54 protein-coding genes and 2 pseudogenes (1 of these 56 only partly in view) are annotated in these 56,071 nt (G+C 58.2%); 25 read left to right on the top strand and 31 right to left on the bottom strand.

Features of this window, described 5'->3' with window-relative positions:
• Nucleotides 1-335 carry the 5' portion of a bifunctional nicotinamidase/pyrazinamidase gene (gene pncA, locus SULPSESMR1_RS16240; protein WP_157729032.1) on the bottom strand. The gene continues 271 nt to the left of window position 1, outside the view, so only the first 335 of its 606 coding nucleotides appear in the window; the start codon lies at nt 333-335; its stop codon lies off the left edge, out of view.
• 186 nt (nt 336-521) lie between these two features.
• On the opposite strand from pncA, the gene SULPSESMR1_RS16235 reads away from it, so the two are divergent.
• Nucleotides 522-1,451 carry a rhodanese-related sulfurtransferase gene (locus SULPSESMR1_RS16235; RefSeq protein WP_089421808.1) on the top strand — a complete coding sequence of 310 codons (930 nt, stop codon included), beginning with the start codon at nt 522-524 and terminating at the stop codon, nt 1,449-1,451.
• Here the strand turns inward: SULPSESMR1_RS16235 and SULPSESMR1_RS16230 are convergent.
• Nucleotides 1,448-2,668, bottom strand: coding sequence for an MFS transporter (locus tag SULPSESMR1_RS16230; protein WP_089422371.1), 1,221 nt, complete (start codon nt 2,666-2,668; stop codon nt 1,448-1,450). The genes SULPSESMR1_RS16235 and SULPSESMR1_RS16230 overlap by 4 nt on opposite strands.
• 160 nt (nt 2,669-2,828) lie before the next feature.
• Here SULPSESMR1_RS16230 and SULPSESMR1_RS16225 point away from each other — a divergent pair, with 160 nt between their 5' ends.
• Together SULPSESMR1_RS16225 and SULPSESMR1_RS16220 are read left to right on the top strand one after the other, a co-directional pair.
• Nucleotides 2,829-3,626 carry a flagellar motor protein MotB gene (locus SULPSESMR1_RS16225; protein WP_089421807.1) on the top strand — a complete coding sequence of 266 codons (798 nt, stop codon included), beginning with the start codon at nt 2,829-2,831 and terminating at the stop codon, nt 3,624-3,626.
• Nucleotides 3,627-3,740: 114 nt separating this feature from the next.
• Nucleotides 3,741-5,003, top strand: a pseudogene (locus SULPSESMR1_RS16220) (flagellar hook protein FlgE); the annotation flags it as partial.
• On the opposite strand, the gene SULPSESMR1_RS25465 reads toward SULPSESMR1_RS16220, so the two are convergent.
• The 3 genes from SULPSESMR1_RS25465 to SULPSESMR1_RS16210 all read right to left on the bottom strand — a co-directional run bounded on the left by SULPSESMR1_RS25465 (nt 4,967) and on the right by SULPSESMR1_RS16210 (nt 5,976).
• On the bottom strand, nt 4,967-5,101 hold the full coding sequence (locus SULPSESMR1_RS25465; RefSeq protein WP_240311479.1) for a hypothetical protein: 135 nt from the start codon (nt 5,099-5,101) through the stop codon (nt 4,967-4,969). The pseudogene SULPSESMR1_RS16220 and the gene SULPSESMR1_RS25465 overlap by 37 nt on opposite strands.
• Nucleotides 5,102-5,342: 241 nt before the next feature.
• On the bottom strand, nt 5,343-5,702 hold the full coding sequence (locus SULPSESMR1_RS16215) for a hypothetical protein (protein WP_089421805.1): 360 nt from the start codon (nt 5,700-5,702) through the stop codon (nt 5,343-5,345).
• Nucleotides 5,692-5,976 (bottom strand): rod-binding protein, encoded by a 285-nt coding sequence (locus tag SULPSESMR1_RS16210; protein ID WP_089421804.1) that lies wholly within the window; start codon nt 5,974-5,976, stop codon nt 5,692-5,694. Before SULPSESMR1_RS16210 ends, SULPSESMR1_RS16215 begins: the two co-directional genes overlap by 11 nt.
• A 114-nt stretch (nt 5,977-6,090) precedes the next feature.
• Here SULPSESMR1_RS16210 and SULPSESMR1_RS16205 point away from each other — a divergent pair, with 114 nt between their 5' ends.
• Nucleotides 6,091-7,800, top strand: coding sequence for a flagellar hook-length control protein FliK (locus SULPSESMR1_RS16205; RefSeq protein WP_157729031.1), 1,710 nt, complete (start codon nt 6,091-6,093; stop codon nt 7,798-7,800).
• Between the two features lie 11 nt (nt 7,801-7,811).
• Nucleotides 7,812-8,504 carry a flagellar hook capping FlgD N-terminal domain-containing protein gene (locus SULPSESMR1_RS16200; RefSeq protein ID WP_089421802.1) on the top strand — a complete coding sequence of 231 codons (693 nt, stop codon included), beginning with the start codon at nt 7,812-7,814 and terminating at the stop codon, nt 8,502-8,504.
• Here the strand turns inward: SULPSESMR1_RS16200 and SULPSESMR1_RS16195 are convergent.
• The 6 genes from SULPSESMR1_RS16195 to SULPSESMR1_RS16170 form a co-directional block, all read right to left on the bottom strand.
• Nucleotides 8,501-9,826, bottom strand: coding sequence for a UDP-glucose dehydrogenase family protein (locus SULPSESMR1_RS16195; protein ID WP_089421801.1), 1,326 nt, complete (start codon nt 9,824-9,826; stop codon nt 8,501-8,503). The two genes, SULPSESMR1_RS16200 and SULPSESMR1_RS16195, sit on opposite strands and share 4 nt — an antisense overlap.
• Before the next feature lie 108 nt (nt 9,827-9,934).
• Entirely contained in the window at nt 9,935-11,248 is a 1,314-nt protein-coding gene (locus SULPSESMR1_RS16190) for an NAD(P)/FAD-dependent oxidoreductase (protein WP_089421800.1), read from the bottom strand.
• Nucleotides 11,245-12,063: an ABC transporter permease subunit gene (locus tag SULPSESMR1_RS16185; protein ID WP_089421799.1), complete on the bottom strand. Its 819-nt coding sequence runs from the start codon at nt 12,061-12,063 to the stop codon at nt 11,245-11,247. The genes SULPSESMR1_RS16190 and SULPSESMR1_RS16185 overlap by 4 nt, the downstream gene beginning before the upstream one ends.
• Complete coding sequence (locus SULPSESMR1_RS16180; RefSeq protein WP_198362812.1) at nt 12,060-12,935, bottom strand: ABC transporter permease subunit; 876 nt, start codon at nt 12,933-12,935, stop codon at nt 12,060-12,062. The genes SULPSESMR1_RS16185 and SULPSESMR1_RS16180 overlap by 4 nt, the downstream gene beginning before the upstream one ends.
• Entirely contained in the window at nt 12,932-14,062 is a 1,131-nt protein-coding gene (locus SULPSESMR1_RS16175; protein WP_421086560.1) for an ABC transporter ATP-binding protein, read from the bottom strand. The genes SULPSESMR1_RS16180 and SULPSESMR1_RS16175 overlap by 4 nt, the downstream gene beginning before the upstream one ends.
• A 62-nt stretch (nt 14,063-14,124) precedes the next feature.
• Complete coding sequence (locus SULPSESMR1_RS16170) at nt 14,125-15,210, bottom strand: polyamine ABC transporter substrate-binding protein (protein ID WP_089421797.1); 1,086 nt, start codon at nt 15,208-15,210, stop codon at nt 14,125-14,127.
• A gap of 148 nt (nt 15,211-15,358) precedes the next feature.
• Between SULPSESMR1_RS16170 and SULPSESMR1_RS16165 the strand changes: the two genes are divergently transcribed.
• Nucleotides 15,359-16,069: a GntR family transcriptional regulator gene (locus SULPSESMR1_RS16165; RefSeq protein WP_089421796.1), complete on the top strand. Its 711-nt coding sequence runs from the start codon at nt 15,359-15,361 to the stop codon at nt 16,067-16,069.
• A gap of 80 nt (nt 16,070-16,149) precedes the next feature.
• Nucleotides 16,150-17,547, top strand: a complete 1,398-nt coding sequence (locus tag SULPSESMR1_RS16160; protein ID WP_089421795.1) for an aspartate aminotransferase family protein — start codon at nt 16,150-16,152, stop codon at nt 17,545-17,547.
• Nucleotides 17,548-17,554: 7 nt separating this feature from the next.
• Here the strand turns inward: SULPSESMR1_RS16160 and argE are convergent, their stop codons facing one another.
• Together argE and SULPSESMR1_RS16150 are read right to left on the bottom strand one after the other, a co-directional pair.
• Nucleotides 17,555-18,652 carry an acetylornithine deacetylase gene (argE, locus tag SULPSESMR1_RS16155; protein ID WP_434223019.1) on the bottom strand — a complete coding sequence of 366 codons (1,098 nt, stop codon included), beginning with the start codon at nt 18,650-18,652 and terminating at the stop codon, nt 17,555-17,557.
• Between the two features lie 41 nt (nt 18,653-18,693).
• On the bottom strand, nt 18,694-19,872 hold the full coding sequence (locus tag SULPSESMR1_RS16150; RefSeq protein WP_089421793.1) for a M24 family metallopeptidase: 1,179 nt from the start codon (nt 19,870-19,872) through the stop codon (nt 18,694-18,696).
• A 312-nt stretch (nt 19,873-20,184) separates the two neighbouring features.
• Here SULPSESMR1_RS16150 and SULPSESMR1_RS16145 point away from each other — a divergent pair, with 312 nt between their 5' ends.
• The 4 genes and pseudogenes from SULPSESMR1_RS16145 to SULPSESMR1_RS25455 form a co-directional block, all read left to right on the top strand.
• Nucleotides 20,185-21,240: an ABC transporter ATP-binding protein gene (locus tag SULPSESMR1_RS16145; RefSeq protein ID WP_434223018.1), complete on the top strand. Its 1,056-nt coding sequence runs from the start codon at nt 20,185-20,187 to the stop codon at nt 21,238-21,240.
• A gap of 110 nt (nt 21,241-21,350) precedes the next feature.
• Nucleotides 21,351-22,445: an extracellular solute-binding protein gene (locus SULPSESMR1_RS16140; RefSeq protein ID WP_089421791.1), complete on the top strand. Its 1,095-nt coding sequence runs from the start codon at nt 21,351-21,353 to the stop codon at nt 22,443-22,445.
• Between the two features lie 71 nt (nt 22,446-22,516).
• Nucleotides 22,517-24,214: an ABC transporter permease gene (locus SULPSESMR1_RS25460; protein ID WP_089422369.1), complete on the top strand. Its 1,698-nt coding sequence runs from the start codon at nt 22,517-22,519 to the stop codon at nt 24,212-24,214.
• Nucleotides 24,215-24,226: 12 nt separating this feature from the next.
• Nucleotides 24,227-25,105, top strand: a pseudogene (locus tag SULPSESMR1_RS25455) (ABC transporter permease); the annotation flags it as partial.
• Nucleotides 25,106-25,159: 54 nt separating this feature from the next.
• Here the strand turns inward: SULPSESMR1_RS25455 and SULPSESMR1_RS16125 are convergent.
• From SULPSESMR1_RS16125 to dapE, 6 genes are all read right to left on the bottom strand, one after another.
• A complete protein-coding gene (locus SULPSESMR1_RS16125; protein WP_089421790.1) occupies nt 25,160-26,446 on the bottom strand; it encodes a lytic murein transglycosylase in 1,287 nt (428 codons plus the stop codon).
• Nucleotides 26,447-26,520: 74 nt separating this feature from the next.
• Nucleotides 26,521-27,225, bottom strand: a complete 705-nt coding sequence (locus SULPSESMR1_RS16120) for a helix-turn-helix transcriptional regulator (protein ID WP_089421789.1) — start codon at nt 27,223-27,225, stop codon at nt 26,521-26,523.
• Between the two features lie 51 nt (nt 27,226-27,276).
• Nucleotides 27,277-29,532 (bottom strand): ribonuclease R, encoded by a 2,256-nt coding sequence (rnr, locus tag SULPSESMR1_RS16115; RefSeq protein ID WP_089421788.1) that lies wholly within the window; start codon nt 29,530-29,532, stop codon nt 27,277-27,279.
• A gap of 31 nt (nt 29,533-29,563) precedes the next feature.
• Entirely contained in the window at nt 29,564-30,148 is a 585-nt protein-coding gene (locus SULPSESMR1_RS16110) for a TIGR04282 family arsenosugar biosynthesis glycosyltransferase (protein ID WP_089421787.1), read from the bottom strand.
• Nucleotides 30,145-30,567 (bottom strand): GNAT family N-acetyltransferase, encoded by a 423-nt coding sequence (locus tag SULPSESMR1_RS16105; RefSeq protein ID WP_089421786.1) that lies wholly within the window; start codon nt 30,565-30,567, stop codon nt 30,145-30,147. Before SULPSESMR1_RS16105 ends, SULPSESMR1_RS16110 begins: the two co-directional genes overlap by 4 nt.
• The gene (dapE, locus tag SULPSESMR1_RS16100) at nt 30,564-31,709 is read right to left on the bottom strand and encodes a succinyl-diaminopimelate desuccinylase (RefSeq protein ID WP_089421785.1); all 1,146 of its coding nucleotides are present in this window, start codon (nt 31,707-31,709) and stop codon (nt 30,564-30,566) included. Before dapE ends, SULPSESMR1_RS16105 begins: the two co-directional genes overlap by 4 nt.
• 266 nt (nt 31,710-31,975) lie before the next feature.
• Between dapE and SULPSESMR1_RS16095 the strand changes: the two genes are divergently transcribed.
• The 3 genes from SULPSESMR1_RS16095 (at nt 31,976) to SULPSESMR1_RS16085 (ending at nt 35,776) form a co-directional block, all read left to right on the top strand.
• Nucleotides 31,976-33,559 (top strand): Hint domain-containing protein, encoded by a 1,584-nt coding sequence (locus tag SULPSESMR1_RS16095; RefSeq protein ID WP_089421784.1) that lies wholly within the window; start codon nt 31,976-31,978, stop codon nt 33,557-33,559.
• Nucleotides 33,560-33,562: 3 nt separating this feature from the next.
• Nucleotides 33,563-34,657, top strand: coding sequence for a Hint domain-containing protein (locus tag SULPSESMR1_RS16090; protein ID WP_089421783.1), 1,095 nt, complete (start codon nt 33,563-33,565; stop codon nt 34,655-34,657).
• A gap of 66 nt (nt 34,658-34,723) precedes the next feature.
• The gene (locus SULPSESMR1_RS16085; RefSeq protein WP_089421782.1) at nt 34,724-35,776 is read left to right on the top strand and encodes a transporter substrate-binding domain-containing protein; all 1,053 of its coding nucleotides are present in this window, start codon (nt 34,724-34,726) and stop codon (nt 35,774-35,776) included.
• Nucleotides 35,777-35,787: 11 nt separating this feature from the next.
• On the opposite strand, the gene SULPSESMR1_RS16080 is transcribed toward SULPSESMR1_RS16085, so the two are convergent.
• From SULPSESMR1_RS16080 to dapD, 3 genes are all read right to left on the bottom strand, one after another.
• Entirely contained in the window at nt 35,788-36,132 is a 345-nt protein-coding gene (locus tag SULPSESMR1_RS16080) for a hypothetical protein (RefSeq protein ID WP_089421781.1), read from the bottom strand.
• Between the two features lie 62 nt (nt 36,133-36,194).
• Nucleotides 36,195-36,449 carry a GlsB/YeaQ/YmgE family stress response membrane protein gene (locus SULPSESMR1_RS16075; RefSeq protein WP_089421780.1) on the bottom strand — a complete coding sequence of 85 codons (255 nt, stop codon included), beginning with the start codon at nt 36,447-36,449 and terminating at the stop codon, nt 36,195-36,197.
• Nucleotides 36,450-36,507: 58 nt separating this feature from the next.
• Nucleotides 36,508-37,335: a 2,3,4,5-tetrahydropyridine-2,6-dicarboxylate N-succinyltransferase gene (gene dapD / locus SULPSESMR1_RS16070; protein ID WP_089422368.1), complete on the bottom strand. Its 828-nt coding sequence runs from the start codon at nt 37,333-37,335 to the stop codon at nt 36,508-36,510.
• A 151-nt stretch (nt 37,336-37,486) separates the two neighbouring features.
• Here dapD and SULPSESMR1_RS16065 point away from each other — a divergent pair, with 151 nt between their 5' ends.
• Genes SULPSESMR1_RS16065 through SULPSESMR1_RS16055 form a run of 3 tightly spaced genes read left to right on the top strand, consistent with a single transcriptional unit; the run spans nt 37,487 to nt 39,114 of the window.
• Entirely contained in the window at nt 37,487-38,329 is an 843-nt protein-coding gene (locus SULPSESMR1_RS16065; protein WP_089421779.1) for a TIGR00730 family Rossman fold protein, read from the top strand.
• 59 nt (nt 38,330-38,388) lie between these two features.
• The gene (locus SULPSESMR1_RS16060) at nt 38,389-38,754 is read left to right on the top strand and encodes a DUF883 family protein (RefSeq protein ID WP_089422367.1); all 366 of its coding nucleotides are present in this window, start codon (nt 38,389-38,391) and stop codon (nt 38,752-38,754) included.
• A gap of 3 nt (nt 38,755-38,757) precedes the next feature.
• Complete coding sequence (locus SULPSESMR1_RS16055; protein ID WP_089421778.1) at nt 38,758-39,114, top strand: phage holin family protein; 357 nt, start codon at nt 38,758-38,760, stop codon at nt 39,112-39,114.
• Nucleotides 39,115-39,130: 16 nt separating this feature from the next.
• Here SULPSESMR1_RS16055 and SULPSESMR1_RS16050 read toward each other — a convergent pair whose 3' ends face one another.
• The 3 genes from SULPSESMR1_RS16050 to SULPSESMR1_RS16040 form a co-directional block, all read right to left on the bottom strand.
• On the bottom strand, nt 39,131-39,343 hold the full coding sequence (locus SULPSESMR1_RS16050) for a hypothetical protein (protein ID WP_089421777.1): 213 nt from the start codon (nt 39,341-39,343) through the stop codon (nt 39,131-39,133).
• A gap of 125 nt (nt 39,344-39,468) precedes the next feature.
• A complete protein-coding gene (gene rlmN, locus SULPSESMR1_RS16045; protein WP_089421776.1) occupies nt 39,469-40,647 on the bottom strand; it encodes a 23S rRNA (adenine(2503)-C(2))-methyltransferase RlmN in 1,179 nt (392 codons plus the stop codon).
• Between the two features lie 86 nt (nt 40,648-40,733).
• A complete protein-coding gene (locus SULPSESMR1_RS16040; RefSeq protein WP_089422366.1) occupies nt 40,734-41,267 on the bottom strand; it encodes an invasion associated locus B family protein in 534 nt (177 codons plus the stop codon).
• A 185-nt stretch (nt 41,268-41,452) separates the two neighbouring features.
• Between SULPSESMR1_RS16040 and SULPSESMR1_RS16035 the strand changes: the two genes are divergently transcribed.
• Nucleotides 41,453-42,433 carry an asparaginase gene (locus tag SULPSESMR1_RS16035; protein WP_089421775.1) on the top strand — a complete coding sequence of 327 codons (981 nt, stop codon included), beginning with the start codon at nt 41,453-41,455 and terminating at the stop codon, nt 42,431-42,433.
• Here the strand turns inward: SULPSESMR1_RS16035 and serB are convergent.
• Complete coding sequence (gene serB, locus SULPSESMR1_RS16030) at nt 42,430-43,302, bottom strand: phosphoserine phosphatase SerB (RefSeq protein WP_089422365.1); 873 nt, start codon at nt 43,300-43,302, stop codon at nt 42,430-42,432. The two genes, SULPSESMR1_RS16035 and serB, sit on opposite strands and share 4 nt — an antisense overlap.
• A gap of 151 nt (nt 43,303-43,453) precedes the next feature.
• Between serB and SULPSESMR1_RS16025 the strand changes: the two genes are divergently transcribed.
• The 3 genes from SULPSESMR1_RS16025 (at nt 43,454) to SULPSESMR1_RS16015 (ending at nt 47,181) form a co-directional block, all read left to right on the top strand.
• On the top strand, nt 43,454-44,593 hold the full coding sequence (locus SULPSESMR1_RS16025; protein ID WP_089421774.1) for a phosphoserine transaminase: 1,140 nt from the start codon (nt 43,454-43,456) through the stop codon (nt 44,591-44,593).
• A gap of 92 nt (nt 44,594-44,685) precedes the next feature.
• Nucleotides 44,686-46,281, top strand: coding sequence for a phosphoglycerate dehydrogenase (gene serA, locus SULPSESMR1_RS16020; RefSeq protein WP_089421773.1), 1,596 nt, complete (start codon nt 44,686-44,688; stop codon nt 46,279-46,281).
• Nucleotides 46,282-46,452: 171 nt separating this feature from the next.
• The gene (locus tag SULPSESMR1_RS16015) at nt 46,453-47,181 is read left to right on the top strand and encodes a metallophosphoesterase family protein (RefSeq protein WP_089421772.1); all 729 of its coding nucleotides are present in this window, start codon (nt 46,453-46,455) and stop codon (nt 47,179-47,181) included.
• A 9-nt stretch (nt 47,182-47,190) separates the two neighbouring features.
• On the opposite strand, the gene tdh is transcribed toward SULPSESMR1_RS16015, so the two are convergent.
• The 3 genes from tdh to SULPSESMR1_RS16000 all read right to left on the bottom strand — a co-directional run bounded on the left by tdh (nt 47,191) and on the right by SULPSESMR1_RS16000 (nt 50,080).
• Entirely contained in the window at nt 47,191-48,231 is a 1,041-nt protein-coding gene (gene tdh, locus SULPSESMR1_RS16010) for an L-threonine 3-dehydrogenase (protein ID WP_089421771.1), read from the bottom strand.
• Nucleotides 48,231-49,415 carry a glycine C-acetyltransferase gene (locus SULPSESMR1_RS16005; RefSeq protein ID WP_089421770.1) on the bottom strand — a complete coding sequence of 395 codons (1,185 nt, stop codon included), beginning with the start codon at nt 49,413-49,415 and terminating at the stop codon, nt 48,231-48,233. Before SULPSESMR1_RS16005 ends, tdh begins: the two co-directional genes overlap by 1 nt.
• Before the next feature lie 101 nt (nt 49,416-49,516).
• On the bottom strand, nt 49,517-50,080 hold the full coding sequence (locus tag SULPSESMR1_RS16000) for a helix-turn-helix domain-containing protein (protein WP_089421769.1): 564 nt from the start codon (nt 50,078-50,080) through the stop codon (nt 49,517-49,519).
• Between the two features lie 107 nt (nt 50,081-50,187).
• On the opposite strand from SULPSESMR1_RS16000, the gene SULPSESMR1_RS15995 reads away from it, so the two are divergent.
• A complete protein-coding gene (locus tag SULPSESMR1_RS15995; RefSeq protein ID WP_089422364.1) occupies nt 50,188-51,366 on the top strand; it encodes an acetyl-CoA C-acyltransferase family protein in 1,179 nt (392 codons plus the stop codon).
• A 45-nt stretch (nt 51,367-51,411) separates the two neighbouring features.
• Here the strand turns inward: SULPSESMR1_RS15995 and ubiB are convergent, their stop codons facing one another.
• Both ubiB and ubiE read right to left on the bottom strand, forming a co-directional pair.
• The gene (gene ubiB, locus SULPSESMR1_RS15990; RefSeq protein ID WP_089421768.1) at nt 51,412-52,941 is read right to left on the bottom strand and encodes a 2-polyprenylphenol 6-hydroxylase; all 1,530 of its coding nucleotides are present in this window, start codon (nt 52,939-52,941) and stop codon (nt 51,412-51,414) included.
• A gap of 1 nt (nt 52,942) precedes the next feature.
• The gene (gene ubiE / locus SULPSESMR1_RS15985; protein WP_089421767.1) at nt 52,943-53,695 is read right to left on the bottom strand and encodes a bifunctional demethylmenaquinone methyltransferase/2-methoxy-6-polyprenyl-1,4-benzoquinol methylase UbiE; all 753 of its coding nucleotides are present in this window, start codon (nt 53,693-53,695) and stop codon (nt 52,943-52,945) included.
• An 89-nt stretch (nt 53,696-53,784) separates the two neighbouring features.
• Between ubiE and mutM the strand changes: the two genes are divergently transcribed.
• From mutM to rpsT, 3 genes are all read left to right on the top strand, one after another.
• Nucleotides 53,785-54,636, top strand: coding sequence for a bifunctional DNA-formamidopyrimidine glycosylase/DNA-(apurinic or apyrimidinic site) lyase (gene mutM, locus SULPSESMR1_RS15980; protein ID WP_089421766.1), 852 nt, complete (start codon nt 53,785-53,787; stop codon nt 54,634-54,636).
• A 63-nt stretch (nt 54,637-54,699) separates the two neighbouring features.
• The gene (locus SULPSESMR1_RS15975) at nt 54,700-55,476 is read left to right on the top strand and encodes an enoyl-CoA hydratase (protein ID WP_089421765.1); all 777 of its coding nucleotides are present in this window, start codon (nt 54,700-54,702) and stop codon (nt 55,474-55,476) included.
• 124 nt (nt 55,477-55,600) lie between these two features.
• Entirely contained in the window at nt 55,601-55,864 is a 264-nt protein-coding gene (rpsT, locus tag SULPSESMR1_RS15970) for a 30S ribosomal protein S20 (RefSeq protein ID WP_089421764.1), read from the top strand.
• Nucleotides 55,865-56,071 lie beyond the last annotated feature (207 nt).

The following is a 56,071-nucleotide window of genomic DNA, read 5'->3' as shown; positions in this document are numbered from 1 at the left end:
AAGCCCTTGCGGATCACCATATCTGCCCGGTCGGTGTTCAGATCGGCATGGAAAGCGCCGCCCGCGCTGCCCTGAATGCAATGCTCGGGCCACAAAACCTGCGGACCATAGGGCATTTGGATCAACGCAAAGGGGTCGCGCCCTTCATGCGACGAGGCAAAGGAAGAGTGTCCCGCCGGATGCCAGTCTTGCGTCAGTATCACAGCGTCGGCATCGTCCATCAGGGCGTTGATGCCAGGCACGATCAGATCGCCCTCGTTCACGGCCAGCGCGCCCCCGGGGCAAAAGTCGTTCTGGACGTCGATTACGATCAGGGCAATTTTGGAGGGTTGCATCATCTTCTCGCTGGCTTTCACGCTTGGACACAGGCGTAGCGACCATAGGTGCAACCGTCAACAAATGGTGCTAAGATAGCGCATGGTCGCAACCGCTGACTTTGCGGCTTTGGTCAACACAATTTAGGCATAGCAGATGTATTTGAGCGTCTTGATGCGCGCCGAGCAAGGGCGTATCTGACGGACATGTATATTATCGCCGCACTCTACCACTTCACCCGATTTGACGCGCCCGCCGCGATCAAGCCTGCTTTGCTGGACCTGTGTACCGCGCAGGAAGTCAAAGGTACGCTGCTGTTGGCGGGCGAAGGTATCAACGGCACAATTGCAGGCCCGCGTGCAGGCATCGATGCGGTGCTGGCGCATATTCGTGCGCTGCCCGGTTGTGACGGGTTGGAGTGGAAGGAAAGCACCTCGACCACGCCGCCCTTTGGCAAGATGAAAGTCCGGCTTAAACGCGAGATCGTGACAATGGGGCAGCCCGACGTCGATCCGACGGCGCGGACGGGCCATTACGTAGACACCGCCGACTGGAACGCGCTGATCACCCGCGATGATGTGGCGGTGATAGACACGCGCAACGACTACGAAGTGGCGATTGGCACCTTTGATGGTGCGATTGATCCGCAGACCACCAGCTTTGGCGAATTTCCCGCATGGTGGGAGGCAAACAAAGACCGCTTTCATAACAAGAAGATCGCGATGTTCTGCACGGGCGGGATTCGCTGCGAGAAATCCACCAACTATCTTTTGGGTCAGGGGATCGAGGATGTGTTTCACCTGAAGGGCGGCATTCTGAAATACCTTGAAGATGTACCCGAGCAGGACAGCACATGGAACGGAAACTGCTTCGTTTTTGACGGGCGGGTCAGCGTTGGCCACGGGCTTCGCGTGGGGCCACACATGCTGTGCCATGCCTGCCGTCGTCCGGTGCTGCCCGCAGATCAAACGCGCGCCGAATACGAAGCTGGCGTCAGCTGTCATCTGTGCATCAACGAGACATCAGAGGCGGACAAGGCACGTTTCCGCGAACGTGAGCGGCAGATCGAATTGTCACGCGCACGTGGCGAGGATCACCTGTCAGCGCCGATGGTCTCGGGCAAAAGCAAGGCTTAGGCTGCGACCAGCCCCGCCTTGCGCGGGCGCGACCGTGACAGCAGCCAGAGCATGATGCCGACGTTCAGCAGGTTGAAGGCAATGCCATTCCAGAAGGCCATCTGATAGCTGCCAGTCACGTCATAGATCCAGCCGGACATCCAGCCACCAATCGCCATACCCGCAATCGTTGCCATCAGCACAAACCCAACCCACGAACCTGCGGCCCGCGCTGGCATGTATTCGCGCACGATCAGCGCATAGCTGGGCACGATCCCGCCCTGCGACAGGCCAAAGATCAACGACACAACGTAAAGCGAGACCAACCCATCTGACGGAAGATAGAAGAACAGCGCCAGACATTGCAGCGCCGATCCGATCAGCAATGTGCGTACGCCGCCCAGTTGGTCGGCTATCATACCCGACACCAGCCGCGACGCGACACCGCCCAGCAGCATCAGCGATAACATCTCGGCCCCTGCCACGGGGCCATAGCCCAGATCGACGCAATAGCTTACGATATGCACCTGCGGCATCGACATGGCCACACAGCACCCTATACCCGCCAGCCCCAGCAGCATCGCAAGGTGGCGGGGGGCCAAGCCCACAGATTTGGCATTGCTGTCCGATGCGAATTGGGCGGCATTCTGCGCCTCTTCTGGGACACGGCGGCGCAGCAGCAATGCCAACGGGATGACGGTTGCCAGCGTGACCACAGCCAAAAATGTGTAAACACTTCGCCAGCCACTATCTGCCAGCAGACCTGCCAGAACCATTGGCCAGATTGCCCCTGACAGATAGTTGCCACTGGCGACGATGGCGACAGCAATGCCGCGGCGGCGCATGAACCAATGCGAAATGTCGGCGATCAGCGGGCCAAAGCCCACAGCCGAAGCCAGGCCAATCAGCAATTGCGCCGCGCTGAGCATCATCACCGATGTTGCGTACATCGCCAGACCATAGCCCGCCGCAATCCCGACCGCCGCCGCAATCAGCGACCCTGTCACCCCGAACCGGTCCACCGCACGACCAATCGCAAAGTTGCCCAGCGCAAAACCGACCATCGTCAGGGTGTAGGGCATCGACGCCTGCGCGCGCGTCAGGGCAAACTCGGCCTCGACCGCAGGCATGATCACGATCACTGCCCACATGCCAACATTGGCAATCATCGCTACGCCCAGCGTGATCAGCAGCCGCGTCCACGAATATTTGCTGTCCAGAACCGTAAGCTCAGCCATGTTTATCCCCTGTTGGCGCTTTTGGAGCATCAGCGCAGATCGTGCAGCCGAGTGCAACTGCCCTTGATGGTGCGGGTATTACCTACAATTGCGTTTGTTAAGTTGCTGGAAAGAGATGGATGTTAGCTCTGTTGTCGGGTGAATGAAAAGGGTGAGTGAGATGGCTGCGCAAGGCAATGCGGCGCCAATCATCATCAAACGTAAAAAGGTTGTAAGCGGCGGCGGGCACCATGGTGGTGCCTGGAAAGTTGCTTATGCGGACTTTGTGACCGCCATGATGGCCTTTTTTATGTTGATGTGGTTGTTGAACGCGACGACTGAAAAACAACGCAAGGGGATCGCGGACTATTTTACGCCGACGATCGCTATCAATCGGGTCTCGGGGGGCGGAAACGGGTCATTCGGCGGCAACAGCACCTTCGAAGAAGAGATGCTGCCCTTTAACGGTGCGCGCCCTGTGGCGGCAGCACGCCCCGCCACAAGAGCGCAAAGTGCCGAAACCGCAGACCTCAAATTGCTCGAATCCGAATTGTTGGGATATGGCGGCGAATCTGATGTGATGGAAAACGAGATGAAACACGTCATTACCAGATTAACGGATGAGGGTTTGGTGGTGGAACTGTTCGCCCTGCCTGATGCGCCATTGTTCAACGCGCAGACCGGTCAGCCGACGCGGCTGTTGCGCAAACTGGCGGGGGTGCTGGTACAAACCGCGAAATCAGTGAAAAACGACATAGCCGTAGGGGCCCACGTTCCCTCTCAACCCGTGGTGGCCGCCGATATTCAGGTCTGGGATCGGTCCAGCCAGCAGGCGACAGTAATGCGCCAGTTGCTGGATGACGCAGGGTTGGCGGCAGGGCGCGTGCAGCGGGTCACCGGCTATGCCGACCGCGAACCTGCCACGCTGGATCCGATGGATATACGCAACAACCGGATCAAGGTGACTTTCCTTAGGTGACCGCAGGGAGTGTTCTGAGCAAATAAAACGGATTTTATCTGTTAGTGCGGTGTTAAGCCCACCACGCCTATCTGTTGCATCAACTTTGTTCTGATGCAGCAGAAAGGCGTATCTATGACAATTTCTTCTTCGCTCAACGCAGGTATTGCGGGACTGCAATCCAACGCGACCCGGCTTGGGTCAATCTCGGATAACATCGCGAATTCCAGTACCTTCGGGTACAAACGTGTTGTTACGGATTTCAATTCACTGGTGCTGTCCAACGCGGGTGCGTCCTATACTGCGGGCGGCGTACGTGCGTCATCGCAGCGGTTGATCGATGAAAGTGGTTCGCTGGTCAGTACGTCAAATGCCACCGACCTTGCGGTGCGAGGGCGCGGCATGTTGCCCGTCGCGGCAAAATCCAGCCTAATTGCCGGCGTCAACAACGCCAAGATGATGCTGACCACCACCGGATCGTTCCGCATTGACCAAGACGGTTATCTGGCCAGCGAATCCGGCCTGTTGCTGATGGGGTGGCCTGCAAACATCGACGGTTCATTTCCGTCGTTCCCACGCGATACCAGTGACGGACTGGAACCGATCCGGTTTTCGCTGAATCTTAAGGGGGATCCGACCACCGAAGTGAACATGGGCCTGAACCTGCCCGCCACTTCGACCATTGCAGGGTCAGATGGCGAGGCGCAGAACCTGTCGGTGGAATATTTTGACAACTTGGGCACATCACAAAGCATCGCGCTGGAGTTTACACCAACAGTGCCGGCCACTGGCAGTTCGAACGAGTGGACCGTGACCATGCGCGATTCTGCGCAGGACGGTGCTGTGATCGGTGAATATGTCATCACTTTCAATGACACACGTTCAGACGGCGGCACCATTGCCTCGGTGACCACAACGACAGGGGGCGCCTATGATCCGGCCACGGGCCAGGTGATTGTTGAGGTCGCCAGCGGCCCGATCTCATTCAACATTGGAGCTGTGGGCGACAATCAGGGCATCGTGCAACTGTCAGACACGTTCGCACCCATTTCCATCGTAAAAGACGGCAGTCCGGTGGGCAACATGATCTCGGTCGAAGTTGATGCCAACGGTTTTGTAAAGGCGATCTTTGATACCGGAGTGACCAGCGTTCTTTACCAGATTCCGCTGGTGGACATGCCCAATCCGGGTGGCCTGATCTCGCTGGATTCGCAAACCTACAAACCCTCGGTCGAAAGCGGCCCTTATTTCCTGTGGGACGCGGGCGATGGCCCAACAGGTGACTTAAAATCCTATGCCCGCGAGGAATCGACCGTCGATGTAGCCACCGAACTGACCGATATGATCCGCACCCAGCGGGCCTATTCGTCGAATGCCAAGGTTATCCAAACCGTCGAGTTGTCCTTGGCCATCGAAATCGACTTGCCCGTCGAAATCTCGTCCTGCGTTTTCGACAGGTTGGTGTTGATGGATTTCAACGTTTGCAGCGCAACCATTGCGCTGGTGTTGGTATTGATGCTCGACATGAACATGTTCCTTATGTCGTGACGCTTTGCGCCAGGTTACGTCCCGCCCCCCGTTGGGACGGACAAAAAACAAGTCATTCTGACATTTGCATTTTTCAGCATCGCTGAGCTGCGCCACTCATTTCCCGAGTGCATGGACACCATCGCCGCCAAGCCCTAATGGAGTGCTAATTCGGGCACACCCATTTCATCGGATTTAAGTAAAACCACCTTAAGCGCGCTTTTCCACTGACCGGTTGGGGGTCAAGGCAACAGTCTTTTTCTTGCCTCGGGAATCATAGGTATCCAAGGCGCTTTGAATACGGTGCATCGCATCCAGCCGCCGCGTCACGGCACGCACCCCTTCCAGCGCCATATTCAGCAGTGACTGATTGCGCAAAACCTTGGCGTTCAGCGCTTCAAGCGCTGCGCGATCCGGCACATCCTGACCATTCAACCGCTCGATCAGTGTCTGTTTCAGATCCAATGTGCGTGCAATTCTGTCCAGATCGCCCGCAAGCACAGAAGCACGTTCCTGATCCAGCAGATCATCCAACGCGTTTACCGCGTCCTCTATTGTTTCATCCTTCATGGATTCGACCTTTCAATGCGTTGAACAGCGATTCACCAAGGCCAATGCCGCCTGCCGCAACCATTTTTTCGGCCTGCGCCTGCACCAGAAAGGACGAAAATTGTTCCTCGCCTGCGCCGCCGCCAAAGCTGTCGCGCGACTGGCCAAATCCTGCGGATTTCAGCATTTCGGCCAGAAAGCTTGCTTCGAGTTGGTCCGCGACAGCACGCAATTCCGTATCTGCACCGTGCGCGCGCAGTGTCGTACGACATGGCAAATCTGGTGTCACTTGCATCTTGATATCCCTTCAAATGCTTCACATTTTCCAGATCATTGCCCATGACCGGTAAAGAAGCGGTAACCATCGACAGGCATAAGACGGATACGTGGAAGAATTCCCGGAGGTCTCGTGCAGCTATTTCCCCTGATCCAGACAGACACGCCATCACAACATTGGTCCAACCCGTCAACGGTGGTTGATCCCGCTATCAGCTTCGCTGCGGCGTTTGAATTGCTTGCCAGTCCAATTACCAGAAACGAGCTCGAATTATCCGCGTTAGAGCCGAAAGAACCCACGTCAGAGACTGAAGAGCCTATTGACTCCCAGAGTCAGGAAAATCCTGCACAGCCTGAGGATCAAGCCTTTTCTGACATCGAAATGGCACCACCCGTCGCCACACACTTGCATGTGCGCGAACCCAAAGAAGCTGTGGAATCAAAAGCCGCCTTTCCCTCACAAGCGTCCCTTGGCATGCAATTGAGTGCTAATGCGACTTTGGGAGCAGCCAAAACCGCATCGACGCGCGGCAGTGATTCGATATCGCCAAATGTGGAAACAACTTTACCAGCCCGTGCCTTTGTTGCAGGAACCTCGTCTATCACCCACGCGAACCCTGCGATTGCCCAGTCGGAAACGGCAATTAAGAATTCAAAAGAGGATGCCACCGGAACGCAAGCCACCACGCTCGGCTTGGTCCGGTCTTCGGCAAATCCGATATCCGCGATTATCGCCGCTGGTCTGCGCCCGTTGGCCCAAAGCACTCAGGGTATTACTTTAACGGATGCGCAGGTTAATAACCTGACTCTATCTCCGTCGCAGGCGTCTCACTCCACGCCGCGTGACGCGACCGGCGCACACTTTCAGCAGACAAACATACCACCGGTTCAGCCCGCGTCCGGTCTGGAACCGTCAGCAGAGGTACAGATGCGTGTAGAAATTTCGCAAGCGTCCACCACTGCGACGCGCGCCTCACAGAGGTTGCAGCCTGATACGCATGCGCACAATCCGTTGCTGATGCAATTGCTTAACAAGCCAACTGCGAGCACACCCCAAACTGCTGAACAGATTACTTCAGGTACATCAACACCGCCTTCGGAAGAACATACAGCGCCGCCGCACAGAGGCACAGTCGCTGCGCTGCAACAAACGACCGCACCGCTCGACGCGCACGCCAGACGTGAACGCCATTTTGACATACATCAGGTCGAAAAGGCACGAAGTACGTCGACAGCGTTCCGGACCAATCGGGCGATTCCTGTCGCCCCTTCGCAGGCTCAGATTCAAAGCCGTATAACAGGCTCTCCTTCCCAACCGGGGGGGGTATTGGCAGAACTACATTCAACGGAGCCTGACCAGATCCTGCTTGCAGCAGAGAGTCGCCTTTCCAGTACGCATTCTGCATCGGCCAATGGCGCGCCCACGATGCCTGCGCCACAACATTTGCATGCTACAGTTGCCAAACAGATTGCGGACACACTGAAAACCAGCAGCGACCGGTCAATAGAACTTACGCTCAGCCCGGCGGAACTTGGCCGCGTCCGTATGTCTCTTTCGACCACAGACGCCGGAGTGTCGATAATCATCCATGCCGAGCGTCCTGAAACTTTGGACCTGATGCGTCGAAACATCGGCGAACTGGACCGCGAATTTACCGACATGGGTTACACGGATGTGGATTTCGCCTTTTCGGGTGGTGATGGTGCGCAAGATCAGCCGGACAACCCGTCGGGCAAAGGCTCCGGCACAACGGCCCCAGAATCGCCAATTGTTGCGACACACTCAGACGAGCGCCAAGGCGCGCTGCTTTCACCGGATTCCGCTATGGATCTCAGAATATAAGGGCCACCCGCATGAGTATTGCCTCCGTCACCGCGCAGGTCCAAGCGCAACAACAATCAAACGCCGGAGTAGTTTCTGACAAAGCCGCTTCTCTGGTGTCGTCAGATTTTGAAACATTCCTGAAAATGATGACCACTCAGGCACGTTTTCAAGACCCGCTGGAGCCGATGGACAGTTCGGATTACGCGGCCCAGTTGGCACAATTTTCGATGGTTGAACAACAGGTACAAACCAACGATCTGCTGAAGACGCTCAGTACTGCGCTGCAATTGGGTAGTACGACACAAACCAGTGTGGACGCGCTGTCTGGATGGATCGGGATGGAGGCGTTGTCATACGCCCCCGCCCACTTTGACGGCGCACCAGTGACGATCGCGCCCAACCCCTTGTCGGCTGCGGATTCTGCTTATCTGGTGGTTTACGATGCCCAAGGCAACGAAGTTCAGCGTCAGGGTATTCCAATTTCCCCTGATGGAGTGCAGTGGCACGGCGTTGCAGAGCTGAACGGGTCCACCTTCCCGCAGGGCAACTACACCTTTGAAATTGAAAGCTATCAGGGCGATCAGCTGTTGCTGACCGAACGCGCCCAAACTTATGGGCGCGTCACCGAAGCGCGGATCGAAGAAGGGCAGACGATTCTGATCCTGAAAGGTAACCTTGCCGTTCTGGCCGATGATGTAACTGGACTGCGCGCACCATCCTAGCGGTCGATACCGTAGTCCTCGCGGCCCACCGAGGTATAGGCCAGAAAACCGGCCCGCTTGGCGTCTTTTTGCGAATAGATGTTGCGCAGATCGGCCATTACCGGTGTTGTCATCCGTTTGACGATACGCTTGAGATCAAGCGCGCGGAATTCGTTCCATTCAGTCAGGATCACAACCGCATCGGCGTTCTGGGTCGCTTTATACACATCCTCGAACCAGTTGGCCCCCGGCAACAGCGCTTCGCCCTCGCGGCGACCTTGGGGGTCGACAATTCGCACCTTGGCACCCCCTCCGACCAGTGCCGGCACAATCGTCAATGAGGGGCTGTCACGCATGTCGTCCGTGTTGGGTTTAAACGTCACGCCCAGCACCGCAATGACTTTTCCATTCACACTGCCACCACACAGATCGATAACCTTGTCGATCATCCGTCGCTTGATCTCATCATTGACCTTAATCACCGTTTCGGTCAGCTGCATGGGCATCGAATGATCCTGCCCCATGCGGGCCAGCGCCTGCGTGTCCTTGGGAAAACAGCTGCCGCCATAGCCGGGGCCAGCATGCAAGAACTTGTTGCCGATGCGCCCGTCCAGCCCCATGCCCTGCGACACGGTTTTCACATCGGCGCCAGTGCGTTCGCACAGCGCAGCAATCTCGTTGATGAAAGTAATCTTGGTCGCCAAAAACGCGTTCGCCGCATATTTAATCATCTCGGCGCTTTCCAGATCAGTCGTCATGATCGGGAAGTCGCGCAGATAAAGCGGGCGGTAAATCTGGTTCATCACTTCGGCAGCACGGTCGTTCTGAACACCCACAACAACGCGGTCGGGGCGCATAAAGTCGTCAATGGCTGCACCTTCGCGCAGAAACTCAGGGTTGCTGGCGACATCGAATTCGGCGGTTGGATTGGCTTTGTGAACCGTCTTTTTAACCTGACGGTTGGTACCAACGGGCACGGTCGACTTCGTCACGATCACCGCGTAACCGGTCAACGCATCCGCAATCTCGGCCGCGGCAGCCATGACATAGGTCAGGTCTGCATGGCCATCCCCACGGCGTGTTGGCGTGCCGACGGCGATAAAGACAGCTTCGGCCCCGTCAACGGCGGTTTTCAGGTCTCCGGTAAAGGAAAGACGCCCAGCCGCCACGTTTTTGGCCATCAGATCATCAAGACCCGGCTCGTAAATGGGCACCTCGCCACGTTCCAGCAATTCGATTTTCTTGGGATCCTTGTCGACACAAACCACATCGTGCCCAAAGTCCGAGAAACACACTCCCGACACCAGTCCGACATAGCCGGTTCCGATCATTGCGATTTTCATGCTGGTTCCTCTGCTCTGCTTGTTGCGTTCGAGATGGAAGGTGCGATCCACCCTGTCAACTCTGCGGTAATTACGATCACGAAATAAGCCGCAAAAGACGCAGTTGTATCACAGATCGGCCAGCATAAAGCCCGCATAGGCGGCAGGCATGACCGCGCGTCTAAATTGACCCAACGGGAACCGTGAAAGCGGTTTCGCCATCGCCACCGGCACCTCGTCTTTGCCTGTGATCAACCTAGCCATTTTTTGGCCCGCATAGGTGCCCATCGCAACGCCATTCCCATGATAGCACAGACTGGCAAACAGACCCGGTTGGTTCGGCACAGCGCCGACAAACGGCAGCATATCGCGCGCAATGCACACCATGCCCGACCAACTGTGGGCGCTTTCGATATGGCGCCATGCGGGGAACATCGTCTCGAAATCACTGCGAACACGCCGACGGGCGCGGGCTTCGGCGGCGGGGTTCGAGGTCAGCCCACCGCGCATCCCGAACAGGAACCGCCCGTCCGGCATCTTGCGGAAATAGTGCAGCAGATTGCGCGTGTCATAGCAGGCCTGATCGCTGGTCCAGCCCGCGCAGACTTGCTCTTGCTGGGTCAGCGGGCGGGTGACGATAACGTTGGATTGGCTGGGCATATAGCGCCCGGCCAGCCAAGCGGGCAGATCATCCGAGGAATAGCCGTTGGTGGCGATCACTACCTGATCTGCTGTCACCTCACGGCCAGCAGTCAAAGACCAACGTTGCTTCTTTTTCAGTCTCTGCACAGGACTTTTGCCAAATATTCGCGCGCCCGCATCCCGAGCGGCAACAGCCAATCCGGCGACATATTTGCGCGGGTTCAAAGCAAAACCAATGGGGATAGTCAGCGCCCCATGAAATGGTCCGGCCAGGCCATGATCGGCCAAATCGTCAGCCGGAACCAGATTGCACGCTACACCGTGGTTTTCGGCTACGGCATCGGCAGCGCGACGCAGGGCATCCATATCCTTGGGCCGATGCGCCAGTTCCGTTTCACCCTGTGAATGGCGGTCGACGTGTATGCCGTGGGTCTGGGTGATCTGCTCGACCAGCGCAATAGCGTCGCGTTCAGCCTTGCGATACTCCAACCGCCCGTCGCGACCAAAGCGGCGATCCAGACCCGCGTCATCTATCCGCGCGCCCCCCAGACAGCAGAACCCACCGTTGCGACCCGACGCGCCCCAGCCAACGTATTCGGCCTCCAGAACCACGACGTCAACACCCGCTTGCGCAAGATCTAGGGCCGCCGACAGGCCGGTAAAACCGCCCCCGACGATCGCCACATCGCAGGTGATATCACCCTCTAACGCCGGAAAGTCAGGTAGATCACAGGTTTCGTCCCACCAACATCCATCACGCGGGCCGTTTCCATAGGCATAGTCTGCATAAATATGTTTCATGTGACGCGCTGCGCGGCCTGTTCTTCACGACGCACGCGCACGGCATGGCGTTTGGACATCAAAGACGCGGTAATCACACCAATCGTAACGATGCCGATCAGAATCGACGATAGAGCGTTGATCTCGGGCGATACGCCCAGCCGGACAGACGACCAGATTTTCATTGGTAGTGTGGTGGCCGACGGCCCCGTGGCAAAGGACGCGATAACCAGATCATCAAGGCTGAGCGTGAACGCAAGCAACCAACCAGATATAACCGCAGGCGCGATGATCGGTAGCGTCACCAACCGAAAGGCATTGAACTGCGATGCCCCAAGGTCCAACGCTGCCTCTTCCAACGAGCGGTCGAAGGTAGACAGGCGTGACGACACCACGACCGAAACGAAGCACATCGAAAAGGTGGTGTGCGCGAGAACGATAGTCATAACCCCACGGTCCATGCCGATGCCAATAAACAGTAACAGCAACGACAGGCCGGTGATAACTTCGGGCATTACCAATGGCGCATAGATCATGCCGGAAAACAGCGTGCGGCCCAGAAACCGACCACCACGCACCAGAACATAGGCCGCCATCGTGCCCAGAACCGTGGCGAGTGTCGACGACATCACGGCGACTTTCAGCGTAACCCAAGCGGCGTCCAGAAACGCCTCGTTCTGGATCAGGGTCCCGTACCATTTGGTCGAAAACCCCGCCCAGACTGTGACCAGCTTGGATTCGTTAAAGCTGAAGATCACCAGAATCAGCATTGGCAGGTACAAAAAGGCGAAGCCGAACGTCAGGCTGACGACATTGAACGGGCTGAGACGGTTCATTGTTCTGCCTCCTGCTGCCGCTGTTCGTTGCGCTGGAACAGGATGATCGGAATGATCAGGATCAATAGCAGTATTACAGCAACGGCGCTGGCCACGGGCCAGTCGCGGTTGGCAAAGAATTCCTCGAACAGAACCTTGCCGATCATCAATGTACCCGATCCGCCCAGCAATGACGGGATCACAAATTCGCCCAGCGCGGGGATGAACACCAGAAAACAACCCGCCACAATGCCGTTACGCGACAACGGGATCGTCACCAGCCAGAAGGCTTGCATCCGCGAACAGCCAAGGTCTTCGGCGGCTTCGATCAGGCTTTCGTCCAGCCGCTCGAGAGCGGCATAGATCGGCAGGATCATGAAGGGCAAATAGGTATAGACGATGCCGATATAGACCGCCCAGTTGGTGTTCAGGATGGTCAGCGGTTCGTTGATCACACCAATCCACAACAGCAGCTGGTTCAGGAACCCTTCGGTACTGAGGATTCCAACCCACGCGTAAACGCGGATCAGGAACGAGGTCCAGAACGGCAGGATCACCAGCATCATCAGTGTCGGGCGCCATTCTTCGGGCGCGCGAGCCATACCATAGGCCATCGGATAGCCGACCAGCAGCGTTGCAATGGTCGAGAAGAATGCGATTTGCAACGAGCTGACATAGGCTTTCCAATACAGATCATCCTGCGTCAGAAAGACGAAGTTTTCAAAATCCAGACCTGAAATCAGCGCGGCAAAGCCGTCTTTCATGGTTGGCGTGTAGGGCGGGATCGAAAGAGCGAAATCCGACAGTGAAACTTTGAAGACGATGGCGAAGGGCACCAGAAACAGTGCCAACAGCCAGAGATACGGCACCGCTATAAGGGCAAAGCGTCTCACGATACCAACAACACGCCGGCAGTGGCGCTCCAACTGAGCCAGACAGGGTCTTCCCATGTGTATGCACGGCGTGACACACGGCGTGTGTTGGCGGATTGCGCCTTAATCACCTGACCAGTGGGCAGTTCAACGTGATAGGTCGACAGATTGCCCAGATAAGCGATGTCCAGAACCTTGCCCTGCACTGCGTTTACGGCATCCGCTGGACACTCGGCGCTGATCGCGATTTTTTCGGGGCGGATCGCCAGAAATGCTTTTTGCCCGTCAGTGAAAGGCCGCACGCTGGTGGCGGTGACCGGTGCGCCGTTGCCCCAGTCAATGGCATAGCTTTCAGTGCCGTTGGGCTTGGCCGTACCTTCCAGAATGTTCACATCGCCGATGAAATCGGCAACGTAGACACTGTTTGGCACCTCGTAGATCTTCTCGGGGGTGGCCACCTGAATGATACGCCCCTCGTCCATCACGGCGACACGGCTGGCGACGGTCATCGCCTCTTCCTGATCGTGGGTCACGATGACAAAGGTGGTGCCGGTGGTTTCCTGAATGTCCATCAGTTCAAACTGGGTGTCCTGTCGCAGCTTTTTATCCAGCGCGCCCAACGGTTCGTCCAGCAGCAACAGTTTAGGCGCCTTGGCCAGCGACCGCGCCAGCGCCACTCGCTGACGTTGGCCCCCAGAAATCTGGTGTGGCTTGCGACGACCGAACTTGGAAAGACGGGTCAGCTTCAACATTTCCTCGACGCGGGCGGCAATGGCGTCTTTGGGCATGTCAGACCGGCGCAAACCAAAGGCAATATTGTCCCAGACTGTCAGGTGCGGGAACAGCGCATAAGACTGGAACATCATGTTCACGGCGCGCTTGTTCGGCGGCACACCCGCAATATCCTGCCCCGAAAGCAGGATAGAACCTTCTGTTGGTGTCTCGAAGCCCGCCAGCATCCGCATCATCGTGGTTTTACCACAACCCGAAGGGCCAAGCAGGGCAAAGAATTCTTTTTCGTAAATATCCTGAGTCAGGTTGTCGATCGCCACAAAGTCGCCAAAGCGCTTGGTCACGCCCACAAACTGAATCAGAGGCTTTTGCTGCGGATCATCCCAAGGGGCGAATACGGTCTGGGCCAAAATCATTCCTCACAGAAATCACAGAGAAGTTGGGGCGCGGTCCCGATGGCCGCGCCCCCCAATCAAGTTCAGGTGCCCGATTTGACCTTGGTCCACATGCGCGTGACGACGCGCTGGGTTTTCGCATCATACGGCGAGGTGGTGTAGAGGTTTTCCAGCGTCGCGGCGTCAGGATAGATCGCCGTATCGCCGATCACGTCCTCGACCAGATACTCCTGACTCGCCAGATTACCGTTGGCGTAGTAGACATAGTTCGATGCCGCCGCCATATTCTGCGCGTCCATGATAAAGTTCAGGAACTTGTGCGCGCCATCGGGGTTTGGCGCGTCTACGGGGATCGCCATATTGTCGAACCACATCAGCGCACCTTCTTTTGGCGCATAGTATTCGATGGTCACGCCGTTATCGGCCTCGGCAGCACGGTCGCGCGCCTGCAAAACGTCACCCGACCAGCCAACAGCCACACAAATGTCGCCATTTGCCAGTGCATTGATATATTCAGAACTGTGGAATTTCTGAACAAAGGGTGCGATGGCGGACAGAACAGGCTCGGCTTTGCTGATGGTCTCGGCGTCTTGCGCATCGGGGTTTTCGCCGATGTAATTCAGAGCGGCCGGAATGATTTCAGCCGGTGCATCAAGAAAGTGAACGCCGCAATCGGCCAGTTTTTCCATATTGGCAGGATCAAGGATCAACGCAAGCGAGTTGACGGGTGCATCCTCACCCAGCACTTCTTTGACTTTGTCGATGTTCACACCAATGCCGGTGGTGCCCCACATATAGTTGATCGCATATTCGTTGCCGGGGTCGTATTTGCCGACACGTTTGCTGATCACGTCCCACATGTTGTCCAGATTCGACAGCTTGGATTTATCCAGTTTCTGGAAAGCGCCCGCACTGATCTGGCGTTGCAAGAAGGTGCCCGACGGCACTACAACATCATAGCCGGATGATCCGGCCAGCATTTTGGTTTCCAGCACTTCATTGCTGTCAAAAACATCATAGATCAGGTCAATGCCTGTTTCTTCCTCGAACTTGGTCAGCAAGGCTTCGTCTATATAGTCAGACCAGTTGTAAACGCGCACCTCTTCGGACATTGCCGAAGTGGCAACGACAGCCAAAGCTGCAACTGTGCTAAGCATCATCTTAGTCATAATATTCTCCCGTTCATCAGACCGAGTTGATCCCGGCTTGGTGTAATTTGATCAAGTTTTGCCCTTTTCGGCAAGATGTTTTATGCTTTCATGGCAAATGGAGCCGTGCAAGCGGTTCGCCATAGAGGTGCCAGAAAGTGAGATCGCAATGAATGCAACGCTGAAAAAAGAGGCGCTTCGCAGCAAAGCCGCCCCCGCAGCGCAGATCGCCAAGACGCCTGCCCACCAAGCAGTCTATGCAAAGATGCGCGATGCAGTTCTGTTTGGTGATCTGGCCCCCGGTCAGCCGATCACGATCCAGGGTCTTACGGCCTTGCTGGACGCGGGTATGACGCCCGTGCGCGAGGCGATCCGTAAGCTGACCGCCGAAGGCGCACTGGTCATGCAGGGCAACCGCCGCGCATCGGTGCCGGTTCTGGATTTACATACCTTGGAACAACTTGAATTTATGCGGTTAAATCTGGAACCCGAGCTGGCATTTCGGGCGACAAAATATGTCTCTTCCGACAATATCGCGACACTAACCACCATAGACAACGGCCTGAACCAAGCGATCTCCGCAGGTGATATCAGCGGCTATTTACGGCTAAACCACGCCTTTCACACGACGTTTTATGCGGTTGCGAACGCCCCCATTCTGGCACAGTCAGCTGACGCACTTTGGCTACGCTTTGGGCCCTCACTACGGGTCGTGTGCGGGCGGTTCGGCACCTCGAACCTGCCGGACAAACATGCCGAACTGCTCGAGGCGCTAAAACACAGAGACGCAGACGCCGCGCGCAACGCCATTGCCGAAGACATTCGCCAAGGGATGGTACAGGTCCGAATCGCATTGTCCGAAGATCCCGCACCACGGTGATTCGGGACCAGTCGGATTGACAGTGCAATATTTGATCATATTATGCACTCAACCGCATTTCGGATAAAAAGGACACCGTCATGGCCGCAATTACCAACCATTTGCCCACCGCCGAATTGCAGGCGCTGGATGCCGCACACCACATGCACCCATTTACCACCAACAACGAACTGGCGGCCAAGGGTGCGCGTATCATCACCCGTGCCGATGGCGTCTATTTGACGGATAGTGAGGGCAACCATATCATGGATGGTATGGCCGGCTTGTGGTGCGTCAACATCGGCTATGGCCGCGGCGAACTGGCGGACGTTGCTGCGCGCCAAATGCGCGAACTGCCCTTTTATAATACCTTTTTCATGACATCGCACGCACCGGTCATCGCACTTGCCGCCAAGATTGCAGAACTGGCGCCAGCGCATCTGAACCATGTGTTCTTTGCCGGTTCGGGATCAGAAGCGAACGACACCAACATCCGCATGGTGCGCACTTATTGGACGCAAAAGGGTAAGCCGTCCAAATCCATCATCATCAGCCGCAAGAACGCCTACCACGGCTCGTCCGTCGGGTCGGGCAGCTTGGGGGGGATGACCCCCATGCACGCACAGGGCGGGCTTCCGATCCCTGATATTCACCACATCGACCAGCCCAACTGGTGGGCCGAGGGCGGCAGCGCAACGCCCGAAGATTTTGGGCTGCAACGTGCGCAAGAACTGGAAAAAGCGATTCTTGAACTGGGAGAAGACCGTGTCGCCGCCTTCATTGCCGAACCGATTCAGGGCGCGGGCGGCGTTATCGTACCGCCATCAACATACTGGCCGGAAATCCAGCGCATCTGCGACAAATACGAAATCCTGTTGATCGCCGACGAAGTGATCTGCGGCTTTGGCCGCACCGGCGAATGGTTCGGATCAACCACAGTGGGAATCAAGCCCGACATTATGACCATCGCCAAAGGTCTGTCATCCGGCTACCAGCCCATCGGCGGGTCAATCGTGTCGGACGAAGTGGCCGAGGTGATGAACGCCTGTGAGTTCAACCACGGCTATACTTATTCCGGTCACCCCGTCGCCAGCGCCGTCGCGTTGGAAAACCTGCGGATCATGGAAGACGAAAGTTTGCTGGACCACGTCCGTAACGTGGCAGCCCCGGCACTGGCCGAGATGTGGCACGGTCTGGGCGATCACCCGATGGTGGGCGAAACCAAGATTGTCGGCATGATGGCGTCGCTGGCGCTGACACCGGACAAAGACAGCCGCGCCAAATTTGCGGCCGATGCGGGCACCGCCGGTTACATGACGCGTGAACGCAGTTTTGCAAACAACCTTATCATGCGTCACGTCTATGACCGCATGGTGATCTCGCCTCCGCTGATCATCACCCCTGAAGAGATCACGGAAATGGGCAAACGTGCCCGCACCGCGCTGGATGAATCCTATGCCCAGATCAAGGAACAGGGGCTGTTTAAAGCCGCATCCTGAGGGGTCGTCAGGCGCCTGTCATTAGCGGCTCTAACATCGCCAGACAGGCTTTCATCTGGTCGATCTCGACAAATTCATCCGGTTTGTGAGCCTGGGCAATATGTCCGGGCCCGCAGACCACCACATCCATCCCCATCTCCTGAAACAACCCCGCCTCGGTCCCGAAGGGGACCAGTTCGGCGCTGTTGGTGCCCAGCAATCCGGCCAGCACATCGCGGGCGGTGTTCACCTCCATCGGTTGCAGGCCTGCTATTTCGCCAATCGTTTCGGTACGGATGTCGGCCTGTGGATAGATGGTGCGCATCATCGGCAGCATTTCGTTTTCGACAAAGGCTTCGATGCTTTGCTTTACGAAACGCGCATCGTCTTGCACCACCGGGCGCATTTCCCATTCGACCTCGGCTTTGCCCGCGATCACGTTGTGCGCCACGCCGCCTGAAACGCGACCAATGTTAATGGTGGTCCACGGCGGCTCGAACCGACTGGTGGCAGGGGCGCGTGCCATCAGATCACAGCGCAATTCCATCAGACGGATAACATAGCGTACAGCATATTCAGCGGCGTTCACACCGCGCCCCGGATCGCTGCCGTGCCCTTCGAGGCCGGTAAAGTGGGTGGTGTATTCGCAGCAGCCTTTGTGACCTTCGATCACACGCATCCCCGTCGGCTCTCCGATCACTGCCATCGCTGGCTGCAACCCGCGCGCCTGAAGTTCCGGCACCAGCGCGCGCGCGCCGATGCACCCCACCTCTTCGTCGTAGGTAAAGGCGAAATGCACAGGCTTTTGCGGCTTTACCTTGCCTGCCATCACCACAGCCGCGGCGATAAACCCCTTCATGTCGCAGGTGCCGCGCCCGTACAGACGGCTATCAGCCTCGCGCATCTCAAACGGGTCCGAGGTCCAGTCCTGATCTTCGACCGGCACCACGTCAGTGTGCCCGCTCAACAGCAAACCACCCGGTGCCTCGGGGCCAATGCTGGCCCACAGGTTCGCCTTGGTGCCACAAGGTGCCAACATCACATCTGTGCGCGCGCCCGCATCTTCCAGCCGGTGGGCCAGTTCAGCGATCATTACCATATTGCTGTCCGCTGACACCGTGGGCATCGCAATCAGCTGTTCCAGCAAATCGATAGTCTGGCGCAGGCTCACGGTTTGACAAACATCTTGCGAGGACGGTCGCAGAAACACTCGGCGGGGCCGTCCTCGGTGATACGGATACTTTCGGTGATCTCAAGCCCCCAATCGGCCATCCATAGGCCGGGCATAAAGTGAAAGGTCATATTCGGCTCCAGCACGGTTTCGTCGGTCACGCGCAGGGAAATCGTGCGCTCGCCCCAATCGGGTGGATAGCTTAGCCCGATCGGATAACCACAGCGTTCGCCGCGCTCGATCCCTGCCGCCTCAAGCGGCGCAGCCAATGCGTTGGCAATGTCACAGGCGCGATTGCCCGCGCGGGCGGCCTCCAATCCAGCCTCAAGTCCCTCGACCAGCGCGGCCTCGGCACGCTTCAGGAAATCAGGTGGCGTGCCCAGAAACAGCGAACGGCAGAACGGCGCGTGATAGCGGCGATAGCAGCCGGAAATCTCGAAAAAGGTCGCCTCGCCGGTTTCAAACGGGCGACCGTCCCATGTCAGGTGCGGCGCAGCAGCGTCCGTTCCCGACGGCAACAGTGGCACAATCGCGGGATAATCGCCCCAAGCGCCATCCACACCGCGCACCGCGTCACGATAAATTTCCGCGACGACTTCGTTCTTGGGCACGCCGGGTTCGACCCGCTCAAGCAAGCCGTCGATGATCTTTTCCGAAATCCGCGCCGCGTTGCGCATATACTCCAGCTCCGGCTCGGATTTCACGCCGCGCTTCCAGTTGACCATCGCAGTGGCATCCGAAAATCTGGCGTCCGGCAGGCTGGATTGCATCACCGCAAATGCCTTGGCCGAAAAATAATAGTTGTCCATCTCGACGCCGATGTGCTCGGCACCCAGTTCTTGCAGAATGCCCGCCAGTTCCTGCATCGGATGGCGTTCGGTGGATTGCACAAAATGGTCGGCATAGCCGCGCACGTTGTCGTCATCCATCCAGACCGTGCGCCGCGCACCACTGGCGTCCTGACGCCGTCCCCACCAGATCGGGTCGCCCTCGCCCTGCAAGATCACGCCCTGATGCACATAAAATGACCATCCGTCGTAGCCGGTCAGCCATGCCTGATTGCTGGGGTCGGTGACGAACAGCGTATCAATTCCTGCTACATCCATCGCACTTCGCACCAGTGCGATGCGACGATCGTACTCTGCAGAAGCAAAGGGCAGATTCTTTATTATCATGTGCGTACTCCGTTTTCTGGACCTTGCTTTGTGTCGTCACGGGACGCAACACCTACGTGTTTTTGCGATTCCTGCGAAAGTGCATGCTCAAAAAGCAGCCCCTCTCGCAGGCGATTGTCCTGTTTTCAAGGATTTAGCAGAAAATATGCCTGCATTGTGGGCGCAACCAACTGTTTTCTACCAATCCGGTTGCAATACTGGACCGTGGTCGCTTTACTTGGGCCAACAAGGCGGGTTCACCGTCGTCGTAAATTCAGGGAGCCGAATTTGGCTAACACATCGACTGATGCGGCGTTTGTAGAGTTCGAACGCGTGCAAAAAAGCTATGACGGCGTGAGCCTCGTCGTCAAAGACTTGAACCTTTCCATGCCACGGGGCGAGTTTCTGACGATGCTCGGCCCATCTGGATCGGGCAAGACCACTTGCCTGATGATGCTGGCGGGATTTGAAACAGCAACACATGGCGACATCCGTCTAGGCGGAACATCGATCAACAACATTCCACCGCATAAGCGTGGCATCGGCATGGTGTTCCAGAACTATGCGTTGTTCCCGCACATGACTGTGGCCGAAAATCTGGCCTTCCCTCTGGAGGTCCGCAAGATCGGCAAGTCCGACCGCGAGGAAAAAATCCATCGCGCGCTTGGCATGGTGCAGATGAACGATTTCGCCGGACGCCGCCCCACACAACTGTCGGGTGGCCAGCAACAACGGATCGCGCTGGAGCGGGCACTGGTTTTTGAACCCGAACTGGTCTTGATGGACGAACCTCTGGGTGCGCTTGACAAACAGTTGCGCGAAACCCTGCAGTTCGAGATTACCAATCTGGCGCACGAGCTGGGCATTACCGTGGTCTATGTGACACACGACCAGACAGAAGCGCTGACCATGTCCGACCGCGTTGCCGTGTTTGAAAACGGTCGCATTCAACAGCTGGCACCGCCGGATCAACTGTACGAAAAGCCTGAAAACAGTTTTGTCGCGCAGTTTATTGGCGAGAACAACACACTGATGGGCGAAATCAAGGAAATCACCAACGGCACCGCCGTTGTGCAACTGGACGGCGGCGATCTGATCGACGCTGTTCCGGTGAACGTCACCGAAGTTGGTGAACGTACCCGTGTGTCGATCCGCCCCGAACGAGTCGAGATGAACAAAGAACGCTTGATGCCCGGCGCTAGAACGCTGAAGGCCGAAGTGCTTGAATTCATCTATATGGGCGACATTTTCCGCACCCGTCTGCGTGTGGCTGGCACTGATGACTTTGTCATCAAAACCCGGAACGCACCGGATCAGGAGCGTCTGACACCTGGCACCCAGATCGAAATCGGCTGGTTGCCTGAAGATTGCCGCGCTTTGGACGCATAGCATCCAAGGCACGGCAGGCGCACCCTTTCGGGATGCGCCTTCTATGAGGCTGTGATCAAGCCCAATCATGGCCTCCGAACCCAACGGGCATACAAATGGGAGAACTATCAATGAATTTGATGAAAACGCTACTTGCGTCTTCTGCACTCACCGCCGCCGCCTCGGTCGCGGTTGCGCAGGAAATGTCCAGCGAAATGACCATCGTTTCCTGGGGCGGCGCCTATCAGAACAGCCAGCTCAAAGCCTATGCTGAGCCCTATGCCGAAATGCACCCAGAAGTTACCATCGTTTGGGATGAAAGCTCGAACGAAGCTGTGGCCAAACTGCGCGCCATGAACGAAGCCGGTAACATCACTTGGGATCTGGTCGACGTTGTGGCTGCTGACGCCATTCGCCTGTGCGACGAAGGTCTGGCGATGGAATATGATCCCGACGAACTGCTCGCCGAAGGCGATGATGGTTCCTCGGCGACGGATGACTTCGGCGACCTGATCGTTTCCGACTGCTACATCCCGCAGATTGTTTATTCGACAACATTCGGCTACCGCACAGACATGGTTCCCGAAGGCGTCGATGCACCTGACGAAATCTGCGACGTCTTTGATCTGGAAACATATCCGGGCAAACGTTCGCTGGAAAAGCGTCCCATCAACAACATGGAATGGGCTCTGCTGTGTGACGGCGTCGCAAAAGACGAAGTCTACGACGTTCTGGCAACTGCCGAAGGTCAAGAGCAGGCTCTGGCCAAGCTCGACACCATCAAAGACAGCGTAATCTGGTGGTCGGCCGGTGCTGACACACCCCAGCTGCTGGCAGATGGCGAAATCTTCATGGGTTCGACCTATAACGGTCGCCTGTATTCTGTCATCGAAGAGCAAAACCAGCCCGTCGCCATGATGTGGGACGCGCAGGTGTTCGACCTTGACGGTTGGATCATCCCGGCCGGTCTGCCTGACGACAAATTGGCACGTGTAAAAGACTTTGTGAAATTCGCAACAGACACCAAGCGTCTGGCGGATCAGGCAAATTACATTTCTTACGGCCCTGCACGTGCGTCTTCCGCACCGCTGGTCCCCGAGAACATGAAACAGCACATGCCGACTGACCCCGCGAACGCCGAGAACACGTTCCTGTACAACTACACGTTCTGGGCTGACTACCGCGACGACATCGACGCGCGCTTCCAAGCGTGGCTGGCACAATAAGCCCCGCTTGATCGCATAATTTCGGTGGGGGCCATGTCCGGCCCCCACCACCCTCCAAAGCGAGACCGATGATGAGCAACTCAAAAGATGATGACGCCGTCGCAGGCCCCGTGCCTGTTGCACCCGTAGATGCAGGACCCGTTCTTGCAGCGGATGGCACGCCACTGAAACGCAGTCTGGGGCGCGCATTGCGCCGCCAGAAGGGCCGGGCGTTGTTGTTGATCGCGCCGTTGCTGATCTTTGTTCTGGTTACCTTCATTATCCCGATCGGCTCGATGCTGTTCCGGTCGGTGGAAAATGACATTGTGGCCAACACCTTGCCCTACGCGGTGCAAGAACTGGCAAGCTGGGACGCCGCGTCGGGCGAACTGCCCTCCGAAGCTGTTTACAAAGCCATGTACGACGACCTGTTCGTCGCCACTGAGGCAAAGAAACACACCCGCCTCGGCTCGCGGCTGAACTACGAGCAAACCGGCATTTCGTCCCTGTTCCGCCAATCTGGCCGCAAGGTTGATGATCTGGCCAAGGATGCAGCCAAAGCACTGGAAGACGCCGTTCCTGCCTTCGAGAATGGCGAAACCTGGTACGCGCTGATGGACGCCGGTGACGGTGAGGGCAACACAACCCTGCTGAAAAACACACGCGGTCGCATCGGTCGTCTGAACGACGGTCCAGCCAGCGCAGACATGGACTTTGTGCCAAGCGCCGAGATTGCCGCACTTCTGCCGCGCACCGCGCGCACATATACCGAATGGGCCATCTTCGAAGTCACTGACGCAGAACGTGTTCCGACCAACCGCGCCCCGTGGGAACTGGTTTCGCTGGCGCTGCTGGAAGAGTTGAAAACCGCCGACCTGTCGGGCCTAAGCGGTGAGCGCGCCGCCTTGCTGCAACAGGCGCAGGCTGTCGATTTCGAAATCCCGTCCTATACCGATACTTTTGCCGAGATCGACCAGGACTGGGCCAATGTTACAGCGTGGGAAACCCTACAGACACATTCGGCCAAATATACCGCCGGCTATTTCCTGAATGCCATCGACGCGCAGAAGACACCCGACGGTTTTGCCTGGCAGCCGGAAGAAAAACAGATCCTGCTGACACTTTTTGGCCGCACTCTGGTCATGTCTTTGATGATCACCGGTTCGTGCATCCTGCTGGGCTATCCGGTGGCATGGCTGCTGGCGAACTTGCCTGCATCCAGAGCAAATCTGCTGATGATCCTCGTGCTGCTGCCATTCTGGACCTCACTTCTGGTGCGAACATCGGCGTGGAAGGTGATGTTGCAATCACAGGGTGTGATCAACGACGTGCTGGTGTGGATCGGCCTTGTCGATGACGCCGACCGTCTGGTCATGATCAACAACCAGTTCGGTACGATCGTCGCGATGACGCACATTCTGCTGCCGTTCATGATTCTGCCGATGTATTCCGTGATGCAGACCGTTCCGCCCACCTATCTCCGTGCAGCCAAATCGCTGGGTGCCACAAACTGGACTGCTTTCTGGCGCGTCTACTTCCCCCAGTCGATTCCGGGCATCGGCGCGGGCTCGATCCTCGTGTTTATCTTGTCCATCGGCTACTATATCACCCCCGAAATCGTCGGCGGAACCAAAGGCGTGTTCATCTCCAACCGCATCGCCTACCACATTTCCTCCTCGCTTAACTGGGGCCTCGCGGCCGCACTGGGGTCGATCCTGCTGGCGGTCGTTCTCGTCCTTTACTGGTGCTACGACCGGATCGTAGGCATCGACAACGTGAAACTGGGATAACTGATTATGGGCCTGCCTCCTTATGCAACGATGCCTCAGCGGATCTGGTACTACGCCTTCCGCGTGATCTGCGCGCTGATCTTCATTTTTCTGATCACTCCGATCATTGTGGTGATGCCGCTCAGCTTCAACGCCGAGAACTTCTTCACCTTCACGCCGGAAATGCTCCGACTGGATCCCGACGGCTATTCGCTGAAGCACTATGAGGACTTCTTCACCAACAACGAGTGGCAGCGTAGTCTGAAAAACTCGCTGATCATCGCACCAATTGCGACGATCATCTCGGTTTCGCTGGGCACACTGGCGGCAATCGGCCTGTCACAAAGCCACGTCCCGTTCAAAGGCACCATCATGGCGATCCTGATCTCGCCAATGATCGTTCCCCTGATCATCTCGGCCACGGGCATGTTCTTTTTCTACTCGGCCTTGGGCAACTGGCTTGAATCGTCGCTGGGCCTGGACAAAAACTTTGTCGGCTACGTCAAAGTCATTCTGGCACACGCAGTGCTTGGCATTCCCTTCGTTATCATCACGGTAACGGCGACACTTGTCGGCTTCGACCGCTCTCTGACCCGCGCGGCGGCGAATATGGGCGCAAACCCCGTCACCACTTTCTTTCGCGTGCAAATGCCTCTGATCCTGCCCGGCGTGATCTCGGGCGGCCTGTTCGCCTTTATCACCTCATTCGACGAAGTCGTGGTGGTCCTTTTCGTGGGTTCAGCCGGCCAAAAGACCCTACCTTGGCAGATGTTCACAGGCCTGCGCGAACAAATCAGCCCAACGATCCTTGCAGTTGCCACGCTTCTGGTCGGCATCTCGATCCTTTTGTTGACCGTGGTCGAACTGCTACGCCGCCGCTCTGAACGTCTGCGCGGAATCGTCGAAAGCTAAACTTCTTTTGGCTGAAAATATCTCGGGGTCCGGGGCAGCGCTCCGGTCCTGCCCCTACCCGCCGCGCAAACGCTCAAGAATGCGCAGCGACGCATAGCCATCCGGCACCAAACCTTCCGCCGATTGATACCGCCGCACCGCATCCACCGTCAGCGGTCCGATCTTGGCGTCAATCTTCTGGGTATCAAACCCCTGTGCCGTCAGCCGCTCCTGCAACTCAATCCGCTCATCAAAGGTCAGCACACGGTCCCCGCGCGGCCACTCGGCGCGAATTGCCGCGCCACCCCGAATGCGATCAGCCAGATAGCCCACGCCAATTACATAAGCGTCGGCAGTGTTATAAGCTTCTATCACTTCAAAATTGTCGAACACTAGAAATGCAGCACCCTGCGCGCCCGCAGGCAACAAAACCGCAGCGGGGCCATGATCAGGCACCGCGCCACCGACACCCGCAACACCCATGCCCGCCCAGACCGAGGGCAACCGCCTGATTTCGCGATCAGCTTGAGTGTAATCAAACCCTTCAGGCAGCGTCACCTCAACTCCCCAAGGCATGCCCGTCTTCCAACCGTGATGCTTCAGATACGCAGCTGTCGACGCCAGCGCATCTGCGGGATCATCCGACCAGATGTCGCGCTTGCCATCATCGGTGAAATCCACCGCATGGGCCAAGAAAGACGTGGGCATGAATTGCGTATGTCCCATCGCCCCCGCCCAGCTTCCATTCATCTGGCTGGCGGCAACGTCCCCGTTTTCCAAAATGGTCAGTGCCGCCATCAGTTGCTCTTCAAAGAACGCACTGCGCCGCGTGTCATAGGCCAAAGAGGCAAGGCTCTGGATCGTCTTGTTCGACCCGCGAAACCCGCCATAGGCGCTTTCAAGCCCCCAGATCGCGGCCACCACGTATTTATCAACGCCATAGGTCGCCTCGATCTTGTTCAGAGTTGCGCTATGTTTGTGCACAGCGGCCTGTCCGTTCGCGATACGGGCGTCCGACACGGCCGTGTCCAAATAATCCCAGATCGTCTTGGTAAACTCCGACTGGTTGCGGTCACGTCGCACCACGTCCGCGTCAAAGCTGACACTCGAAAAAGCGCGGTCCAGCGTGCTCTGCCGGATGCCCTGCGCCATCGCACGCGGAAAAAATTCTTTGATCCATGTCTGAAAACCCGCATTCGACAGGTTTTGCGTCTCTGATATGGGGTTTGCGGCCACGGTGGTATCACTGGCCGACGCCGCCGGTTGCGGGCGCAGCACGGGTCTTAGGGATGTATCGGCGTGTGCCAAGCCACCAAATCCGACGCTCAGTGCCGCCGCTGCTGTCAGGGAAAAATACCGCATAGTGCCTCGATTCTCGCTTGTGTGGTCCGCGTGATTACCAACAGGTTAGCGACTATTATACGGTGTCGAAAGCATCACGAGAGGGTGTGACGTTCTTGTTCGGCTCTGATCCGCTCAAGATGCTGGCGCAGCAACGGCACGCGGTGCGGACGAAAGCTGACCTCGGTCCGTTCCAGATCGGTCATCCGGTCCAGCCGGAACGACCGGAAATCCTGCCGCAGCAGGCACCACGCCAACAGCACGTTGTTGTGGTCGAAATAGACAATGCCCAGCGGACGCACGGTGCGCTCGGTCTGACGCGCGGTTGCGTCGGAATAGGCAAAACGCACGCACACTTCTTCCCACGTGGCAGCACGCAGCAGGCCCACATCAATAGTCGGTTCGGCAGGACGATGAAACCGGTGCGCATCCAGAATGGCATGTTTCAATCGGTGCGCCTGACGGGGTGGCACACGGGCCTGAATCTTGACCAGCGCAGATTGCGCTGCTTTGGACAGCGCCGGATCCCCAATCACCGCCACATCGCGCAACCCCAGAACCAGCGCTTCCAGTTCGTCATCCTCGAACCCCAGCGGCGGCAGGGTTGCGTCCTCGATCAAGGTAAAACCAAAGCCCGCCTCGCCGTCGATCACAGCGCCCAGACCGCGCAGGGCATCCATGTCGCGGTACACTGTGCGCAGCGACACTTCCATGTCATCGGCAAGCTGCTGCGCCGTCACCGGAGGTGGCAGGCGGCGCAGGTGTTGCATCAATTGGAACAGGCGATGGGTGCGGGTCATAGGCCAGTTATACCACAACTCCTGTCAAAAACTGACAGTATAGTTCCGCGCCTAGCTGCGTTTCCGGCTGACCTTGCGCTTGATCTTGTCGCTTTTGCGCTTGCCCTTGGCCGCTTTGCGTCGCGGTGCGCGGCCCGCAGGCGACCAACTGCCGCCCTGAGGCATCTTTTCCCCGTCGATCGACAACAGTTCCAGCGCAATACCACCCGTGACAGGCGCCGCTTCTGTCAGGCGGGCTGTCACCCGCTGGCCGATGCTGATGGTCAGGCCGGTGTCCGCCCCCATCAGGGTGCCTGCCTCGCGGTCAAAGTGGAAAAATTCACGCCCCAAGGTGCGGATCGGAACCAGACCGTCCGCCCCGCTGTCGTCCAGCTTAACAAAGGCCCCGAATTTGGCAATTCCGTTGATCCGACCGGTAAATTCGTCACCCACACGTTCCGACAGATACGACGCCAGATACCGGTCAGTCGTGTCCCGCTCTGCCAACATCGACCGCCGTTCGGTGTCCGAAATGTGCTGTCCGGTCTCTTCCAGCCGTTCGATATCTTCGGGCTTCAACCCGTCCTTACCCCATCCGTGGGCAGTGACCAAAGCGCGGTGCACGATCAGGTCGGAATAGCGGCGAATGGGCGAAGTGAAGTGCGCATAGTTGCGCAGCGCCAGTCCAAAGTGGCCAAAGTTCTGCGGCCCGTAATAGGCCTGCATCATCGAGCGCAGCGTCGAAATATTGATCAGTTCCGCATCCTCGGACCCGGCTGCCGCGCTCAGCAGCCGGTTCAGGTGCGCGGTCTTCAGCACTTGCCCTTTGGCCAATGTCAAACCTGCCGCCAGCGCCGTCTCGCGCAGCGATTCCAGTTTTTCAGGACTTGGCTCTTCATGCACGCGGAACAGAAGCGGCTGTTTTTTGGCAATCAGTGTCTCGGCGGCGGCAACGTTGGCCATCACCATGAACTCTTCGATCAAACGGTGCGCGTCCAGACGATCCTTGAAGTTGACCGAGCTGACGGTGCCGTTGTCTTCCAGCACAATCTGGCGTTCCGGCAGGTCCAGTTCCAGCGGTTGACGCAAGTGGCGCGCTTTGACCAGCGCAGCATAGGCATCGTAAAGCGGCTGCAACACAGGCTCTATCAACGGCCCGCAACGCTCGTTCGGAGTGCCGTCGATGGCCGCCTGCACCTCTTCATAGTTCAGTGACGCGGGCGAGCGCATCAGACCACGCACAAAGTGGTGGCTGATCTTTTCACCGTGGGCGTCGATTTGCATCCGCACGGCGATGCAGGCGCGGGGCACACCTTCGTGCAGGCTGCACAGGTCGCCGGACAACCGGTCGGGCAGCATCGGCACCACTCGATCCGGGAAATAGGTCGAGTTGCCCCGCTTGCGCGCCTCGCGGTCCAGCGCCGAACCGGGGGTGACATAGGCCGCCACATCCGCAATCGCGACCCAGATGATGTGGCCGCCTTCGTTTTTGGGATCATCATCGGGATGGGCATAGCAAGCGTCGTCATGATCGCGCGCGTCCCACGGGTCGATGGTGATCAGGGGCATGTCGCGCAGGTCTTCGCGGCCCTTCAGGCCCATCGGTTTCATCGCGTCGGCTTCTGCAATAACATCGTCGGGGAAATCATCGGGAATGCCGTGCTGGCGGATGGCGATCAGCGACACGGCCTTGGGTGCGGACGGGTCGCCCAGGCGTTCGATAATGCGGGCGCGGGGAAGGCCCATACGGGCAGGGCCGGCCAGTTCAGCCTCGACCAGTTCGCCGTCTTTGGCACCACCGGTGGCGTCGGATGGCACCTGCCATTCCTTGTCGGCGCCCTTGTCCACGGGCAGGATGCGCCCGCCTTCGGCGGTCTTGCGAAACACGCCGAGAATCTTCTTGGGGTTGGTCCCAACGCGCCGGATCATCCGCGCTTCGTAGTTGTGATCCTCTGCCGTCACCACAGTCAGACGCGCCAGAATACGGTCCCCCTCGCCCAGCGCCGGATCAGAGGTGCGCGTGATCATCAGCACAACGGGCTCTACGCCCTCCCCGTGCCATTCCAGCGGGCGGGCAAACAGGTCGCCATTGCTGCCAGGGGCAAGCACCTGCAAAACGCTGACGGGCGGCAAACGATCCGGATCCTGATAGCTCTTTTTGCGCTTTTCCAGATGACCTTCGTCTTCCAACTCGCGCAGCAGGCGTTTCAGGTCGATACGGGCAGCGCCTTTGATCCCGAAAGCCTTGGCGATATCGCGCTTGGCGGTCAGGGTCGGATTGGCGGCAATCCAGTCGAGAATCTCGGGTTTTGAAGGTATACGGCTCATAGACCCGAGTTAGCACGGGCTTGGGGCAGCGTCATCGGCTATTTATCGTATCAAGGTCGGCGACAGTGTCCACATCGCGCAGCGTGGCGGTCTGAGCAATGCGCAATCCGCGCAGGTTGGCGCGGGTATCGGCCAGTGCGTGTTCGGTGGACCAACGCACGCCTTGGAACAACCCCTGCGGCACGGGGCGCGCCCGACGCAGGCCAATCAGCCAATAGCCGCCGTCGTGTGCCGGACCGAACACCGCATCATTGTTGCCAAGTGCGGCGAACGCCGTGGCGACATGTACACGGGTGATGCCCGGAACATCGGCCCCGATCACACAGACCGGCCCACCCGCCCGTGCCATCATCCGCGCCATCCGGTCGCCCAGATCGCCCTGCCCTTGTGGCCAACGGGGCAAATGCGCGGGCCAGACGCGGCTGGCCATCCCCGCACGATCGGGCGCGACCGCCAGAACCGTGGTCCAGCGCGGGTCGTGAATTTGGCGCAACAGACGGCGCACCTGATGGCGAAACCACCATGCGGCGGCGGTCATACCGATGTCGCGCCCCAGCCGCGTTTTCACACGCCCCGCGCGCGGTTCCTTGACCATGACGACCAGCGTTGGCTTCACAAAGCCAACTCCATGTCGCGGTGGCGAATGCCTGCGTCCAGATAAACGGGGCCAAATACGGTAAAGCCCAGCTTTTCATAGAATGGAATCGCATATTCCTGCGCGCCCAGCTTGGCCCGTGTCACCCCCTGTTGTTGCCGCGCAATGTCCAACGACGCGCGGATCAATGCAGCACCAAGTCCAGTGCCGCGTTGGTCTTGCAGTACGCAAACGCGCCCGATCTTAGCGGTTTCGTCCAGCAGGATAATGCGCGCCGACCCAACTGGGCGGCCCGCATCAGTGGCCAGAACATGCAGGGCCACATCATCCAGATCGTCGATTTCGTCCGCTTCGGGCACGTGCTGTTCTTCGATGAACACGGTGCGTCGCAACGCGCGGCAGGTGGTAATGTCGCGGGTTTGTGCAATCTCGACCGTCATGCAAAGTAATCGCGCAGAATGCGGCCATAGATGGATTTCAGCTGGTGGATATGTTCGACGCGCACGTGTTCGTCCACTTGGTGCATCGACTGCCCAACCAATCCAAACTCGACCACAGGACAATGGTTTTTCACAAACCGCGCATCCGATGTGCCGCCGGTGGTGGACAGAACCGGTTTCAGCCCTGTCTCGGCCTCGACCGCCGTGCTGACCAGCGATGACAATTCACCGGGAGGTGTCAGAAAGGCCTCGCCCGAGACCTTGATTTGCATGTCGATCGTTACGCCAAACTCTTCGATCACCTGATCGACATTCTGTTGCAGCCATTGGCTGAGACTGTCGCCGGAATGGATGTCGTTAAAGCGGATGTTGACGCAGGCGGAACACCCCGCAGGGATCACGTTGGTGGCAGGGTTGCCTGTGTCCACAGTCACCACGGCCAAGGTCGAGGGATCAAAGTGATCGGTGCCCTCGTCCAGTGGATAGCTGGCCAGACGGTCCATCAGCCGCACCATCGCGGGCAACGGGTTCAGCGCACGGTGTGGATAGGCCGAATGCCCCTGTTTGCCAGTCACTTCGATCCATGCGGTCATCGACCCGCGGCGACCAATCTTGATCATCTCGCCCATTGTTTCGGGGCAGGTCGGTTCGCCCACCAGACAGACATCCATCGCTTCTCCCTGTTTGTCCATATAATCAAGCAATGCTGTGGTGCCGTCCTCGGCATCGGCTTCCTCGTCTCCGGTGATTGCCAGAATGATCGCACCGTCGGGCGGTGTGTTCTGTACAAAATCAATAGCTGCGGCAGCAAAGGCCGCAACGCCCGATTTCATGTCGGTCGTCCCGCGCCCGTACATTACGCCATCGGCAATTTCGGCGGAAAACGGCGGGTGGGTCCATGCGCCTGTGTCACCCACAGGCACCACATCGGTATGGCCGTTAAAACCAAAGGTACGCGCGTGGCCCTTGTCCCCCCAGCGGGCGAACAGGTTGCGGATGCCCCCCCGATCCGCCCAGGATACGGCAAAACCGGACTGCGACAGCGCGTCGGACAGCACATCCAGCGCCCCCGCATCGGCAGGTGTTACAGATGCGCATTTGACCAGTTCAGCGGTCAGTCGGGCGGGATCAGTGACAGGCATTTGGTTTCCTTGGATTAATGGTGCTGCACGGCGAAAACAGATTTGTGGCGAAATCGGCACGGAACCGCGCGTTTCACATGGAGATTTTGTTAACAAACTCCGAAAATACATGCTAGGCTTGCCTCAATAACATGACCCGAGGCAGGGCATTCAGCAGTACCGCCATCAACGTATGGCACAAACATGCAAAAACCGCATGGCGCAATGGGCACAGGATAACTGTGCGCTGCTGGCTGATCTGTCTCGCTTAAGGGCAAGAGGCAGACATGGTCGCAGCAAGTGAACTTCCTATCCGGACGGTGCGTGAAGGCACCGATGCCACGGATATGGCCGAAACCATTTTTGGTGATGGCGTTACAGTGGTCGGCGCAACCTACTCCGGTGACCGCGACTCGGCCGGCATCTACAGCAATGGCGACAACGTAGCACCCGGCGCCACACCCAGTGACACGGGCGTGATTCTGTCCACTGGTGATGCGCAGGATTTTACCAATCGTTGGGGCAGCTCGAACCAGTCTACCAGCACCTCTACAAACACGTCAGGCCGGTCCAACGACTCGATGTTCAACCAGCAGGCTGGCGCCAACACGTATGACGCTGCCTGGCTCGACATCGACTTTATCCCTACCGGTGACGTGATGACGATGCAGTTCGTGTTCTCGTCCGAAGAGTACCCTGAATTCCAAAACTCGGTCTATCAGGATTTTGTTGGTGTGTGGATCAACGGGCAGTTCGTCGAAATGACGATTGGTGACGGCGATACCGACCCCGGGAACGTGAACCAGACCAACAACTTGAACATGTTTCTGGACAACTCGAATGACGCGTTCAACACCGAGATGGACGGGCTGACCATCACCATGACCCTGACGATTCCGGTTATCTCGGGATCAGTGAACTCGATCCGCATCGGCATCGCGGACGTGTCCGATTCCAACTACGATTCAAACCTGCTGATCGCGGCGGATTCGATGCAAACCCTGCTGATTGCCAACACCGACGACGCGCATGTGGCACCTGATGGTTCCAAAGTCGTTGATGTTCTCGCCAACGACGTCAACAACGGCAACGGCTCGCTGACCATCACCCATATCAACAACATGGCTGTGGTCGCCGGTCAGACCATCACCTTGCCGACTGGCCAGCAGGTGATGCTGAACGCCGACGGCACGCTGACACTGATCGGTGACGGCGACTCCGAAGACTTCAATTTTACCTATCAGGTCGACAATGGTGACAACACCGACATCGGTTACGTCAATGTCAGCTCGATCCCCTGCTTTGTGGCGGGCACGATGATCGCGACGCCCACGGGCGAAGCGCGGGTCGAAGACCTGGTGCCCGGTGATCTGGTCATGACACAAGACGAAGGTGCCCAACCGTTGCGCTGGATCGGCCAGCGCACTGTGGCCGCTGCTGGAAAATTCGCGCCGGTTTGCGTGCGTGCCAACACATTTGGAACCCACCGCGAATTGCTGGTGTCGCCCGAACACCGCATCCTGATCCGCGACAGTCTGGCAGAACTGCTGTTCGGAGAGGCAGAGGTGCTGGTCGCCGCCAAAGATCTGGTGAACGACCGTTCGGTGCGCGCCCGTGCCGGCGGCGAGGTGACCTATGTCCACCTGATGTTCGACAAGCATCAGGTGGTTTTTTCGGAAGGTCTGGCTACAGAATCCTTCCTGCCCGGACCGCAGACCGAAAAGAGCTTTGAACAAGATATCCTGAACGAAATCTGCGCCCTTTTCCCCGAACTCGACCCGTCAACCGGACAGGGTTATTCCCCCGCCGCGCGCCGGACACTGAAACATTTCGAAGCGGACCTGTGGCGCCGCGCACAAAAGGTTGCCTGAAGTATGGCTTGGATTGCACTGCTCGACACCCGCGAAGGACGCTTTTGCGCCAACGGTTTGGGATTTGATCATCACGACGCACCACAATGCGACATGGCCGACGGGGGGATGCTGACAAGCGGCAGCCTGATGTTGGAAACACGAATGTCGCCCGATGGTCGTCCGCAAGAGTTGTTTGGCTTTTCCGCGGGCCACCCGTGGCCGCGCAGCCTGACGTTTCAGGCGATCCCGGGTGGCGGTATTTCGATGGTACACAGTCACGATGGTACGGTTGTGCACGGGGCCATCCGGCGCAAGACATTTGCGCGCACCGATGTGCTACGCGTGACCTATGCTTGGGACACCGAAAGCAACTGGGCGCGGTTGTCGATCGAAGAACCCGAGCAGGGCGAAGTTTTGGCAGTGCCGATCAATGACCCCAAACCGTTTCTCGTCTCGGACCTGCGCGAACTGATATTGGGCCAGACCGACCGTGTTCTGGCACAGGACGTTATCTTTGCCGCTCTGTCCACGCAGATTGAACCCATCGGCCCGATGCCGTCGCTGGACCCGTCGGTGATGGCGGCCACGCCCCACGGTTACCGACCTGTGGGCGAGTTGCAGCGCGGCGATACGGTGATGACCGAAAGTTCGGGCGTGGTGCCTGTGCTGCACCGCATTGATCGCACCGTGCCTGCGCGCGGCAGCTTTTCCCCTGTGCGTCTGCGTGCGCCCTATTTCAACTTGCAACAAGACATGGTTGTTGCTCCCGAGCAACGGCTGGTGCTGCGCGGGTCGGACGTTGAATATCTGTTCAACCAAGAGGCCGTTCTGGTCCCTGCTCGCCACCTGATGAACGGCCACGCTGCGCATCCGGCACCCTGCGGGCCGGTCATCACCTATACGCAACTGCTGTTGCCAGGGCACGAAACCCTGCTGACCGCCGGCACCTGGGTCGAAAGCCTGTATATCGGACGCTTGCGACGCAAGGTTGATCTGCTGAGCAACAGCGCACTACAGAATCTTGAGCGTTCGACCCTGCCAGAACACGGAAAACCCGCGTTTCCGGTGCTGAAGTGGTTCGAAGCGATCACACTGACGGATCAACGTGCAGCCTGACAATTGCGCGCCCTTGCGGGGCCAATACCCTTGCTTTACCTCCGATGAAAAAAATGGGGTTAGGGGATGATCCGCTATTTTCTATCGTTCCTGTTCACCTGCTGCCTTGTGACCGAGGCAGCGGCACAGGATCTGACCGTTGCCACAGTCACACGGCCGCCGTTCTCGATGGTCGCGGACGGTGAGGATACCGGCTTTTCCACAGAATTGTGGCACGAGATCGCCTCCCAGCTTGGCCGCCCCTATCAGACCGTGCGCTATGACAACTTCAGCGAGATGCTGGGAAGCATTAAAAACGGCGACTCCGATCTGGCCATCGCAAATATCTCGATCACAGCGGACCGCTTGGCTGAGATGGATTTTTCCCAACCAATTTTTGCATCGGGTCTGCAAATCATGGTGCACCGCCAAGCTGGCAGTGGCACGTCGTTCTGGTCTGCATTCCTGTCGTGGGATTTGTTGCTGGCGATTATCGGTGCCTTTGCCCTGCTGATGACGGGTGGCATGATAATGTGGCATTTCGAAAAGCGGTCACAGGACTATTTCGACAAACCGCTGCGACAGGCAATCTTTCCCTCGTTCTGGTGGGCGCTGAACCTTGTGGTTAACGGCGGGTTCGAAGAACGGATGCCGCGCAGTGTGTTCGGACGTGTGTTCGGTGTTTTGCTGGTGGTTTCGTCACTGTTTATCGTGTCGTTGTTCGTCGCCCACATTACGGCAACCATGACGGTCGAGGCGATCAACGGATCGGTCAGGTCAGTCAACGATCTGTACGGCAAACGCGTCGGCACCATCGAAGGCAGCACCGCCCAAGTGTTTATGGACGCGCGCGATATGCGCTCGGAAGGGTCGCCTGATCTGGCCCGTTTGCTGGAAAAATTCGAGTCCAACGAACTGGATGCCGTCGTTTTTGACGCACCGGTGCTGGCCTATTATGTGAACACATCCGGCGCTGGACTGGCTGAATTGACCGGTTCGGTGTTCAAAAGCGAAAACTATGGCATTGCACTGCCCACCAACAGCGCGCTGCGCGAGGACATCAACCGGGTGTTACTCAGCCTGCGCGAAGACGGCACCTATGCCACAATCCACCGCAAATGGTTCGGCAAAAACCCGTAATAGCGCAAGCCTTAAAGCTTGTCGAAGAAGGGCGTTACCTGCGCCACGATCACCGCGTTTTCATCCAGCGCCTGCTGCATCAGCGCGCGCTCTTCGTCGTCAATCTCGTGGCCTTCTTCCTCACGCTCGGCCAATGTGCCGTAGCCTGTGACATCCAGAGGCGCTGTATCCGCCTGTTTCAGGATCGCCACGGTCTCTCGAACGGCCTCGGCCTCATCCACACCGCTGGCAAAACACATCAGGGCTGCCCCTGTCGCCTTGTCCGGCAGGCCGTCGCCTTTTTTCCGGCCAATCTGAACCAACAGGGTATAGACCTGCTGACGCGAGGGTTTCTTTGGTTTTTTGGTATCAGACATAAAAAGAGCCGCCGCATGAAGTTACGGCAGCCCTAGCGTGTTATTGTCGCCCTGAAAAGGGTTCAGGCACGACCGCGGATCAACCGAGTGATCCAGATCAGCAAACATGCACCAATCACACCCACAACCAACTGGCCAATCCAGCCGCCCAGTGTCGAACCGACAATGGCAACCAACAGGAAGTTGGCAACAAGCGCACCAACGATCCCCAAGCCGATGTTGGCAAGCAGACCCATGCTGGAATTCATGATTTTCTCAGCAATCCAACCCGCAATGGCCCCTACGATAATGGCAGCAAACCAGCCTATACCTGTCATGATGTCTCTCCTAATATCTATGTTAAAGAGACAACTGGCAAAGGCGCATTTGGTTCCGTCAGTCGCGCAGCAGTTCGTTAATCGAGGTTTTAGAGCGTGTCTTGGCATCGACCTTTTTGACGATCACAGCGCAATATAGGCTGACATTGTTCTTCGACGGCAAGGTACCCGCCACAACAACCGAACCCGCAGGCACTTCACCATAGGTGACTTCACCGGTTTCGCGATCAACGATCTTGGTTGACTGGCCGATGAATACGCCCATGCCCAGAACCGACCCTTCACGCACGATGCAGCCTTCGACAACTTCGGAACGCGCGCCGATAAAGCAGTTGTCTTCGATGATGGTCGGACCCGCTTGCATCGGTTCCAGAACACCACCAATGCCGACGCCACCGGACAGGTGCACGTTCTTGCCGATCTGCGCACAGCTGCCCACGGTGGCCCACGTGTCAACCATCGTGCCTTCGTCAACATAGGCACCAAGGTTCACAAAGGATGGCATCAGCACCACACCAGGCGCGATAAAGGCGGACTTGCGGACCACGCAGTTGGGTACGGCGCGAAAGCCTGCTGCTTTCCACTGGTTGTCGCCCCAGCCTTTGAACTTGCTGTCGACCTTGTCCCACCAGCCGCCGCCTTGGGGGCCGCCGTCCTGTTGTTCCATGTCCTTGATCCGAAAGCCCAACAGAACCGCCTTTTTGGCCCACTGGTTCACATGCCACGTTCCGTCGGCCTGTTTTTCCGCGACGCGCAGCTTGCCGCTGTCCAGCGCGTTCAGCGTGTCTTCGATGGCGTCGCGGGTTTCACCTGTGGTGGCAGAGGTGATGCTGTCGCGTTCTTCCCATGCGGCTTCGATAGAGGATTCAAGTTGGGCGTTGGACATGGTGTAAATTCCAGAGTTGGGGCGTTTCAGCCCCTTTACCGTCTGACGCCCTGCCGCGCAATGCGCAGGGGAAAACCAGCCTGCCCAATATCGCGTGGTCAATGTCGCCAAACCCATGCATGTTGCCCCCAACACCACACCGGAGACACCTATGACCGAAACCGCACGTCATCCGCTGCGCCACGCTGGCGCCGACCGCTCCAAGGCGAAAGAAGTACCTGATACACCGCAAACGCGCTCGTCCGCCTATCATCTGGCCTTTACCGACGACGATTTCCTGTGTCGGGAAGAATTGCGCCCCGTCCGGTTGCAGCTTGAACTAATGAAACCCACGCTGATGCTGGACGAACAGGGGATCAAGTCCACCATCGTTCTGTTTGGCGGCGCGCGCATTCCCGCCCCTGCCAAAAAGGACAATGCCCGCACCAGGACGCTGGCCGATCTGTCGCATTTCTACGATGTCGCCCAAGAATTCGCACATCAGATGACGCGCAAGTCGATGGACGATAACGGACAGGAAAACGTCATTGTCACCGGCGGTGGCCCCGGTGTGATGGAAGCGGGCAACCGTGGCGCGATGGAGGCGGGCGGCAAATCAATCGGCCTGAATATCGTGCTCCCGCACGAACAGGCCCCGAATGAATACGTCACACCCGAACTGTGTTTCAACTTTCATTACTTTGCCATTCGCAAAATGCATTTCCTGATGCGGGCCCGCGCGATCTGTGTGTTTCCGGGCGGGTTCGGCACGATGGACGAAATGTTCGAAGCGCTGACACTGATCCAGACCGGCCGCATGGAGCGCGTGCCCTTCTTGCTGTTCGGCCGTGCCTTTTGGGAAAAAATTATCAACTGGGACGCGCTGGCCGATGCGGGCACCATCTCGGCGCAGGATTTGGACCTGTTCCGATTTGTCGAAACCGCAGACGAGGCGGTGAAAGTGATCGACAACTGGGAAACCACCCTACCCCGCGATTCAATACCCGGTCGCTAGATGGAACATGCTGTGGGGGCTGCGCGTTGTGCCGCAGAAATGAAATTCAGGAGACAATGATGGCTAGCCCCGCAGCATCGACCAAAAACAAAACAGCAGACACGTCAGACGTGTCCGCACAGCTTGAACTGATCAAATCGGATATTGCACAGTTGACCTCGCTTCTGGGTCAACTGACAGCCCACAAAAGGGACGAAGCGTCGGCGCGGGTTAAGCAATCCGTGTCGGACCTGAAAAATTCGGCCTCGGATCAGGCAACCTATGCGCGCGCGCGCGCCAACGAAGCCAGCGATCACGTTCAGGAACTGGCCGAAGAATATTATGGTCAGGCAGAAGAGGCTGTGCGCAAACAGCCGGTCATGGCTGTCGGCATTGCCGCTGGCTTGGGCTTTCTTGTGGGTCTGATGACCTCGCGCCGGAACTAAAGCATGTTTTTGGGACTGCGTTACCGCATCCACAAAGCCGTCCAGCGTTACGCGCTGGGCGGTCTGGGTGGTTTGATGGCCCTGATTGGCCTTGGGTTCCTGTGCGCTGCTGGCTTCATGCTGTTGCTGACAGTCACCGACCCAATCACAGCCTGTGCCATCGTCGGCTGCGCCTTTCTCGGCGCCGGCCTGATCTTGATGTTTTTAGCCCGCAAACCCCGCGTGCCGGTATCCAAACCCACCCTAGAGGCTACACTGGGCGTTCAAGCAGGAGCGCCGGGCACAAGCGTCATGATACCGCTGGCCGTCGCATTTGCCCAAGGGATTGCCCAAGGCATCGCAGCAGGCCGCCGCCGCTAAGAATGCGGACGGACCATCAGGCTGCGAGCTCGGGCGGAAGCGTGCAGACCGGAACATGGTGTGGCAGGGTTTCAACAATCTGGCCATGCTGCGTATCACGGATACCATAGCCGTAACCGGCAATCCGGTGCTGCCACTCGCGTTTGGACAATGCTTTTGCGCGTTCCTGTTTGATCAGATCAAGAATCTGCGCAGCAACCAGTACATCTGTCTTTGTAAATTTCGACATTATAATTCTCCTGAACTTGCTTAATTGCAGGTTCAGGATGGCCGCACTTATCGGCGTCAATCGTACACAATCAGGATTTCTTCGGGGCAACCGTGTCCGTCATAGACACAAATACCCCCAGAAGTTTAGTTCAGCCCGGTTTCTGCCGCAATTTCGCGCCGCGACTTGCGCGCCCGTTCGGTTGCCGACTTCAACTGACCACAGGCCGCCATGATGTCTTCGCCCCGCGGTTTACGCACGGGGCTGGCATAGCCAGCCTTGTAAACAATCTCGGAAAACGCACGAATCCGGTTGTTCGACGACCGTTTATAGGGTGCGCCGGGCCATTCATTGAACGGGATCAAATTGATCTTGGCCGGAATGCCCCGGATCAGTTCAATCAACCGATAGGCGTCTTCATCACTGTCGTTCACACCGTCCAGCATGACATATTCAAACGTGATCCGTTCCGAATTGCTGACCTTGGGATAGGTGCGCAACACATCAAGAAGTGCCGCGATGTTCCAGCGTTTGTTGATCGGCACCAGCTTGTTGCGCACCTCGTCAGTGGTGGCATGGAACGAAACAGCCAGTTGGCAGCCGATTTCTTCTGCGGTTCGGGCAATCTCGGGAACCACACCCGACGTCGACAATGTGATACGGCGGCGCGACAACTGGATGCCCTCGGGGTCCATCGCGATTTTCATCGCGTCGCGCACGTTTTCAAAATTATACAGCGGCTCGCCCATGCCCATCAGAACGATGTTCGACAGCAAACGGGCGTCTTCAGTGCGTTTGCCATGTTCGGGCCATTCGTCCAGATCATCGCGGGCCATCATCACCTGACCGATGATTTCACCTGCTGTCAGATTGCGTACCAGTTTTTGCGTGCCGGTGTGACAGAACGAACAGGTCAGCGTGCATCCGACTTGGGACGAAATGCACAACGTGCCACGCCCTTCTTCGGGGATATAGACCACCTCGACCTCGTGACCGCCCGCAATGCGCACCAGCCATTTGCGGGTGCCGTCGGTGCTGACCTGTTTGGAAACAACCTCGGGGATTTCGATCACAAACGCCTCGGCCAATTCGGCACGAAAGGCTTTGCTGAGGTTCGTCATCGCATCAAAGTCGCGCACGCCCCACTGGTAAATCCATTGCCAGATTTGCCCGACGCGCATCTTGGCCTGCTTTTCCGGCGTACCAAGGGCGATCAGGGCATCACGCATCGCGGGGCGCGTCATTCCCACAAGGTTCACGGGCCCCGCAGGCAGCTTGCGTGGAAGGGTCATAACATCTTGGGTAATCGGCGCATCGGCAGACATCGGGCAACTCCGCAGTTCGGGTGATGCGCCTCTATATAGGAAAGCGGGGCAGGATCAAAAGGATTCGCCCCGCGAACCGGACGCGGTCAACCGCCGCAGCGGCCTTCGGCTTCTTCCACTGCGGCCGTAAAGCCCAACAGCGAAAATGTGTCTTTGGTGGTCGTGCCCCGTCCGGACACGCCAGTAACAACCGCATCGGCCCCGCGTTTCATTGCCGTGACAATCTTGCCGTCATCAGCCGCAGTCGCAGGCCAAGCCCACTCGCCGTCGGTGAACAGTTCGAATTCGTTGCCACTGATGTTCAGGTTAACCGTGCTGCCGCTGGCAAAAGGATAACCGCCGGTAAAGGCAACCTGCCCCTTGGCCTCGGCGCTGGGGCGATAGAACACCATCAACAGAATCTGGCTGCGGGTCGCGGCGACCACGCGTCCGTCACGGGTGTTCACGGTTTCCTTCGGGGTTGACACGCTCCAGCATTCGGTCGGGTTGTCTTCGACAAAGACACTCCAGTCGGTTTTGGCTGCAACACGGTTGGTGCTTTGATCTTGCGCGGCGGCAGACTGTACAGCCAATGTAAATGCCAGTCCGGCCATGCCCAAAGCACCCGCCGTTGTTTTCATAAATCCCATCTGTCCAGCCTCCAGACTGTCCTTAGCCTCAATACGCAGGGCATTGCCGGTCACCCCTTGGTCGGGGCCTTCTCTTGCAACTGCCTCAAATCTTCTCGACAAGAAACATATTAACGCGAAAACCGCGACCCACGAAACCTAAATTGGCAGGAAATCGCCAAGTTGTGAGGTGAACTATGACAAATCCTGTTGCAATGGCCGAAGTCTGGCGTGACCCGTTTCTGGAAAGCGTGCATCACGGGCACGCGGTTGTCTGCGATGACACCGGCCAGATCGTTCAAACGTGGGGTGATCCGCACAAGATGATCCTGCCCCGATCGTCGGCCAAGATGATTCAAGCGCTGCCGCTGATCGAAAGCGGTGCGGCGGATGCCTATGGCCTTGGGACAGAACATCTGGCACTGGCCTGCGCGTCGCATAACGGTGCCGCGATTCACACGGATCGGGTGACAAAATGGCTGGATTACTTGGGCTTGAACGACAGCGATTTCCGCTGCGGCCCGCAGGAACCCGACGACCGCGACGCGCGCAATGCGCTGATCCGCGCCCATGAAAGCCCCTGCCAGATGCACAACAACTGCTCGGGCAAGCACAGCGGCTTTCTGACGCTAAACAAACATCTGGGCACGGGCCCCGACTATGTTGATCCCGACCACGCGGTGCAGCGCGCCTGCCTTGAGGCGTTCGAGCGTGTCACCGGCGAATCAAGTCCCGGATTCGGTATTGACGGATGCAGCGCGCCGAATTTTGCCACCAGCCTGCACGGTATGGCCCGCGCCATGTCCCATTTCGCTGCCGCGCCCACAGGCAGTGCCGAAGAACGGTTGCGCAGCGCCATGATGCTGCACCCCGATCTGGTGGCTGGCGAAGGTCGGGCCTGTACCAACCTGATGCGTGCGATGGGCGGCAAGGTGGCGATCAAGACCGGGGCCGAGGCGTTCTTTATCGCCATCATCCCCGAGCTGAAGATGGGCGTGGCGCTGAAAATCGACGATGGCGGCACCCGCGCCGCCGAGTGCGCCATTGCCGCAATTCTGGTCAAGCTGGGCGTGCTGGAACCAGATCACCCCGAAACGCTGAAATACCTGAACGCGCCGATCCGCAACCGGCGTGATCTGGTGACAGGTGCCGTGCGCGCGGCACCTGCGCTGGTCTAAACAAACTCGGACCGCGCATAGCCTTGGACGAACAGCAGCGCCGTCAAGTCGCTGTGGTTGATCCGCACATCGCATTCGGCAGCAACCACCGGCTTGGCGTGCAGCGCCACGCCGGTGCCTGCGCGGTGCAACATGCCCAGATCGTTGGCGCCGTCGCCCACGGCGATCACATCGGCCTCGGAAATGCCCAGCCGTGCAGTGATCTGTTCCAGCGCGTCGACCTTGGCCTGCTTGCCCAAGATTGGCTCGCCCACGGTGCCCGTCAGTTTGCCACCTTCGACGGTCAGCGTGTTGGCACGGTTCTCGTCAAAGCCCAAATGCGCCGCAACAGCGCCGGTAAAGGCTGTGAAACCGCCCGATACCAACGCCGCGTGGCCACCGTTCGCCTTCATCGTGGCCAACAATGTCGCACCACCGGGCATATAGGTGATGCGTTCGGCCAGAACCTGATCAATCACGGCGGCATCCAGCCCTTTCAACAAGCCAACGCGTTCACGCAGGGCCGCTTCGAAATCCAGTTCGCCGTTCATCGCGCGGGCGGTAATGTCCTTCACAAAATCACCAACGCCAGCGGCATCGGCCAGCTCGTCGATGCATTCCTGCTGGATCATCGTGCTGTCCATATCGGCCAGCAACATCTTTTTGCGTCGCCCTTCGGCGGGCTGGATTACCAGATCGACGCCCAGCTTTTGCACGTCGGACCAGACATCCCATCGGTTGTCGGGCATCTGCGCCAACGTGAATTCCGCCGCCTCGTCCGGCGACAACCAGTCCACCGCACCGCCGCCCCAGGCATTGCGCAACGCCTCGGCCAGTCCGGGTTGCAGCGCGCCACGGGTCGCGATCAGCGTACAGATAAAAGTTTCCATGTTTCCGATCCGCTCCATCCATGTCGCAAAAAGCTGTTCAAGCGGCGCTATAGTCGCGTTTTCCCCATTGCGCCACCCACCAGACGCCCTTAGACGCGTCGGTGGGACACCCTTCCCCAACGAAGGGCGATTATCTGTGAGGATACCAGCAATGGCTATTGACCAACCGGCAACGCGGCCGGCCAACCCGCGTTTTTCTTCCGGCCCCTGTGCCAAACCCCCCGTATTCAATCTGAACAACCTGTCCGACGCGCCTTTGGGCCGTTCGCACCGTGCAGCCGTTGGCAAAGCCAAGCTGTTGAAGGCAATTGAGGACACCCGCGAGATTCTCGGCGTGCCTGCCGACTACCGCATCGGCATCGTTCCCGCATCCGACACCGGCGCCTTTGAAATGGCGATGTGGTCGCTGCTGGGTGAACGCCCTGCCCAGATGGTCGCTTGGGAGAGCTTTGGCGCAGGCTGGGTCACTGATGTGGTCAAACAGCTGAAAATCGACGCCACCACCCACACCGCCGAATACGGCGAGATCGTGGATATGGCCGCGCTGAACTACGACAACGACGTCTGCTTTACATGGAACGGCACCACCTCGGGCGTGCGTATGCCAAACGGCGATGCAATCCCCGCAGACCGTGCGGGCCTGACCCTATGCGACGCGACCAGCGCCGCATTCGCGATGGACCTGCCATGGGACAAACTGGATGTGACCACGTTCAGCTGGCAAAAGGTGCTGGGCGGCGAAGCGGCGCACGGCATGCTGATCCTCAGCCCCCGCGCCGTGGAACGTCTGGAAAGCTATACACCCGCTTGGCCCCTGCCGAAAATCTTTCGCATGACCAAAGGCGGCAAGCTGATCGAGGGTATCTTCAAGGGTGAAACCATCAACACCCCGTCGATGCTGTGCGTCGAGGATTACCTGCAAGCGCTCGAATGGGCGCGCACCGTTGGCGGCTTGAAGGGTTTGATCGCACGGGCCGATGCAAACACCAAAGCCATCGCCGATTTCGTCGACACGCACGACTGGATCGAATTTCTGGCCGCTGATCCCGCGATCCGCTCGAACACATCCGTCTGCCTGAAATTCAACGATGCCCGCATCACCGACGGCGCTGCCTTTGCCAAGGCTGTGGCGAGCCGGCTGGCCGACGCTGACGTGGCGCTGGACATCGGCGCCTATCGCGATGCACCTGCCGGCCTGCGCATCTGGTGCGGTGGTACAGTCGAAACTGCGGACATCGACGCGATGCTGCCCTGGCTGGAATGGGCCTTCGAGACTGAAATCAACGCATAATCCAGACGGGGTGACCACGAACCCATTTGCCCGACAGGCAAAGTACGGTCGCCCCGTCATATCCCCCGTTTATTCAATGAAGGACCACTGACATGGCTCCCAAGGTACTTATCTCCGACAAACTCAGCGACGCAGCTGTGCAAATCTTCAAAGACCGCGGCATCGAGGTCGATTTCCAGCCCGATCTGGGCAAGGATAAAGACAAGCTGGCCGAAGTGATCGGCAAATATGATGGTCTGGCAATCCGCTCGGCCACCAAGGTGACCGAAAAAATCCTTGCTGCTGCCGACAACCTGAAAGTCGTCGGGCGCGCCGGTATCGGCACCGACAACGTCGACAAGGACGCGGCATCGAAAAAGGGCGTGATCGTGATGAACACGCCGTTTGGCAACATGATCACAACCGCAGAACACGCCATCGCGATGATGTTCGCCGTTGCCCGCCAAATTCCTGAAGCATCGGCATCGACGCACGCGGGCAAATGGGAAAAGTCCAAGTTCATGGGTGTCGAGCTGACCGGCAAAACGCTGGGTGTTATCGGTGCGGGCAACATCGGTGGCATCGTCTGCGACCGTGCACGTGGACTGAAAATGAAAGTCGTGGCCTACGATCCCTACTTGAGCAACAAAAAAGCCGACAATATGGGTGTTGAAAAGGTCGAGTTAGACGAGCTGCTGGCGCGTGCCGATTTCATCACGCTGCATGTTCCCTATACCGAATCGACGGCCAACATCCTGTCGCGCGAAAATCTGGCCAAGACCAAGAAGGGCGTGCGCATCATCAACTGTGCCCGCGGTGGTCTGGTGGACGAAGAAGCTCTGGCCGACGCCCTGAAATCGGGTCATGTCGCCGGTGCCGCCTTTGACGTGTTCAAGGTCGAGCCTGCAACGGAAAACCCGCTGTTCAACCTGCCCAACGTCGTCTGCACCCCACATTTGGGGGCTGCGACATCCGAGGCACAGGAAAACGTGGCGCTGCAAGTGGCCGAGCAGATGGCAAATTATCTGCTGACCGGCGCAGTTGAAAACGCACTGAACATGCCATCGGTCACGGCAGAAGAGGCAAAGGTAATGGGTCCATGGCTGACGCTGGCCGGACATCTGGGGTCGTTCATCGGCCAGATGACCGACGAGCCGATCCGCGCGATCAACATCCTGTACGACGGCTCTGTCGGGTCGATGAACCTTGACGCGCTGAACTGTGGCGTTGTCGCGGGTATCATGAAACGCGCCAACCCCGATGTGAACATGGTTTCGGCCCCTGTGGTTGCCCGTGAAAAAGGCATCCAGATCAGCACCACCAATCAGGACAAATCGGGCGTCTTCGACGGCTATGTCAAAGTGACAGTGGTGACCGCCAAACGCGAGCGTTCGGTGGCTGGTACAGTGTTCAGCGACGGCAAGCCGCGCTTTATCCAGATCAAAGGCATCAATATCGACGCCGAGATCGGCCAGCACATGTTGTACACCACCAACAACGACGTTCCGGGGATCATTGGCCTGTTGGGCAACACAATGGGCAAGAACGGCGTGAACATCGCCAACTTTACCCTTGGCCGCAACGAAGCGGGCGGCGAGGCGATTGCCCTGCTCTATATCGACGACGCGCTGCCCCACGACGTTCTGAAAACGCTGGAAGGCACCGGTATGTTTAATCAGGTCAAACCGCTGGAATTCATGGTTTCCTGACGCACAAATTTTTGGCGGCCTTGCACGGACAGGGCCGCCAAATGCTGCTTCGACCTGAAAGAGACACGCAACTTTGCCGATCCGGTACGAGGCATGCGCCGGTCTCTTGCACCCTTGGACTGCCCCGCCTATTCCACCCTTGAACGCATTTCACAGCCTCAAGGATTTCCCATGACCCAGCCCATCTATGCCGTCGGCGACATTCACGGACAATTGGGAGAGCTGACCCGCATCCTTGACCTGATCGAGGCGGATGGCGGCGCTGATGCACGTGTTGTGTTTGTGGGCGACTATATCGACCGTGGTGCAGACAGCTGTGCCGTGCTTGATACTCTGATCGCGGGCCGTGACGCAGGCCGCGACTGGACCTTTTTGCTGGGCAACCACGACCGCATGTTCGATTGGTGGATGCAGGATTATCCCCGCCAAGAGGCCTATTTACCGGTCGAATTGTACTGGCTGCACCCGCGTCTGGGCGGTGACACGACGCTGGCGTCTTATGGCATCGAATTCACAGTCAAAAACCGTCAGACCGCAGTTCACGCCGAAGCGCTTGAATCCGTTCCGCAGGCGCACCTGGACTTCATCGCGCAGTGCAAGCTGAGCCACGAGACGGAAGACCTGTTTTTTTGCCACGCAGGCATCCGTCCCGATGTGCCGCTTGACCAGCAAACCGAACACGACCTGATCTGGATTCGTGACGAGTTTCACAAGGTCACGACCCCACATCCCAAACTAATCGTGCATGGCCACACGCCCGTTGACGTGGCCACCCATTACGGCAACCGCGTCAATCTGGATACGGGTGCCGGATATGGCAAACCGATGACCGCCGCTGTATTCGAGGGGCGCACATGCTGGACTTTGACAGCCGATGGACGCGTGCCACTTACGCCCTGATCCGGTCTTTTACGTCCAGTCCAGAACGACCTTGCCGCTTTGTCCCGATTTCATTGCGGCAAAGCCAGCCTTGAAGTCGTCCACATGAAACCGGTGCGTAATCACCCGGGACACGTCCAGACCGTTTTCCAGCATTGCAATCATCTTGTACCAAGTCTCGAAGATCTCGCGGCCATAAACGCCCTTGATGGTGATCGCCTTGAACACGATCCGGCTCCAATCGACGGGGCTTTTGCCCGGCGGGATGCCCAGCATGGCGATCCGCCCGCCCATCGTCATCGCTTCGACCATCTGGTCCAGCGCCTGCTGGTTGCCCGACATTTCCATACCCACGTCAAAGCCCTGTTTCATCTTCAGACGCGGGATCACATCCTGCAACGACTCTTGCGTCACATTCACCGGCACCACATCGGCCACCTGCGACGCCAGCGCCAACCTGTCGGGGTTCACATCCGTGATCACCACATGACGCGCCCCCGCGTGACGGGCCACGGCAGCGGCCATGATCCCGATGGGGCCGGCCCCCGTAATCAACACATCCTCGCCGATCAGATCAAAGCTCAGCGCGGTGTGAACCGCGTTGCCCAACGGATCAAGGATCGCACCGATATCGTCGCTGATTTCGTCGGGCAGCGGCACCACGTTAAACGCAGGCAGCCGCAGGTATTGGGCAAAAGCGCCCTGTTCATTCACACCGATGCCGCGTGTCGCCGGATCAAGATGGAATTTCCCCGCGCGGCTCTGGCGGCTTTGGGTGCCGATCAAGTGCCCCTCGCCACTACAGCGCTGGCCCAATTCCAACCCTTGCACATCGCGTCCGATCTCGACGATCTCGCCTGCAAATTCGTGACCGGTGATCATCGGCACCGGCACGGTTTTCTGCGCCCAGTCGTCCCAGTTCCAGATGTGAATATCGGTGCCGCAAATGCCGGTTTTGTTGATCTTGATCAGCACATCATCGGGCCCGATCTCGGGCACCGGCGCGTTCACCATCCACAGCCCTTCGCGGGCGTGCAGTTTAGACAGGGCTTTCATTTCATTGGACTTCATCAGATCACACCACAGGCTTTGCCTGCCCTTTCGAAGGCTGCCAGCGCCTGATCCAGATCGGCGCGGGTCAGGGCTGCGTTCATCTGGGTGCGAATGCGGGCCTGACCGCGCGGCACCACTGGAAAGAAAAACCCCGAGACATAGACCCCTTCATCATAGAGTTTCGTTGCCATATCCTGCGCCAGTTGCGCCTCGCCCAGCATCACGGGAATGATCGGGTGTTCGCCCGCCAGCAGATCAAAGCCGAGGCTTTCCAGACCGTCGCGCCAGTATTTAGCGTTTTCGAACAGTTGCGCGCGCAGAGCATCGCCCTCCTCGACCAGGCGCAGCGCCTCGATCCCTGCGGCGACGATCGCAGGCGGCAAGGCGTTCGAAAACAGATAGGGCCGCGCGCGTTGGCGCAGCAGGTCGATGACCGGTTGCGGACCTGCAATATAGCCACCGATCGCGCCACCCAGCGCTTTGCCCAGCGTGCCGGTCAGAATGTCGACATCAACACCGAAATGCGACGGGGTGCCCGCGCCCTTCGGCCCCATAAATCCGGTGGCGTGGCAGTCGTCGACCATGACCAAAGCGCCATAGGCCTCGGCCAGTTTAGTGATCCCGGGCAGGTTCGCCAAATACCCGTCCATGCTGAACACGCCATCAGTCGCAATCATGATGAACCGTGCGCCGTCGGCCTTGGCCTGTTTCAACTGCGCCTCAAGGTCGGCCATGTCGCTGTTGGCATAGCGATAGCGTTTGGCCTTGCACAGACGGATGCCGTCGATAATCGACGCGTGGTTCAGCGCATCCGAAATGATTGCGTCCTCGGGGCCAAGAAGCGGCTCGAACAGACCGCCATTGGCGTCGAAACAAGCGGCAAACAGGATCGAATCGTCCTTGCCCAGAAACGCCGCCAGTTTTTGTTCCAGCGTGCGGTGCATGTCCTGCGTGCCGCAAATGAACCGAACCGACGCCATGCCAAAGCCCTTGGGCTGCATCGTATCACAGGCCGTGCGGATCAGATCGGGGTGGTTGGCCAGCCCAAGGTAGTTGTTGGCACACAGATTGATCATCTCGCGGCCCGCGACCTGAATTTTACCACCCTGAGGCGAGGTGATCAAACGTTCGACCTTGGTCAATCCCTCGGCATCAATCTGGGCCAAGGTGTCGGTGATGTAGGAAAGAAATGCTTGGGTCATGGACGGCTCCTGTTTGCCATCACTTCTAGCATACCGGAATTGATTCCGAAATAGAGGATTTCTGTATCACGGATTTTTGTCCGGTATACTGGATTGTGCAATCAGGCGTTCTGTACCACCAGAAAGGCACGCGCGGCGCTGGTGGCGCTGATGCGGTGCGGTACATCGGCGGCATATCTGGCGGTGTCGCCTGCGCCAATGGTCTGCGTGGTTTCGGCGCTGGTGACCTCCAGCGTGCCGTCGATCACTGTCAGATACTCGCGCGCGCCACGGGTGTGGGGCTGGCTGTCCAACACACCGCCTTCGGCAAAGCGCAACTCGTACACCTCGTGATGACCTGCCTCTTCGGGCGGTGACAGAATGCGGATGCGGCAGCCGCTGCCACGGTTTTCGATGGTCGGAACGTCTGCACTGCGCAGCACTTCGATGCGGGCGGTGGCTGCATCGCCATCCAGAAGACCTGCAAAATCCACCTGTAACGCGCGGGTCAGGTTCCAAAGGGTTGCAATGGTGGGGCTGCTTTCGCCGCGTTCGATCTGACTGACCATCGAGCGGCTGACGCCCGACAGCTTTGCCACAGCATCCAATGACAAGCCTTGGGCGCGCCGCGCCTCTTTCAGGCGACTGGGCAGGCGGGTCAGTATTGCGTCAGTGTCATCCGTCATGGCGGAAGATATGCGCGGGGCACTGCCCGCTGTCAACTGACGGCACGTTGCGGCTGACATCGGCGGGCAAGCGCACCATAACATCAGCAAAGCAAAAGGATCAGATCATGCAAGACATCGTAATTCTGGACGGCGCGCGCACCGCAATCGGCACCTTCGGCGGATCACTGGCAGGAACACCCACAGTCGATCTTGGCGCAACAGCAGCCAAGGCGGCGCTGGAACGCTCGGGCGTCGAGGGCGCACAAATCGGTCATGTGGCATTTGGCAACGTCATCAACACCGAACCGCGCGACATGTACCTAAGCCGCGTCGCCGCAATGCAGGCAGGCGTGCCCGACACCACACCGGCGATGAACGTAAACCGGCTGTGCGGCTCGGGCGTGCAGGCAATTGTATCGGTGATGCAATCCCTGATGCTGGGCGACGCCGATTTCGGACTGGCAGGCGGCGCCGAGAATATGTCGCGCAGCCCCTACATCGTGCCGGCAACCCGATGGGGTGCAAAAATGGGCGATGTGCAAGCACTTGATATGATGCTGGGCACGCTGAACTGCCCCTTTGGCACCGGACACATGGGCGTAACGGCGGAAAACGTAGCGGACGAACATGGCGTGTCACGTTCAGCGCAAGATGCATTTGCCCTGCTCAGTCAGGAACGCGCGGCAACGGCGATTGCCGAAGGCCGGTTTGCCAGCCAGATCACGCCCGTCGAAGTGCGCGTCAAACGCGATATGGTGCCCTTCGAAGTTGACGAACATCCAAAAGCCACCAGCATCGACGCGCTGTCGGGATTGCGTACAGTTTTCCGCAAAGACGGTACAGTAACCGCAGGCAATGCCAGCGGCATCAACGACGGCGCGGCGGCGGTTGTTCTGGCAACGGCAGAAGCGGCACAAAAGGCAGGGCTAAAGCCCAAGGCCCGCATCATCGGCTATGCCCACGCGGGCGTGCGCCCCGAAGTTATGGGCATCGGCCCGATCCCTGCCGTGCGCAAACTGCTTGAAAAAACCGGCCTGTCGGTCGCCGACTTTGACGTGATCGAAAGCAACGAAGCCTTTGCCGCACAGGCGCTTGCGGTCAGCAACGATCTGGGTCTGGACCCCGACAAGGTAAACCCGAACGGCGGCGCAATCGCGTTGGGCCACCCGGTCGGGGCAACAGGTGCGATCATCACGGTCAAGGCGCTGTACGAACTGGAGCGGATTGGTGGCAAACGCGCGCTGGTAACCATGTGCATCGGTGGCGGTCAGGGCATCGCACTGGCCATCGAACGCATCGCTTGACCGGACGTCGGGGGCTTTGTGCCCCCGTCGTCTTCGGGCGTTTCACTAAAGGTGTTGGGCCAAAGTAAACAGTGCACCACCGCCAATCATACCGCAGACACCGGCCAGAACGATCCAGCGCCAAAAGGGCCGGTGCGGCGGCACCTCATCCTTGGCCTGACGCACCAACGCCGCCTCGACCAATCCGGGCAGTCGAGGACCGAAACGGGCCAGAACCATTGCCGTTTTGCCTAGATCACCCAGCACTGCGCGCGGGCCGATGGATGTCTTGATATAGTCGGTGACAATCGGGCTGGCGACTTCCCAGATGTTCATGCGCGGGTTCAGCGACCGCGCAACACCTTCGACCACCACCATCGTGCGTTGCAGCAAAATCAGTTCCGTACGGGTTTCCATGCCAAAGCGTTCGGTGACCTCGAACAGATAGCTGAGCAGCCGCGCCATCGAAATGCGGGTGGCGTCCATGCCAAAGATCGGTTCGCCCACAGCACGCAACGCGCGGGCAAATTCGTCAACATCCTTGTCGGCGGGCACATAGCCCGCTTCAAAGTGGACCTCGGCAACGCGTTTATAGTCCTTGCGGATAAAGCCAAAGAGAATCTCGGCGTAGACGCGGCGGGTGTATTCGTCGATGTGGCCCATAATGCCAAAATCATAGGCGATAATGTCACCGTTGGCCGCAACCTTGAGATTGCCCTGATGCATGTCGGCATGAAAGAAACCGTCGCGCAGGGCGTGATTCAGGAACAGTTGCAACACCCGTTCCGACAGTTCGACACGGTCAACGCCCAGCGCATCAATGGCATCGTTGTCGCCCATCGACACACCATCGGCCCAGCCCAGCGTCATCACGCGACGCGCGGAATAGTCCCATTTGATCTGCGGCAGGCGAAAGCCCGCATCATCCACCGTGTTGGCCGAGAATTCCGAAGCCGACGCGCTTTCCAGTCGCAGGTCCAGTTCCCCGCGCACGACGCCATCGAAATGTTCGATCACATCTATCGGTCTTAAACGGCGAGCACCGGGGGCGAAAATATCGACCAGACGGGCGGCAAAGTAAAACGCATCCACGTCCTTGCGAAAGGCCGCTTCGATGCCGGGGCGCAGCACCTTGACCGCAACCTCTTCACCGCTCTCGCGCAGGGTCGCCTTGTGGACCTGCGCGATGGATGCGGCAGCCACGGGTTCGCTGAACGCGGAAAAGATCGTATCAACGGGCTGGCCAAGTTCCTTTTCAATCTCGCGCTTGGCCACATCAACACCGAAGGGCGGCAGTTTGTCCTGCAGAACGCGCAGTTGCACAGCCAGTGCATCGCCAACCACATCGGGCCGGGTGGACAGAACCTGTCCAAACTTGATGTACGCAGGGCCAAGCGCCGTCAGCGCACGGGTAGCGGGCGGCATTGTCGGGTCGCCCTTATAGCCCAGCCACATGAACGGCTTGCCCAACAGCTTGGCCACAAAGCGAATGGGTTTGGGCGCGTCGAATGCGTCAAGCACCACGTTCATGGCGCCCGTGCGTTCCAGCGTGGCGCCCGTGCGGATCAACCGCCAGATGTTGTGGGGTCCACGCACCTTAGATTTTCCATCCCGAATGCAGGGCGGCAACGCCCATTGTCATATTGCGGTATTTGGCATTCTCGAAGCCCGCCGCGCGAACCATGCCAAGGAATGTCTCCTGGTCCGGAAAGTTGCGGATCGATTCGACCAGATATTGATAGCTGTCGCGATCGCCCGCGATCATCTTGCCCATCTGCGGGATCACGTTGAAGGAATAAAGGTCATAGGCCTTTTGCATCGCGGCGTTCGGCAACTGGCTGAACTCCAGAACCATCAGGCGTCCACCGGGGCGCAGTACACGAAAGGCCTCGTTCAGCGCTTCTTGGGGACGGGTTACGTTGCGGATGCCAAAGCTGATTGTGTAGACGTCGAACGTATTGTCGGCAAAGGGCAGCGCCATCGCGTCGCCCACAACCCAATCCAGACTGTCGTGCATCTGTTCGGCTTCGGCGCGCTTGCGGCCTTCGACCAGCATGGGTTCGGTCAGGTCCAGCACGGTGGCATGGCCACTGCCTGCGCGTTTCAGGAACCGGAACGATATGTCACCGGTGCCGCCTGCCACATCCAGCAGCTTTTGACCGGCGCGCGGTGCCAGCCAGTCCATCATCGCATCTTTCCAGATGCGGTGGATACCCATGCTCATCACATCGTTCATGATGTCGTATTTGCTGGCAACAGAGTTGAACACGCCCTGAACCCGACCGGCCTTGTCTGCCTCGGGTACGGTTTCAAATCCGAAATGGGTGGTTTTGTTTGTGTCTTCGGTCATCGGGTCAATGTCGCCTTTGTCAGTCTGCCTTGTTATAGGGTGCTGGGGCCTGCGCACAATGCGTGCCTTTTGTCACAGGAAACAATCCGATGCCCGAATTACCAGAAGTCGAGACAGTACGCCGCGGGCTGGCACCGGCGATGGAGGGTGCGGTGATTGTCCAAGCGGACGTAAACCGGCCCGATCTGCGCTGGCCGTTCCCGCCCGACATGGCGGCGCGGCTGACCGGACGACAGGTGTTGGCGCTGCGCAGGCGGTCAAAGTACATCCTTGCCGATCTGGACAGTGGCGAGACGTTGTTGATCCATCTGGGCATGTCGGGGCGGATGCTGGTTTCGGGCGATCCGCTGGGGCAGTTCGCACACACCCACCCCGCCCCCGCGAAACACGATCATGTCGTGCTGCACATGGACAACGGTGCGCGCATTACATTCAACGATCCGCGACGGTTCGGCGCGATGGACCTGATGCAGACCGACACTGCCGAACAGCACAAGCTGTTGGCGGTGCTGGGGCCCGAACCGCTGGGCAATGCGTTCAACGAAGACGTGCTGCTGCGCGCGTTCAAAGGCAAAGCTTCACCGGTGAAATCGGCGCTGCTGGATCAACGGATTGTCGCGGGATTGGGCAATATATACGTTTGCGAAGCCCTTTTTCGCGCCGGTGTGTCGCCACGTCGCAAGGCCGGCAACATCTCGCCACCCCGTGTGCGCGCCCTTGTTCCCATCATCCGCGACGTGCTGGCCGACGCCATCGCCGCGGGGGGATCATCGTTGCGTGATTTCCGCCAAGCCGATGGAGAACTTGGGTATTTCCAACACAGCTTTGATGTCTATGGCCGCGAAGGCCGGCCCTGTCGCACCCCCGGCTGTGGCGGGACTGTGAAAAGAATTGTGCAATCGGGGCGGTCTTCTTTCTATTGTGCGCTATGTCAAACTTAGCTTGAAACATGCACTACCCATGTTAAGGAACGCCCTCAGACGGCAACAAATGGAAGCATTCATATGGCCTATGAGACGATCATCGTTGACGTAGATGACCACATCGCCCGCATCACGCTGAACCGCCCCGACGCTTTGAATGCGTTGAGCGAAGAGTTGTTGGGTGAATTGGCAGATGCCGTCACCGACGCGCAAAAGGATGACAAGGTGCGCTGCATCGTCATCACCGGATCGGAAAAAGCATTCGCCGCAGGCGCCGACATCGCAATGATGAGCGAGATGAGCTTTGTCGACAGCTTTATGGGTAACCTGTTCACCGATTCCACCGAAGCGATCACCCGCGTGCGCAAGCCGATCATCGCCGCTGTGTCCGGTTATGCGCTGGGCGGTGGCTGTGAACTGGCGATGATGTGCGATTTCATCATCGCATCGGAAAGCGCCAAGTTCGGCCAGCCCGAAGTGAACCTCGGCGTAATGGCCGGCATCGGTGGCACCCAGCGTCTGGCGCGGTTCGTAGGCAAGTCCAAGGCGATGGATATGAACCTGACGGGCCGCTTCATGAACGCCGAAGAGGCCGAACGTTGCGGATTGGTCAGCCGCGTGGTGCCGAACAAAAAGCTGATGGAAGAAACGATGGCCGCCGCCAACAAGATCGCGTCGAAGTCGATGATTTCGGTTATGGCAATCAAGGAATCGGTCAATCAGGCGTTCGAAGTGCCCCTGCGCGACGGATTGCTGTTTGAACGTCGGCTGTTTCATTCAATGTTCGCCACCGACGACCAGTCTGAAGGTATGGCTGCCTTTCTGGAAAAACGTGAACCGCAGTTCCGCGACAAATAGTACCTGCGTCTGACGTTCACACGTCAGACGTTGACTCGGGCGGGCCGCGCGCCTAAAGACGCGGCTTCACCGCAGCTTTTGGCTGTTCTTAAACTACCGCACCAATCATTGGGACGAGATAAACATGGCAAATACGCCTCAGGCCAAGAAACGGGCCCGTCAAAACGAAAAACGTTTCGCAATCAACAAAGCACGCCGCTCGCGGATTCGTACATATCTGCGCAAAGTCGAGGAAGCGATTGCTTCCGGTGACAAGGCCGCAGCCGAATCTGCACTGCGCGTTGCACAGCCCGAACTGATGCGTGGCGTCACCAAGGGTGTCTATCACAAAAACACCGCTTCGCGGAAAATGTCACGGTTGTCGTCGCGCGTTAAATCGCTGGCGTAAGCCAAGACACAAAATTATGACGGTTTTGCAACGGCATCGCTCAGGCGGTGCCGTTTGTTTTTTGAGCCTTCAAAATAAGGCCCGTAGATTCTTTTTCACAAAAGCCCGAGTCAACATTTAAGTTCTGTTGCCGCGTCGCTGACGAAGTTGCTACCAAGGTTCCAGCGATTCACTTCGCCTGGGGGGACAGGACACTCAGACCCGCGT

Origin of the sequence: Pseudosulfitobacter pseudonitzschiae (genome assembly GCF_002222635.1) — a bacterium.
GTDB classification, from domain to species: domain Bacteria; phylum Pseudomonadota; class Alphaproteobacteria; order Rhodobacterales; family Rhodobacteraceae; genus Pseudosulfitobacter; species Pseudosulfitobacter pseudonitzschiae_A.
Note: the sequence above shows the minus strand (reverse complement) of the source record. Positions and strands in the feature narration are given on the sequence as shown.

Excerpts from the sequence above, each read along its gene's own strand:
- SULPSESMR1_RS16215 (WP_089421805.1), bottom strand. The coding sequence starts at position 5,702 with ATGAAGGATGAAACAATAGAGGACGCGGTAAACGCGTTGGATGATCTG.
- SULPSESMR1_RS16235 (WP_089421808.1), top strand. The coding sequence starts at position 522 with ATGTATATTATCGCCGCACTCTACCACTTCACCCGATTTGACGCGCCC.
- rpsT (WP_089421764.1), top strand. The coding sequence starts at position 55,601 with ATGGCAAATACGCCTCAGGCCAAGAAACGGGCCCGTCAAAACGAAAAA.
- SULPSESMR1_RS16185 (WP_089421799.1), bottom strand. The coding sequence starts at position 12,063 with ATGAACCGTCTCAGCCCGTTCAATGTCGTCAGCCTGACGTTCGGCTTC.
- SULPSESMR1_RS16200 (WP_089421802.1), top strand. The coding sequence starts at position 7,812 with ATGAGTATTGCCTCCGTCACCGCGCAGGTCCAAGCGCAACAACAATCA.
- SULPSESMR1_RS16025 (WP_089421774.1), top strand. The coding sequence starts at position 43,454 with ATGGCTATTGACCAACCGGCAACGCGGCCGGCCAACCCGCGTTTTTCT.
- SULPSESMR1_RS16165 (WP_089421796.1), top strand. The coding sequence starts at position 15,359 with ATGAATGCAACGCTGAAAAAAGAGGCGCTTCGCAGCAAAGCCGCCCCC.
- SULPSESMR1_RS16085 (WP_089421782.1), top strand. The coding sequence starts at position 34,724 with ATGATCCGCTATTTTCTATCGTTCCTGTTCACCTGCTGCCTTGTGACC.
- SULPSESMR1_RS16170 (WP_089421797.1), bottom strand. The coding sequence starts at position 15,210 with ATGACTAAGATGATGCTTAGCACAGTTGCAGCTTTGGCTGTCGTTGCC.
- rnr (WP_089421788.1), bottom strand. The coding sequence starts at position 29,532 with ATGAGCCGTATACCTTCAAAACCCGAGATTCTCGACTGGATTGCCGCC.
- tdh (WP_089421771.1), bottom strand. The coding sequence starts at position 48,231 with ATGAAGTCCAATGAAATGAAAGCCCTGTCTAAACTGCACGCCCGCGAA.
- SULPSESMR1_RS16015 (WP_089421772.1), top strand. The coding sequence starts at position 46,453 with ATGACCCAGCCCATCTATGCCGTCGGCGACATTCACGGACAATTGGGA.
- SULPSESMR1_RS16210 (WP_089421804.1), bottom strand. The coding sequence starts at position 5,976 with ATGCAAGTGACACCAGATTTGCCATGTCGTACGACACTGCGCGCGCAC.
- SULPSESMR1_RS16050 (WP_089421777.1), bottom strand. The coding sequence starts at position 39,343 with ATGTCGAAATTTACAAAGACAGATGTACTGGTTGCTGCGCAGATTCTT.
- SULPSESMR1_RS16060 (WP_089422367.1), top strand. The coding sequence starts at position 38,389 with ATGGCTAGCCCCGCAGCATCGACCAAAAACAAAACAGCAGACACGTCA.
- SULPSESMR1_RS16120 (WP_089421789.1), bottom strand. The coding sequence starts at position 27,225 with ATGACCCGCACCCATCGCCTGTTCCAATTGATGCAACACCTGCGCCGC.
- SULPSESMR1_RS16055 (WP_089421778.1), top strand. The coding sequence starts at position 38,758 with ATGTTTTTGGGACTGCGTTACCGCATCCACAAAGCCGTCCAGCGTTAC.
- serB (WP_089422365.1), bottom strand. The coding sequence starts at position 43,302 with ATGGAAACTTTTATCTGTACGCTGATCGCGACCCGTGGCGCGCTGCAA.
- SULPSESMR1_RS16230 (WP_089422371.1), bottom strand. The coding sequence starts at position 2,668 with ATGGCTGAGCTTACGGTTCTGGACAGCAAATATTCGTGGACGCGGCTG.
- SULPSESMR1_RS16090 (WP_089421783.1), top strand. The coding sequence starts at position 33,563 with ATGGCTTGGATTGCACTGCTCGACACCCGCGAAGGACGCTTTTGCGCC.
- SULPSESMR1_RS16075 (WP_089421780.1), bottom strand. The coding sequence starts at position 36,449 with ATGACAGGTATAGGCTGGTTTGCTGCCATTATCGTAGGGGCCATTGCG.
- SULPSESMR1_RS16080 (WP_089421781.1), bottom strand. The coding sequence starts at position 36,132 with ATGTCTGATACCAAAAAACCAAAGAAACCCTCGCGTCAGCAGGTCTAT.
- SULPSESMR1_RS16125 (WP_089421790.1), bottom strand. The coding sequence starts at position 26,446 with ATGCGGTATTTTTCCCTGACAGCAGCGGCGGCACTGAGCGTCGGATTT.
- SULPSESMR1_RS16065 (WP_089421779.1), top strand. The coding sequence starts at position 37,487 with ATGACCGAAACCGCACGTCATCCGCTGCGCCACGCTGGCGCCGACCGC.
- SULPSESMR1_RS16035 (WP_089421775.1), top strand. The coding sequence starts at position 41,453 with ATGACAAATCCTGTTGCAATGGCCGAAGTCTGGCGTGACCCGTTTCTG.
- SULPSESMR1_RS15995 (WP_089422364.1), top strand. The coding sequence starts at position 50,188 with ATGCAAGACATCGTAATTCTGGACGGCGCGCGCACCGCAATCGGCACC.
- SULPSESMR1_RS16225 (WP_089421807.1), top strand. The coding sequence starts at position 2,829 with ATGGCTGCGCAAGGCAATGCGGCGCCAATCATCATCAAACGTAAAAAG.
- SULPSESMR1_RS25460 (WP_089422369.1), top strand. The coding sequence starts at position 22,517 with ATGAGCAACTCAAAAGATGATGACGCCGTCGCAGGCCCCGTGCCTGTT.
- SULPSESMR1_RS16005 (WP_089421770.1), bottom strand. The coding sequence starts at position 49,415 with ATGACCCAAGCATTTCTTTCCTACATCACCGACACCTTGGCCCAGATT.
- SULPSESMR1_RS16105 (WP_089421786.1), bottom strand. The coding sequence starts at position 30,567 with ATGACGGTCGAGATTGCACAAACCCGCGACATTACCACCTGCCGCGCG.
- ubiE (WP_089421767.1), bottom strand. The coding sequence starts at position 53,695 with ATGACCGAAGACACAAACAAAACCACCCATTTCGGATTTGAAACCGTA.
- SULPSESMR1_RS16000 (WP_089421769.1), bottom strand. The coding sequence starts at position 50,080 with ATGACGGATGACACTGACGCAATACTGACCCGCCTGCCCAGTCGCCTG.
- SULPSESMR1_RS16095 (WP_089421784.1), top strand. The coding sequence starts at position 31,976 with ATGGTCGCAGCAAGTGAACTTCCTATCCGGACGGTGCGTGAAGGCACC.
- SULPSESMR1_RS16160 (WP_089421795.1), top strand. The coding sequence starts at position 16,150 with ATGGCCGCAATTACCAACCATTTGCCCACCGCCGAATTGCAGGCGCTG.
- SULPSESMR1_RS25465 (WP_240311479.1), bottom strand. The coding sequence starts at position 5,101 with ATGGTTGCGCTGCAAACGTTGAAATCCATCAACACCAACCTGTCGAAA.
- mutM (WP_089421766.1), top strand. The coding sequence starts at position 53,785 with ATGCCCGAATTACCAGAAGTCGAGACAGTACGCCGCGGGCTGGCACCG.
- SULPSESMR1_RS16150 (WP_089421793.1), bottom strand. The coding sequence starts at position 19,872 with ATGATAATAAAGAATCTGCCCTTTGCTTCTGCAGAGTACGATCGTCGC.
- SULPSESMR1_RS16175 (WP_421086560.1), bottom strand. The coding sequence starts at position 14,062 with ATGATTTTGGCCCAGACCGTATTCGCCCCTTGGGATGATCCGCAGCAA.
- dapE (WP_089421785.1), bottom strand. The coding sequence starts at position 31,709 with ATGCCTGTCACTGATCCCGCCCGACTGACCGCTGAACTGGTCAAATGC.
- SULPSESMR1_RS16140 (WP_089421791.1), top strand. The coding sequence starts at position 21,351 with ATGAATTTGATGAAAACGCTACTTGCGTCTTCTGCACTCACCGCCGCC.
- SULPSESMR1_RS15975 (WP_089421765.1), top strand. The coding sequence starts at position 54,700 with ATGGCCTATGAGACGATCATCGTTGACGTAGATGACCACATCGCCCGC.
- serA (WP_089421773.1), top strand. The coding sequence starts at position 44,686 with ATGGCTCCCAAGGTACTTATCTCCGACAAACTCAGCGACGCAGCTGTG.
- SULPSESMR1_RS16040 (WP_089422366.1), bottom strand. The coding sequence starts at position 41,267 with ATGAAAACAACGGCGGGTGCTTTGGGCATGGCCGGACTGGCATTTACA.
- rlmN (WP_089421776.1), bottom strand. The coding sequence starts at position 40,647 with ATGTCTGCCGATGCGCCGATTACCCAAGATGTTATGACCCTTCCACGC.
- SULPSESMR1_RS16195 (WP_089421801.1), bottom strand. The coding sequence starts at position 9,826 with ATGAAAATCGCAATGATCGGAACCGGCTATGTCGGACTGGTGTCGGGA.
- dapD (WP_089422368.1), bottom strand. The coding sequence starts at position 37,335 with ATGTCCAACGCCCAACTTGAATCCTCTATCGAAGCCGCATGGGAAGAA.
- SULPSESMR1_RS16190 (WP_089421800.1), bottom strand. The coding sequence starts at position 11,248 with ATGAAACATATTTATGCAGACTATGCCTATGGAAACGGCCCGCGTGAT.
- argE (WP_434223019.1), bottom strand. The coding sequence starts at position 18,652 with ATGCCCACGGTGTCAGCGGACAGCAATATGGTAATGATCGCTGAACTG.